71 protein-coding genes, 1 rRNA gene and 1 other annotated feature (1 of these 73 only partly in view) are annotated in these 56,013 nt (G+C 51.0%); of the genes, 70 read left to right on the top strand and 2 right to left on the bottom strand.

Going from position 1 to position 56,013, the window contains the following annotated elements; genetic code table 11:
* From cysE to V4U84_RS24495, 66 genes are all read left to right on the top strand, one after another.
* A protein-coding gene (gene cysE, locus V4U84_RS24820; protein ID WP_334075725.1) for a serine O-acetyltransferase crosses the window boundary here: on the top strand, positions 1-570 show its 3' portion. It extends 195 nt beyond the left edge of the window; only the last 570 of its 765 coding nucleotides appear in the window; the start codon falls outside the window, past its left edge; its stop codon occupies positions 568-570.
* 102 nt (positions 571-672) lie between these two features.
* The gene (gene cysS / locus V4U84_RS24815) at positions 673-2,082 is read left to right on the top strand and encodes a cysteine--tRNA ligase (RefSeq protein ID WP_334075724.1); all 1,410 of its coding nucleotides are present in this window, start codon (positions 673-675) and stop codon (positions 2,080-2,082) included.
* Entirely contained in the window at positions 2,067-2,591 is a 525-nt protein-coding gene (locus V4U84_RS24810) for a Mini-ribonuclease 3 (RefSeq protein ID WP_334075723.1), read from the top strand. Before cysS ends, V4U84_RS24810 begins: the two co-directional genes overlap by 16 nt.
* A gap of 34 nt (positions 2,592-2,625) precedes the next feature.
* Positions 2,626-3,378 carry a 23S rRNA (guanosine(2251)-2'-O)-methyltransferase RlmB gene (gene rlmB, locus V4U84_RS24805; protein WP_334075722.1) on the top strand — a complete coding sequence of 251 codons (753 nt, stop codon included), beginning with the start codon at positions 2,626-2,628 and terminating at the stop codon, positions 3,376-3,378.
* A 6-nt stretch (positions 3,379-3,384) separates the two neighbouring features.
* The gene (locus V4U84_RS24800) at positions 3,385-3,906 is read left to right on the top strand and encodes an NYN domain-containing protein (RefSeq protein WP_334075721.1); all 522 of its coding nucleotides are present in this window, start codon (positions 3,385-3,387) and stop codon (positions 3,904-3,906) included.
* 161 nt (positions 3,907-4,067) lie between these two features.
* On the top strand, positions 4,068-4,718 hold the full coding sequence (sigH, locus tag V4U84_RS24795) for an RNA polymerase sporulation sigma factor SigH (protein WP_334075720.1): 651 nt from the start codon (positions 4,068-4,070) through the stop codon (positions 4,716-4,718).
* Between the two features lie 369 nt (positions 4,719-5,087).
* Positions 5,088-5,237, top strand: coding sequence for a 50S ribosomal protein L33 (gene rpmG, locus V4U84_RS24790; protein WP_071784256.1), 150 nt, complete (start codon positions 5,088-5,090; stop codon positions 5,235-5,237).
* Positions 5,238-5,258: 21 nt separating this feature from the next.
* Complete coding sequence (gene secE / locus V4U84_RS24785) at positions 5,259-5,450, top strand: preprotein translocase subunit SecE (RefSeq protein ID WP_148458018.1); 192 nt, start codon at positions 5,259-5,261, stop codon at positions 5,448-5,450.
* 23 nt (positions 5,451-5,473) lie between these two features.
* Positions 5,474-6,007, top strand: a complete 534-nt coding sequence (gene nusG, locus V4U84_RS24780; protein ID WP_044482538.1) for a transcription termination/antitermination protein NusG — start codon at positions 5,474-5,476, stop codon at positions 6,005-6,007.
* A 70-nt stretch (positions 6,008-6,077) separates the two neighbouring features.
* Positions 6,078-6,503, top strand: coding sequence for a 50S ribosomal protein L11 (gene rplK, locus V4U84_RS24775; protein WP_148458019.1), 426 nt, complete (start codon positions 6,078-6,080; stop codon positions 6,501-6,503).
* A 167-nt stretch (positions 6,504-6,670) separates the two neighbouring features.
* Positions 6,671-7,363, top strand: a complete 693-nt coding sequence (rplA, locus tag V4U84_RS24770) for a 50S ribosomal protein L1 (RefSeq protein WP_334075719.1) — start codon at positions 6,671-6,673, stop codon at positions 7,361-7,363.
* 83 nt (positions 7,364-7,446) lie between these two features.
* Positions 7,447-7,599 (top strand) — a sequence feature (ribosomal protein L10 leader region).
* A gap of 37 nt (positions 7,600-7,636) precedes the next feature.
* Positions 7,637-8,146, top strand: a complete 510-nt coding sequence (gene rplJ / locus V4U84_RS24765; RefSeq protein ID WP_334075718.1) for a 50S ribosomal protein L10 — start codon at positions 7,637-7,639, stop codon at positions 8,144-8,146.
* Between the two features lie 57 nt (positions 8,147-8,203).
* Entirely contained in the window at positions 8,204-8,569 is a 366-nt protein-coding gene (gene rplL / locus V4U84_RS24760; RefSeq protein WP_334075717.1) for a 50S ribosomal protein L7/L12, read from the top strand.
* Positions 8,570-8,763: 194 nt separating this feature from the next.
* Positions 8,764-9,360, top strand: a complete 597-nt coding sequence (locus tag V4U84_RS24755; protein ID WP_334075716.1) for a class I SAM-dependent methyltransferase — start codon at positions 8,764-8,766, stop codon at positions 9,358-9,360.
* Positions 9,361-9,691: 331 nt separating this feature from the next.
* On the top strand, positions 9,692-13,237 hold the full coding sequence (gene rpoB, locus V4U84_RS24750; RefSeq protein WP_334075715.1) for a DNA-directed RNA polymerase subunit beta: 3,546 nt from the start codon (positions 9,692-9,694) through the stop codon (positions 13,235-13,237).
* 89 nt (positions 13,238-13,326) lie between these two features.
* Positions 13,327-16,941 carry a DNA-directed RNA polymerase subunit beta' gene (rpoC, locus tag V4U84_RS24745; protein WP_334075714.1) on the top strand — a complete coding sequence of 1,205 codons (3,615 nt, stop codon included), beginning with the start codon at positions 13,327-13,329 and terminating at the stop codon, positions 16,939-16,941.
* Positions 16,942-17,144: 203 nt separating this feature from the next.
* The gene (locus tag V4U84_RS24740) at positions 17,145-17,396 is read left to right on the top strand and encodes a ribosomal L7Ae/L30e/S12e/Gadd45 family protein (RefSeq protein WP_148458026.1); all 252 of its coding nucleotides are present in this window, start codon (positions 17,145-17,147) and stop codon (positions 17,394-17,396) included.
* Between the two features lie 139 nt (positions 17,397-17,535).
* Positions 17,536-17,958, top strand: coding sequence for a 30S ribosomal protein S12 (gene rpsL / locus V4U84_RS24735; protein ID WP_018753998.1), 423 nt, complete (start codon positions 17,536-17,538; stop codon positions 17,956-17,958).
* A gap of 62 nt (positions 17,959-18,020) precedes the next feature.
* The gene (gene rpsG, locus V4U84_RS24730; RefSeq protein WP_044482526.1) at positions 18,021-18,491 is read left to right on the top strand and encodes a 30S ribosomal protein S7; all 471 of its coding nucleotides are present in this window, start codon (positions 18,021-18,023) and stop codon (positions 18,489-18,491) included.
* A 48-nt stretch (positions 18,492-18,539) separates the two neighbouring features.
* The gene (gene fusA, locus V4U84_RS24725; RefSeq protein WP_334075713.1) at positions 18,540-20,618 is read left to right on the top strand and encodes an elongation factor G; all 2,079 of its coding nucleotides are present in this window, start codon (positions 18,540-18,542) and stop codon (positions 20,616-20,618) included.
* A gap of 102 nt (positions 20,619-20,720) precedes the next feature.
* Positions 20,721-21,911, top strand: coding sequence for an elongation factor Tu (gene tuf, locus V4U84_RS24720; RefSeq protein ID WP_334075712.1), 1,191 nt, complete (start codon positions 20,721-20,723; stop codon positions 21,909-21,911).
* A 205-nt stretch (positions 21,912-22,116) separates the two neighbouring features.
* Positions 22,117-23,433 (top strand): ABC transporter substrate-binding protein, encoded by a 1,317-nt coding sequence (locus V4U84_RS24715; RefSeq protein WP_334078178.1) that lies wholly within the window; start codon positions 22,117-22,119, stop codon positions 23,431-23,433.
* Positions 23,434-23,477: 44 nt separating this feature from the next.
* Positions 23,478-24,359, top strand: coding sequence for a carbohydrate ABC transporter permease (locus tag V4U84_RS24710; RefSeq protein WP_334075710.1), 882 nt, complete (start codon positions 23,478-23,480; stop codon positions 24,357-24,359).
* Complete coding sequence (locus V4U84_RS24705) at positions 24,359-25,204, top strand: carbohydrate ABC transporter permease (RefSeq protein ID WP_334075709.1); 846 nt, start codon at positions 24,359-24,361, stop codon at positions 25,202-25,204. The genes V4U84_RS24710 and V4U84_RS24705 overlap by 1 nt, the downstream gene beginning before the upstream one ends.
* A 39-nt stretch (positions 25,205-25,243) precedes the next feature.
* A complete protein-coding gene (locus V4U84_RS24700; RefSeq protein ID WP_334075708.1) occupies positions 25,244-26,776 on the top strand; it encodes a DUF4127 family protein in 1,533 nt (510 codons plus the stop codon).
* 6 nt (positions 26,777-26,782) lie between these two features.
* Entirely contained in the window at positions 26,783-27,613 is an 831-nt protein-coding gene (locus tag V4U84_RS24695; RefSeq protein ID WP_334075707.1) for a MurR/RpiR family transcriptional regulator, read from the top strand.
* Positions 27,614-27,644: 31 nt separating this feature from the next.
* Positions 27,645-29,231, top strand: coding sequence for an FAD-dependent oxidoreductase (locus V4U84_RS24690; protein ID WP_334075706.1), 1,587 nt, complete (start codon positions 27,645-27,647; stop codon positions 29,229-29,231).
* A 263-nt stretch (positions 29,232-29,494) separates the two neighbouring features.
* Entirely contained in the window at positions 29,495-29,803 is a 309-nt protein-coding gene (gene rpsJ / locus V4U84_RS24685) for a 30S ribosomal protein S10 (protein WP_009226637.1), read from the top strand.
* A 43-nt stretch (positions 29,804-29,846) separates the two neighbouring features.
* Positions 29,847-30,470: a 50S ribosomal protein L3 gene (rplC, locus tag V4U84_RS24680; RefSeq protein ID WP_334075705.1), complete on the top strand. Its 624-nt coding sequence runs from the start codon at positions 29,847-29,849 to the stop codon at positions 30,468-30,470.
* 26 nt (positions 30,471-30,496) lie between these two features.
* Positions 30,497-31,120 carry a 50S ribosomal protein L4 gene (gene rplD / locus V4U84_RS24675; protein ID WP_334075704.1) on the top strand — a complete coding sequence of 208 codons (624 nt, stop codon included), beginning with the start codon at positions 30,497-30,499 and terminating at the stop codon, positions 31,118-31,120.
* The gene (gene rplW / locus V4U84_RS24670) at positions 31,120-31,410 is read left to right on the top strand and encodes a 50S ribosomal protein L23 (RefSeq protein ID WP_213509089.1); all 291 of its coding nucleotides are present in this window, start codon (positions 31,120-31,122) and stop codon (positions 31,408-31,410) included. Before rplD ends, rplW begins: the two co-directional genes overlap by 1 nt.
* Positions 31,411-31,439: 29 nt before the next feature.
* Positions 31,440-32,270, top strand: coding sequence for a 50S ribosomal protein L2 (gene rplB / locus V4U84_RS24665; protein ID WP_334075703.1), 831 nt, complete (start codon positions 31,440-31,442; stop codon positions 32,268-32,270).
* A gap of 76 nt (positions 32,271-32,346) precedes the next feature.
* Positions 32,347-32,625, top strand: a complete 279-nt coding sequence (gene rpsS, locus V4U84_RS24660; protein ID WP_334075702.1) for a 30S ribosomal protein S19 — start codon at positions 32,347-32,349, stop codon at positions 32,623-32,625.
* A 34-nt stretch (positions 32,626-32,659) separates the two neighbouring features.
* Positions 32,660-32,992, top strand: coding sequence for a 50S ribosomal protein L22 (gene rplV / locus V4U84_RS24655; protein ID WP_009226643.1), 333 nt, complete (start codon positions 32,660-32,662; stop codon positions 32,990-32,992).
* Between the two features lie 13 nt (positions 32,993-33,005).
* Positions 33,006-33,674, top strand: a complete 669-nt coding sequence (gene rpsC / locus V4U84_RS24650) for a 30S ribosomal protein S3 (RefSeq protein ID WP_334075701.1) — start codon at positions 33,006-33,008, stop codon at positions 33,672-33,674.
* 2 nt (positions 33,675-33,676) lie between these two features.
* The gene (gene rplP / locus V4U84_RS24645; protein ID WP_059040326.1) at positions 33,677-34,111 is read left to right on the top strand and encodes a 50S ribosomal protein L16; all 435 of its coding nucleotides are present in this window, start codon (positions 33,677-33,679) and stop codon (positions 34,109-34,111) included.
* Complete coding sequence (gene rpmC / locus V4U84_RS24640; RefSeq protein ID WP_148458035.1) at positions 34,101-34,301, top strand: 50S ribosomal protein L29; 201 nt, start codon at positions 34,101-34,103, stop codon at positions 34,299-34,301. Before rplP ends, rpmC begins: the two co-directional genes overlap by 11 nt.
* Positions 34,302-34,351: 50 nt before the next feature.
* Positions 34,352-34,618 (top strand): 30S ribosomal protein S17, encoded by a 267-nt coding sequence (gene rpsQ / locus V4U84_RS24635; RefSeq protein WP_148458036.1) that lies wholly within the window; start codon positions 34,352-34,354, stop codon positions 34,616-34,618.
* 36 nt (positions 34,619-34,654) lie between these two features.
* Complete coding sequence (gene rplN, locus V4U84_RS24630; RefSeq protein ID WP_148458037.1) at positions 34,655-35,023, top strand: 50S ribosomal protein L14; 369 nt, start codon at positions 34,655-34,657, stop codon at positions 35,021-35,023.
* A gap of 84 nt (positions 35,024-35,107) precedes the next feature.
* Positions 35,108-35,461: a 50S ribosomal protein L24 gene (gene rplX / locus V4U84_RS24625; RefSeq protein WP_334075700.1), complete on the top strand. Its 354-nt coding sequence runs from the start codon at positions 35,108-35,110 to the stop codon at positions 35,459-35,461.
* 33 nt (positions 35,462-35,494) lie between these two features.
* Entirely contained in the window at positions 35,495-36,037 is a 543-nt protein-coding gene (rplE, locus tag V4U84_RS24620) for a 50S ribosomal protein L5 (protein ID WP_148458038.1), read from the top strand.
* 45 nt (positions 36,038-36,082) lie between these two features.
* A complete protein-coding gene (locus tag V4U84_RS24615; protein WP_009226651.1) occupies positions 36,083-36,268 on the top strand; it encodes a type Z 30S ribosomal protein S14 in 186 nt (61 codons plus the stop codon).
* A 31-nt stretch (positions 36,269-36,299) separates the two neighbouring features.
* On the top strand, positions 36,300-36,698 hold the full coding sequence (gene rpsH, locus V4U84_RS24610; protein WP_148458039.1) for a 30S ribosomal protein S8: 399 nt from the start codon (positions 36,300-36,302) through the stop codon (positions 36,696-36,698).
* A gap of 30 nt (positions 36,699-36,728) precedes the next feature.
* On the top strand, positions 36,729-37,271 hold the full coding sequence (gene rplF, locus V4U84_RS24605; protein ID WP_334075699.1) for a 50S ribosomal protein L6: 543 nt from the start codon (positions 36,729-36,731) through the stop codon (positions 37,269-37,271).
* A gap of 83 nt (positions 37,272-37,354) precedes the next feature.
* Positions 37,355-37,723 carry a 50S ribosomal protein L18 gene (gene rplR, locus V4U84_RS24600; protein WP_334075698.1) on the top strand — a complete coding sequence of 123 codons (369 nt, stop codon included), beginning with the start codon at positions 37,355-37,357 and terminating at the stop codon, positions 37,721-37,723.
* Positions 37,724-37,748: 25 nt separating this feature from the next.
* Positions 37,749-38,246: a 30S ribosomal protein S5 gene (rpsE, locus tag V4U84_RS24595; RefSeq protein WP_018753978.1), complete on the top strand. Its 498-nt coding sequence runs from the start codon at positions 37,749-37,751 to the stop codon at positions 38,244-38,246.
* A 12-nt stretch (positions 38,247-38,258) separates the two neighbouring features.
* Positions 38,259-38,444 (top strand): 50S ribosomal protein L30, encoded by a 186-nt coding sequence (gene rpmD / locus V4U84_RS24590; RefSeq protein ID WP_148458042.1) that lies wholly within the window; start codon positions 38,259-38,261, stop codon positions 38,442-38,444.
* A 108-nt stretch (positions 38,445-38,552) separates the two neighbouring features.
* Positions 38,553-38,993, top strand: a complete 441-nt coding sequence (rplO, locus tag V4U84_RS24585; RefSeq protein ID WP_148458043.1) for a 50S ribosomal protein L15 — start codon at positions 38,553-38,555, stop codon at positions 38,991-38,993.
* Positions 38,993-40,291, top strand: a complete 1,299-nt coding sequence (gene secY / locus V4U84_RS24580) for a preprotein translocase subunit SecY (protein WP_334075697.1) — start codon at positions 38,993-38,995, stop codon at positions 40,289-40,291. Before rplO ends, secY begins: the two co-directional genes overlap by 1 nt.
* A gap of 96 nt (positions 40,292-40,387) precedes the next feature.
* Complete coding sequence (locus V4U84_RS24575) at positions 40,388-41,032, top strand: adenylate kinase (protein ID WP_334075696.1); 645 nt, start codon at positions 40,388-40,390, stop codon at positions 41,030-41,032.
* A gap of 5 nt (positions 41,033-41,037) precedes the next feature.
* Entirely contained in the window at positions 41,038-41,790 is a 753-nt protein-coding gene (map, locus tag V4U84_RS24570) for a type I methionyl aminopeptidase (protein WP_334075695.1), read from the top strand.
* 3 nt (positions 41,791-41,793) lie between these two features.
* Positions 41,794-42,108 (top strand): KOW domain-containing RNA-binding protein, encoded by a 315-nt coding sequence (locus V4U84_RS24565; RefSeq protein ID WP_334078177.1) that lies wholly within the window; start codon positions 41,794-41,796, stop codon positions 42,106-42,108.
* Between the two features lie 2 nt (positions 42,109-42,110).
* Entirely contained in the window at positions 42,111-42,326 is a 216-nt protein-coding gene (gene infA / locus V4U84_RS24560; protein WP_006676514.1) for a translation initiation factor IF-1, read from the top strand.
* A 191-nt stretch (positions 42,327-42,517) separates the two neighbouring features.
* Entirely contained in the window at positions 42,518-42,631 is a 114-nt protein-coding gene (rpmJ, locus tag V4U84_RS24555; RefSeq protein ID WP_003333770.1) for a 50S ribosomal protein L36, read from the top strand.
* A gap of 20 nt (positions 42,632-42,651) precedes the next feature.
* Entirely contained in the window at positions 42,652-43,020 is a 369-nt protein-coding gene (rpsM, locus tag V4U84_RS24550) for a 30S ribosomal protein S13 (protein ID WP_148458048.1), read from the top strand.
* A 19-nt stretch (positions 43,021-43,039) separates the two neighbouring features.
* Complete coding sequence (gene rpsK / locus V4U84_RS24545) at positions 43,040-43,435, top strand: 30S ribosomal protein S11 (RefSeq protein WP_018753969.1); 396 nt, start codon at positions 43,040-43,042, stop codon at positions 43,433-43,435.
* Positions 43,436-43,565: 130 nt separating this feature from the next.
* Entirely contained in the window at positions 43,566-44,510 is a 945-nt protein-coding gene (locus tag V4U84_RS24540; protein WP_148458049.1) for a DNA-directed RNA polymerase subunit alpha, read from the top strand.
* A 35-nt stretch (positions 44,511-44,545) separates the two neighbouring features.
* Positions 44,546-44,911 (top strand): 50S ribosomal protein L17, encoded by a 366-nt coding sequence (rplQ, locus tag V4U84_RS24535; RefSeq protein WP_334075693.1) that lies wholly within the window; start codon positions 44,546-44,548, stop codon positions 44,909-44,911.
* A 108-nt stretch (positions 44,912-45,019) separates the two neighbouring features.
* Positions 45,020-45,823, top strand: a complete 804-nt coding sequence (truA, locus tag V4U84_RS24530) for a tRNA pseudouridine(38-40) synthase TruA (protein ID WP_334075692.1) — start codon at positions 45,020-45,022, stop codon at positions 45,821-45,823.
* Positions 45,824-46,099: 276 nt separating this feature from the next.
* Positions 46,100-46,465 (top strand): TFIIB-type zinc ribbon-containing protein, encoded by a 366-nt coding sequence (locus tag V4U84_RS24525; RefSeq protein ID WP_334075691.1) that lies wholly within the window; start codon positions 46,100-46,102, stop codon positions 46,463-46,465.
* A gap of 254 nt (positions 46,466-46,719) precedes the next feature.
* Positions 46,720-47,157, top strand: coding sequence for a 50S ribosomal protein L13 (rplM, locus tag V4U84_RS24520; RefSeq protein ID WP_334075690.1), 438 nt, complete (start codon positions 46,720-46,722; stop codon positions 47,155-47,157).
* Positions 47,158-47,177: 20 nt separating this feature from the next.
* Positions 47,178-47,570, top strand: coding sequence for a 30S ribosomal protein S9 (gene rpsI, locus V4U84_RS24515; RefSeq protein WP_148458053.1), 393 nt, complete (start codon positions 47,178-47,180; stop codon positions 47,568-47,570).
* Between the two features lie 269 nt (positions 47,571-47,839).
* Positions 47,840-48,532: a phosphoadenylyl-sulfate reductase gene (locus V4U84_RS24510; RefSeq protein ID WP_334075689.1), complete on the top strand. Its 693-nt coding sequence runs from the start codon at positions 47,840-47,842 to the stop codon at positions 48,530-48,532.
* A gap of 33 nt (positions 48,533-48,565) precedes the next feature.
* Positions 48,566-49,735, top strand: a complete 1,170-nt coding sequence (gene sat / locus V4U84_RS24505) for a sulfate adenylyltransferase (protein ID WP_334075688.1) — start codon at positions 48,566-48,568, stop codon at positions 49,733-49,735.
* A 96-nt stretch (positions 49,736-49,831) separates the two neighbouring features.
* Positions 49,832-50,602, top strand: coding sequence for an N-acetylmuramoyl-L-alanine amidase CwlD (gene cwlD, locus V4U84_RS24500; protein ID WP_334075687.1), 771 nt, complete (start codon positions 49,832-49,834; stop codon positions 50,600-50,602).
* A 62-nt stretch (positions 50,603-50,664) separates the two neighbouring features.
* Positions 50,665-51,798, top strand: coding sequence for an Mrp/NBP35 family ATP-binding protein (locus tag V4U84_RS24495; protein ID WP_334075740.1), 1,134 nt, complete (start codon positions 50,665-50,667; stop codon positions 51,796-51,798).
* Between the two features lie 40 nt (positions 51,799-51,838).
* Here V4U84_RS24495 and gerD read toward each other — a convergent pair whose 3' ends face one another.
* Positions 51,839-52,660, bottom strand: a complete 822-nt coding sequence (gerD, locus tag V4U84_RS24490) for a spore germination lipoprotein GerD (protein ID WP_334075686.1) — start codon at positions 52,658-52,660, stop codon at positions 51,839-51,841.
* Positions 52,661-52,788: 128 nt separating this feature from the next.
* On the opposite strand from gerD, the gene V4U84_RS24485 reads away from it, so the two are divergent.
* Complete coding sequence (locus V4U84_RS24485) at positions 52,789-53,376, top strand: KinB-signaling pathway activation protein (protein WP_334075685.1); 588 nt, start codon at positions 52,789-52,791, stop codon at positions 53,374-53,376.
* A gap of 42 nt (positions 53,377-53,418) precedes the next feature.
* Here the strand turns inward: V4U84_RS24485 and pdaB are convergent, their stop codons facing one another.
* A complete protein-coding gene (pdaB, locus tag V4U84_RS24480; protein ID WP_334075684.1) occupies positions 53,419-54,228 on the bottom strand; it encodes a polysaccharide deacetylase family sporulation protein PdaB in 810 nt (269 codons plus the stop codon).
* 100 nt (positions 54,229-54,328) lie between these two features.
* On the opposite strand from pdaB, the gene V4U84_RS24475 reads away from it, so the two are divergent.
* The 3 genes from V4U84_RS24475 to V4U84_RS24465 form a co-directional block, all read left to right on the top strand.
* A complete protein-coding gene (locus V4U84_RS24475; protein WP_334075683.1) occupies positions 54,329-54,943 on the top strand; it encodes a stage II sporulation protein M in 615 nt (204 codons plus the stop codon).
* Positions 54,944-55,131: 188 nt separating this feature from the next.
* The gene (locus tag V4U84_RS24470) at positions 55,132-55,347 is read left to right on the top strand and encodes a hypothetical protein (protein ID WP_148458062.1); all 216 of its coding nucleotides are present in this window, start codon (positions 55,132-55,134) and stop codon (positions 55,345-55,347) included.
* A gap of 358 nt (positions 55,348-55,705) precedes the next feature.
* Positions 55,706-56,013, top strand: a 16S ribosomal RNA gene (locus V4U84_RS24465); the annotation flags it as partial.

Raw genomic sequence — 56,013 nt, 5'->3', positions numbered from 1 at the left:
ATCGAAATCCACCCGGGCGCCCGGATCGGGAACCGGCTGTTCATCGACCACGGGATGGGTGTGGTGATCGGGGAGACCTGTGAAATCGGCGATGATGTGGTGATCTATCAAGGCGTTACATTGGGCGGGAGCGGCAAAGAGAAGGGCAAACGCCATCCGACCATCGGCAACAACGTTGTTATCGGGTCCGGAGCGAAGATTTTGGGCTCTTTCACGGTGGGGGATCAAAGCAACATCGGGGCAAATTCGGTTGTTTTGAAAGAAGTTCCCTCCGGAAGCACAGTAGTCGGCATCCCGGGAAAAGTGGTCCGTCAGGGCGGCAAACGTCTGGATCGCCTCAGCCACCAGCTGCCGGATCCGGTTGTCGATGCGCTGCGCTCGCTTCAGCAGGAGATTGAGCGGCTGCAAAGTGAAGTGGAGCGCTTGAGGGGAGAGCGGCAAGAACAGCAGGAGCGACATGAGCGATCTGAGCAGCCTGAGCTGAACGAGCGGCAGATAAAGCAAGATCAACAAGGGGAACATCCTCAACAGGGGAACAAGACCCGGCCGGAAGTGCTGGAGAAAAAATGACAAAATAGATTCACGCATAACGTTTCCCGAAAGAACGACCATGACGGCAGGGAATCAAGGGTACAATAATAATAGAACTTTTTAGCGGAAAGGAACATTGCTATGGCGCTGCAAATCTATAACACGCTGACGCGAATGAAGGAGAATTTTGTCCCGCGGGAGCCAGGAAAGGCTTCCATTTATGTGTGCGGGCCGACCGTATACGGGTATATCCATATCGGGAATGCGCGGCCGGTGATTTTTTTCGACGTCGTTCGTAACTATTTGGAAAATCAAAACTATGAGGTCAACTACGTTGTCAATTTTACGGACGTGGATGATAAGCTGATTCGCAAAGCCGAAGAGATGAAGATGACTGTACCCGAGGTCGCTTCGATGTTTATCGACGCCTATTATAAAGACCTGGAGGGGCTGGGCATCCCCAAAGCGACGGCCAACCCCCGGGTGACGGAGAACATGGAGCTCATCATCGCGTTTATCCGCGAGCTGGAAAGCAAAGGATATGCTTATGAGAGCGGCGGGGACGTCTTTTTCCGCACCAAAAAATTCGCGGGCTACGGCAAGCTCTCGGGTCAAAATATCGAGGAACTGCAGTTCGGCATCCGCATCGAGGTGGACGAACGCAAAGAAAATCCGGAGGACTTCGTGCTCTGGAAAGCCGCGAAACCGGGGGAAATCCATTGGGACAGCCCTTGGGGCAAAGGCCGGCCGGGTTGGCATATCGAGTGCTCGGCGATGGCGCGCCACCATCTTGGCGAAACGATGGATATCCACGGCGGCGGACAGGATTTGCAATTCCCGCACCATGAGTGCGAGGTGGCCCAATCCGAGTCGTTGACCGGCAAGCCTCTGGCCAGCTATTGGATGCATAACGGGTATGTTAACATCGGCGGGGAAAAAATGTCGAAGTCGCTCGGCAACGGCATCCTGGTCAAGGACCTTCTCCAGCGTTACAACAGTGTAGCCATCCGCTACTTCATGCTGTCGACCCATTACCGGAACCAGTTGAATTTTTCGGAGGAAGCGATGCTCCAGGCCGAACGAGGGGTAGAGCGGATCGCGAACGCCGCGAGCAACTTGCGCTACAGGTTGGAGGAATCCGCGGATGCGCCGGATGGCGGTGAGGTCACTCCGGAATGGGAGCGGAAGCTGCGCGAAATCTGGCTGGCTTTCCACGCCAGGATGCAGGACGATTTCAACACGCCGGACGCGATTACGGCGGTGTTCGAATGGGTAAGCGAGGTCAACGGCCTGCTGCAGCGCCAAGAGGTGTCACGCGCCGACCTGGAGGCGGCGCATAAACTGTTCGCGGAGATGAACGGCGTGCTGCGAATCGCCGCGGAAGCGGAGCGGGAGCTGCTCGACGAGGATATCGAAGCGCTGATCGCGGAGCGGGCGGAAGCGCGCAAGAGCAAGAATTGGGCCCGGGCCGACGAAATCCGCGATCTGCTGCAGGAGCAGGGCATCCTGCTCGAGGATACGCCGCAGGGCATGAGATGGCGGCGCAAATGACGGGCCCGGGAACAACCGGCGGCGGCCCGGAGCTGCCCGCCGCTGCCGTCCCGGGCGCGCCGAGCCCGGCCGTGCCGCCGGCGCCCGAGCCCGCGGCGCTCTGGTTCCCGGAGCCGCCGGCCAGGCCGGCCCGGCTGCTGCCGCCGCTCGCGCTGGCCTATATCGGCGACGCCGTCTACGAGGTCGCCGTCCGCCAGCATGTGATGGCCCGGCCGAATCTCCGGCCTCACCACCTGCACGGGCAGTCGACCAAGTACGTCTCCGCCAAGGCCCAGGCCAAGCTGCTGGCCCTGCTGGAGCCGCAGCTGACCGAGGGGGAAAAGGACGTTGTCCGGCAGGGCCGCAACGCCAAATCCGGCACCGTTCCCAAAAACGCGAACGTGCAGGACTACCGTCATGCGACCGCGTTGGAATGCCTGATCGGGTATCTGTACTATACGGGGGCGCATGACCGCATGCGGGATTTGCTTGCCCAGGGCTTTGCCAAGCATGAACAGGACCAGGCTTGAACGTTAACATATATTTTTTTACAGGAGGATACGTATGGAGGACCAGGAATGGATCGCCGGCAAGCATTCGCTGCTTGAAGCGCTGAAGGCCGGGCGAACAATCAACAAAATTTGGGTGGCTGAAGGCGCACAGAAGCATTTGACCCAGCCGATTCTGGCCGAAGCCAAGAACCGCGGCATCGTCGTCCAGTTTGTGGACAAGCGGAAGCTCGATCAAATGGCGCCGGGCATGCAGCATCAGGGCGTGGTGGCCCAGGCGGCCCCTTATGCCTATGTCGAAGTGGAGGAACTTCTGTCGAGAGCCGTCGAGCAAGGGGAACCGCCGTTTTTGCTGATTCTGGACGAAATCGAGGACCCGCATAACTTGGGCTCGATTTTGCGGACAGCGGAATGTACCGGGGTACACGGTGTGATCATTCCCAAGCGGCGTTCGGCGGCCGTGACGGCTACCGTCTCCAAAACATCCGCCGGGGCCGTCGAATACGTCCCGGTGGCCCGGGTGACCAATCTGGTGCAGACGATGGAACAGCTGAAAGAGGCCGGGGTTTGGATCGTGGGTACCGATGTCGCGGCCAAGGATGAGATCTATGGCGGCGGCGATATTTTGACCGGTTCGGTGGCGGTGGTCATCGGAAACGAAAACCAGGGGATGGGCCGGTTGGTTCGCGAAAATTGCGACGTGCTGCTGAAACTTCCGATGAACGGAAGGCTGAATTCCCTGAACGCCTCGGTCGCCGCGGGCGTTGTGATGTATGAAGTGCTGCGCAGACGCCGGGCACAGGGATAGACATTTATGCGCGATATGCGCGACGTTCTTCTGGTGGACGGGTACAACATGATCGGCGGGTGGACGGAGCTGGCCGCTTTGTCCAAAAATGATTTGGAGGAGGCCAGAAACCGCCTGCTGGCGAGGCTCGCCGATTACCAGGCCTTTTCGGGGAGAAAGGTGATTGTGGTTTTCGATGCCTACCGGGTACCCGGCCTCGGAAAATCGTTCGCTCAATACAAAATCGATATCTATTACACCAAAGAGAAGGAGACGGCGGACGAATGCATCGAGCGGCTGGTGGGTGAGCTTTGGCACCGGCGCCGGCAAATTTATGTGGCCACTAGCGATATGGTGGAGCAGCACGTGATTTTTGGGCAGGGGGCTCTACGAATTTCGGCCAGGGAACTATTGACACAGGTCGAACAAAGCGAGAAAGAGATTCAGACGAAATTGACGGAGCGCAGCAGCAATACCGCCCGCAACACGCTGGATGGAAAATTAAGCCCCGAGCTGCGCCAGATGTTCGAAAGATGGCGAAGGGAATAGGCGAGAAATCTGTCGGATTCCTCCTAAATGCCCTTGACAAAGTTCGACTTTACATCTTTTGGTACTTTTTTTGTTGACGCTCATGTGCGGCATCATATATACTGTTCGTATTACTTGACTGAGTGACGGGGCACCGTGCGTTGCAGCCGGAGGGATTTGTGGTGAGTGTCAACCTCGAGACATGGGTTAGATTCGACTATGAGGTTCTGAATGACGAAGACATTGTCGAAGCCGTGCGTAACGGCGACAGTGAAGCTCTGGAGTACTTGATCAACAAGTACCGCAGTTTTGTGCGTGCCAAAGCTAGATCCTATTTCCTGATTGGTGCTGACCGTGAGGATATTATCCAGGAAGGCATGATCGGTCTTTATAAATCAATCCGGGATTTTCGGGGAGACAAGCTGGCTTCGTTCAAGGCATTCGCCGAGCTCTGCATCACACGGCAGATTATTACAGCGATCAAGACGGCGACGCGGCAGAAGCATATTCCGCTGAACTCCTACGTTTCTTTGGACAAGCCGATTTATGATGAGGATTCCGACCGAACGCTGCTGGATGTCATCTGCGGTTCCCGGGTTTGCGATCCCGAAGAGCTCATTATCAACCAGGAGGAATTTACCGGTCTCGAAGACAAAATGTCCGAGATTCTAAGCGATCTGGAACGTAAGGTGCTGATGCTTTATCTGGACGGACGTTCGTATCAGGAGATCGCGGTCGATCTGAAGCGGCACGTCAAATCTATTGATAATGCGCTGCAGCGAGTGAAACGGAAGCTTGAACGTTATCTAGAAGTGCGTGACGGTGGAATTTGAAATCATTATCTTTATCTTTTTATAAGCTATTCCGCGGAAACAAGGGACGAGGACTTAAGGTCGTCCTTTTTTGCTTTTATTGAGGAACTCTTTCATTTGTAACGGGAAGGAAGTTTATCCTCCGAGAAGTTGAGCAATACTGGAACAAGTACGCATTCGATTCCAGCACTTTCCTGGCGATCCATTTTTGACTCGGGGCCCTCGGCGAATTACCTCAATTTTACGATGTCGGAAGCTTGTTTGGCTCGTTGACACGGGTATTGGCATGTGATAAAGTGTTTTAGGTAGGCCTAAATTTGCGCTTTTTTGAATTTCAGGTCAATTCATGAGACTTTCTCATAAAAGAAATGTCTTCGGGAGGTGCACATCATGCGGGTAATTATTACGTTGGCTTGTACGAATTGCAAACAAAGAAACTACACGACAACGAAAAACAAGCGTAACCACCCCGACCGCATGGAGATGAAGAAATTTTGCAAGTTTTGTAACGAGCAAGTTCCTCATCGCGAAACCAGATAGTCTTTGGAGGTGTAGTCGCGGATGAAACGTAGTTTCAAGTCGTTGTTCTCTTTTTTCTCTGAAAGCTGGGCTGAGCTTAAAAAGGTTCGCTGGCCTAATCGTAAAGAGCTGACCAATTATACGCTGATTGTGCTGGGTACAATTGTGGCTGTCGCGATTTATTTTTGGGTTCTTGATATCGGCATCTCTGCTGTGATCGAAGCGATAATTTAAGAAGGGTCCATAGGTGGCTTGATATGGAGAAGAGATGGTATGTAGTTCATACCTATTCCGGGTATGAGAACAAAGTCAAAGCCAATTTGGAGAAGCGTGTCGAGTCCATGGGCATGGAAGACAAGATATTTCGGGTTCTTGTTCCGATGGAAGAAGAAGTGGTGAACAAAGACGGCAAGAAGAAAACCGTCATGCGCAAAGTTTACCCGGGATATGTCTTGGTTGAGATGATCCAGACCGACGATTCTTGGTATGTTGTTCGCAACACACCGGGCGTCACCGGATTTGTCGGCTCTACGGGTTCGGGATCCAAGCCTACGCCTCTGCTCCCTGAAGAAGTGGAACAGATTTTGCAGCATATGGGCATGGAAGAACCGAAGCCAGTTATCGAGTTCGATCTGAAAGAATCCGTACGCATCAAGGTTGGTCCGTTTGCCAATTTTGTCGGGTCGATTGAAGAGATTCTGGTCGACAAAAGCAAGCTTAAGGTTCACGTCAACATGTTTGGACGAGAAACCCCGCTTGAGTTGGACTACACTCAGGTGGAAAAGATATAGGTTTCTTAGGGTTTCTATGTGGGAGGAGCCAAGCTCCGTCTACCACCATTAGGGCAAGGAGGTGTTTTACATGGCGAAAAAGGTTATCAAAGTGGTAAAACTGCAAATTCCTGCAGGGAAAGCGAATCCTGCGCCTCCGGTAGGTCCGGCTTTGGGTCAAGCGGGTGTCAACATCATGGCATTCTGTAAAGAATTCAACGCTCGTACTGCCGATCAAGCAGGTTTGATCATTCCGGTTGAACTTTCGGTGTTTGAAGACCGTTCTTTTACTTTCATCACCAAAACTCCTCCGGCAGCCGTTCTGCTTCGCGTTGCTGCGAAGATCGAGAAGGGTTCCGGCGAACCGAACAAGAAGAAAGTGGCTACCGTGAAGCGCGACGTCGTTCGTCAAATCGCGGAGCAAAAAATGCCTGACCTGAACGCGGCTTCCGTTGAATCGGCAATGCGTATGGTCGAAGGTACAGCCCGCAGCATGGGCATCACGATCCAAGACTAATTCTTGGGGCGTACAAGCAATGAAGTAGTTGCAGAACATCCTAGAAAAACATCAAGACATTTGCAACGGAAGTTGCCTTTAATTAATTTGTTATTCGCTTAGCGAACAAGTTAATTAAAGACCAGTGGGAGGATATTCCGCTAATACCACAAAGGAGGAACAATTTCATGGCTAAACACGGTAAGAAATACCTGGAAGCCGCTAAGCTGATCGACAGCGAAGCGACATATGAGCCTTCCGAAGCCGTTGAACTGGTGAAGAAGGCAGCGACTGCGAAATTCGACGAAACCGTTGAAGCTGCAGTTCGTTTGGGCGTTGACCCTCGTAAACAAGACCAAGCCGTTCGCGGTGTCGTTGTCCTGCCTCATGGCACGGGTAAAACACAACGCGTTCTGGTATTCGCCAAAGGCGAAAAAGCTAAGGAAGCGGAAGCTGCCGGTGCTGACTACGTCGGCGATCAAGATATGATCAACAAAATCCAACAGGGTTGGTTCGAGTTCGACGTCTGCGTAGCGACTCCGGACATGATGAGCGAAGTTGGTAAATTGGGTCGTCTGCTCGGCGGTAAAGGCCTCATGCCTAACCCTAAAGCAGGTACGGTTACGTTTGACGTAGCCAAGGCCGTTCAAGAAATCAAAGCGGGTAAAATCGAGTACCGTCTGGATAAAGCAGGTCAAATCCATGCGCCGATCGGCAAGGTTTCCTTTACTGCCGAGCAGTTGAACGAGAACCTGAAAGCTCTCGTCGACGCATTGAACCGGGCTAAACCGGCTGCTGCCAAAGGGGTATACTTGAAGAACATCGCGATTTCTTCGACGATGGGCCCTAGCGCTCGCGTGAATACAGCCGTTTACAGATAATACCGCTCGCTACGACGGGAAAAGAGATTGACTTGAAGTTGATCTCCTGGTAAACTAAACGAGTTGTTTCCTCAGCGAACAATAAAATTCGAATATGCTTACCGTAGACAGTAGGTGCCAAAGAGGCTTAATTTCCTACCGAGGTGTTGTGATAGAATATCAGTGTACTGCAGTTTTTCTGTAGTTGATGATTCATCAGGCCTTCGTGATTCTACGGAGGCTTTTTTCATGGATATGAAGAGAGCCGAGTAAATCTATCAGGAGGTGTACAGGTTGGCAAACGCAAAAGTGATTCAAGCAAAACAAGAAGCCGTTGATGCCGTAACTGCGAAATTGCGCGAAAGCGCGACAACTGTAGTAGCGGACTATCGCGGTCTGAACGTTGCACAAGTTACGGAATTGCGCAAACAGCTTCGTGAAGCTGGTATCGAGTTCCAAGTGCTGAAGAACACGCTCGTTCGTCGTGCTACGGCGGCTGCTGAACTGACTGAACTGGACGAAGTATTGACGGGTCCTACGGCAATCGCGTTCAGTACGGAAGATGCAGTAGCTCCAGCTAAAATTCTGAGCGATTTCGCGAAGAAGAACGAAGCGTTGAAAGTAAAAGGTGGCGTGGTTGAAGGTCGCGTTGTAGGCGTGGACCAAATCAAAGCGCTGGCGGATCTTCCTTCCCGCGAAGGTCTCCTTTCGATGCTCCTCAGCGTGCTTCAAGCTCCGGTTCGCAACTTTGCTTTGGCTGTCAAAGCCGTTGCAGAGAAAGAAGAAGGCAGCGCAAGCGCGTAAGACTTTCTTCAAAGAGGTCATTTAAAACAATAAAATTCAAATAATGGAGGTTCTATCATGAGTAAAGAACAAATCTTGGAAGCAATTAAAGGCATGACCGTTCTTGAACTGAACGACCTGGTTAAAGCAATTGAAGAAGAATTCGGCGTAACTGCTGCAGCTCCTGTAGTTGTAGCTGGTGGCGGCGGCGGCGCAACTGAAGCGGCTGAGCAAACTGAATTCGACGTAATCCTGACTAACGCAGGCGCATCCAAAATCAACGTTATCAAAGTGGTTCGTGAAATCACTGGCCTCGGCTTGAAAGAAGCCAAAGACCTGGTTGACAACGCACCAAAACCGTTGAAAGAAAAAGTAGGCAAAGAAGAAGCCGATTCCGTCAAAGCAAAATTGGAAGAAGCAGGCGCAACTGTAGAAGTGAAGTAATCACTTTTCTTTAAAAAGCAAACCCCTTGAATATGATTCAAGGGGTTTCTTTTAACCCTGGGGCAAGTCGAATGAAGTTTTAGTTTTTGGGCCTGGTGCTCTTTTGCTCACGGATCCGGATTTGAGATAGATTGCAAGGGATCCCCAGTCTCAAAAGCATTTTAATAGCGTTTAACGGAGGTAGTTCTTGGACGATGCCTGATCACTATTACACGAATGAACCTACTGCGGCACATAACCGAAAAACGTGGGATACTACGTTGCGCGGACATTCCTTTCGCTTTACGAGCGATGCCGGTGTTTTTGCCAAAGGAGGCGTTGATTTCGGGAGCCGCACGTTAATTGAAGCGATGGATATACCGGAGCAGGCCGAAGTGCTGGATGTTGGTTGCGGTTACGGACCGATCGGGCTGGCGGCAGCCAGACTGGCGAGTCAGGGCCATGTCACGATGATCGACGTCAACAGCAGGGCCGTGGAATTGGCACGGGAGAATGCGGCGGCGAACCGGATTGCCAACGTTACCGTGCTGCAAAGCGATTTGTTTGCGGCGCTGGGTGAACGGGAATTCGATGTGGTATTGACCAATCCACCGATTCGGGCAGGAAAGGAAACGGTCCATGCTATTTTTGAAGGAGCATTTGCAAGATTAAGGGATGGTGGCGAATTGTGGATTGTAATTCAGAAGAAGCAAGGGGCGCCGTCGGCAAAGCAGAAGCTCGAGACATTGTTTCGTCAGGTGGAGGAAGTTACGAAGGATAAGGGTTACCGCATCTACAAGGCGGCAAAATAGGGTTTGACTTGCAGAGTCCGTTGTGTTATTATTATAAAATGTCAGTATTAGGATGCCCTCTGTGGCTTTGCTTAACGGAATAGAATGTTTTACGCAGGCGATGTATAAAATCACATCGCTTCACGTATAATATGTACATTTCGGGTAAATCTACTGAATACGGGGGACATCAGGCTGGAAATGGCACGGATAATGATGCTCTTTTTTCGAAAGCATTCGATAAGGGCTTTTCTTTATTTGTGTAGATGAATCCGTATGGTCCTATTATAAGGGCACAAACACGGGTTCGCAATAAATTTTTAAGTGAGTAGACATGAGGGGTGAGTATAAGTTGGCAGGACATCTTGTTCAATATGGTCGACGCACTCGGCGAAGTTATGCACGAATTAACGAGGTACTCGAAGTTCCGAACCTGATCGAAATCCAACAGAAATCCTATGATTGGTTCTTGGAAGAAGGCCTTCGGGAGATGTTCCAAGATATTTCGCCGATTCAGGATTTCACCGGAAATCTGGTGTTGGAATTTATCGATTACAGTCTCGGGGAACCGAAGTATACGGTAGACGACGCGAAGGAACGCGATGTCACGTATGCTGCGCCGCTTCGGGTAAAAGTCCGGCTCATTAATAAAGAAACCGGCGAAGTCAAAGAGCAGGAAGTTTTCATGGGGGATTTCCCGCTGATGACGGAAACCGGCACCTTCATTATTAATGGTGCGGAACGGGTTATTGTCAGCCAGTTGGTTCGCTCTCCTAGCGTCTATTTCAGCACTAAAGTAGATAAGAACGGTAAGAAGACCTATACCGCTACTGTGATTCCGAACCGTGGCGCATGGCTGGAATTGGAGACGGATGCGAAGGACATTATCTACGTTCGGATCGACCGTACCCGTAAAATTCCTGTGACCGTGCTGCTTCGCGCGCTCGGTTTCGGCACGGATGCCGAGATTCTGGATCTTCTCGGGAACGATGAATATATTCGCAACACGCTTGATAAGGATAACACGGATTCTACGGAAAAGGCCCTCATCGAGATCTACGAGCGTCTTCGTCCGGGCGAGCCGCCGACGCTTGAAAACGCCAAGAGCTTGCTGGTAGCCCGCTTCTTTGATCCGAAGCGCTATGATCTGGCTAATGTCGGACGTTATAAAATCAACAAGAAGCTGCACATCAAGAACCGTCTGTTCAACCAGCGTCTGGCGGAATCTTTGATCGACACGAATACCGGTGAAATTATCGCCGAAGCCGGCCAAATGGTAGACCGTCGTCTGTTGGATCAAATTCTTCCGTACCTGGAGAACTCGATAGGATTTAAAAACTACCATGTCGCCGGCGGCGTTTTGGATGCCAACGACGTGCCGCTGCAAACGATCGATATCTTCTCGCCGATCGAGGACGGCAAAGTGGTGAAGGTGATCGCGAACCGCAACATCGATAAATCGGTGAAGCATATTACGCCTGCCGATATTATCTCGTCGATCAGCTACTTCCTGAACCTGCTCCACGGCATCGGCAGCACGGACGATATCGACCACTTGGGTAACCGCAGACTGCGTTCCGTAGGCGAATTACTGCAGAACCAGTTCCGTATCGGTTTGTCCCGGATGGAACGTGTTGTGCGCGAGAGAATGTCGATTCAGGATGCGAACGTGATCACGCCGCAGGCTTTGATCAATATTCGTCCCGTGATCGCTTCGATTAAAGAGTTCTTCGGCAGCTCCCAGTTGTCCCAGTTCATGGACCAAACAAACCCGCTTGCGGAACTTACGCATAAACGCCGTCTGTCCGCACTCGGACCTGGTGGTTTGACGCGGGAACGCGCGGGCTTTGAAGTGCGTGACGTCCATCACTCCCACTATGGCCGGATGTGTCCGATCGAGACGCCGGAAGGTCCGAACATCGGTTTGATCAACTCCTTGTCGACGTTCGCACGGATCAACGAATATGGCTTCATCGAAGCGCCTTATCGTTGGGTCGATCCGAACACCAGCAAAGTTACCGATCAAATCGCTTATCTGACCGCGGACGAGGAAGATAACTACATCATCGCCCAGGCGAACGCGGTCCTCAATGAGGACAATACGTTCCGCGACGCGAATGTTATCGTTCGTTACAATAAGCAGTCCGACAACATTTTGACGATGCCGAGCGATCGTGTTGACTACATGGACGTATCGCCAAAACAGGTGGTATCCGTCGCTACCGCGTTGATTCCGTTCCTGGAAAACGATGACTCCAACCGTGCCCTGATGGGTTCGAACATGCAGCGTCAGGCGGTTCCGCTTCTGATTCCTAAGGCTCCGCTCGTCGGGACCGGGATGGAGCATAAATCGGCCAAAGACTCCGGCGTATGTATCGTTTCGAAATACGACGGGGTTATCGAGCGGTCGGCCGCCAACGAAATCTGGCTTCGCCGGATCGAGACGGTGGACGGCAAGGAAGTGAAGGGCGATCTTGTTAAATATAAATTACACAAATTTATGCGTTCGAACCAAGGAACATGCATCAACCAGCGTCCGATTGTGAAACGCGGCGATATCATCAAGAAGGGCGATATCCTCGCGGACGGGCCGTCCACCGAAATGGGCGAATTGGCGCTTGGCCGCAACGTGGTCGTTGCGTTCATGACTTGGGAAGGCTATAACTACGAGGATGCGATCCTTCTTAGCGAAAAGCTCGTGAAAGAGGATGTTTATACTTCGATTCACATCGAGGAATATGAATCCGAAGCCCGCGATACGAAGCTCGGGCCGGAAGAAATTACCCGCGATATTCCGAACGTCGGGGAAGAGGCGCTCCGCAATCTTGACGAGCGCGGCATTATCCGTGTCGGTGCGGAAATCGGCGCAGGGGACATCCTTGTCGGTAAGGTAACGCCGAAGGGCGTCACCGAATTGACTGCGGAAGAGCGGCTCCTTCATGCGATCTTCGGGGAGAAAGCACGCGAAGTGCGCGATACTTCGCTGCGCGTGCCTCACGGTACTGACGGGATCGTCGTGGACGTGAAGGTCTTTACCCGCGAGAACGGCGACGAATTGCCGCCGGGCGTAAATCAACTCGTTCGGGTATATATTGCCCAAAAACGTAAAATATCTGAAGGCGACAAGATGGCCGGACGTCACGGTAATAAAGGGGTCGTGGCCCGTATTTTACCGGAAGAAGATATGCCGTTCATGCCGGATGGCACGCCTGTTCAAGTCGTATTGAACCCGCTCGGCGTTCCTTCGCGGATGAACATCGGTCAGGTGCTGGAAATCCACCTGGGTATGGCCGCGCTGAAGCTCGGTATCCACGTGGCGACGCCGGTATTCGACGGTGCGAACGAGTACGACGTTTTCGACACGATGGAAGAGGCCGGCATGCAACGCAACGGTAAAACCATCCTGTACGACGGTAGAACTGGCGAACAGTTCGAACGTGAAGTCACCGTCGGCGTCATGCATATGATCAAGCTGGCGCACATGGTTGACGATAAAATCCATGCCCGTTCCACGGGTCCTTACTCGCTCGTTACGCAGCAGCCTCTCGGCGGTAAAGCGCAGTTCGGCGGACAGCGTTTCGGGGAAATGGAAGTTTGGGCGCTCGAAGCTTACGGCGCCGCCTATACGCTGCAAGAGATTTTGACCGTCAAGTCGGACGATGTGGTCGGCCGGGTGAAAACCTACGAATCCATCGTCAAGGGCGAGAACGTGCCAGAACCTGGTGTGCCGGAGTCGTTTAAAGTCTTGATCAAGGAGCTTCAAAGCTTGGGGATGGACGTAAAGATCCTCACCGAGAACGAAGAAGAGATCGAGATGAAGGAAATCGACGACGAAGACGATGCGTCCGGGGACAAACTGAGTCTGAACCTGGAAGGCGCGGAAGTCGGAGTGGAATAAGCATCCCTGGCGGCGGGTTCGCCGCCGCCCAGAGATGATGTATAGCCGGAAAATGTCAATATCAGGACTTGGTTAAGGAGGGATGCTCCTTGTTGGACGTCAACAACTTCGAGTATATGAAAATCGGGCTCGCTTCCCCGGATAAAATTCGTTCTTGGTCCCGCGGAGAAGTGAAGAAACCGGAAACGATCAACTACCGTACGCTGAAACCGGAAAAGGAAGGGCTGTTTTGCGAGAAAATCTTCGGTCCGACCAAAGACTGGGAATGTCATTGCGGTAAGTATAAACGCGTTCGTTACAAAGGCGTTGTCTGCGACCGCTGCGGCGTCGAAGTGACGAGAGCCAAAGTGCGCCGCGAACGGATGGGGCATATCGAACTGGCCGCACCGGTTTCCCACATTTGGTATTTCAAAGGGATTCCAAGCCGGATGGGGCTGGCGCTCGACATGTCGCCGCGTTCGTTGGAAGAGATTATTTATTTTGCATCTTATGTAGTTACGGATCCGGGGGAAACTCCGCTGGAGAAAAAGCAGCTCCTGTCCGAGAAAGAATACCGCAGCTACCGCGAGAAATACGGCTACGGCTTCCAAGCCGGCATGGGTGCCGAAGCGGTGAAGAAGTTGCTTCAGGATCTCGATATCGACAAAGAGCTGGAATTCTTGAAAGAAGAGCTGCGCACGGCCCAAGGCCAACGCCGTAACCGTGCGATCAAGCGCCTGGAAGTTATCGAGGCGTTCAAAAGTTCCGGCAACGAGCCGGAATGGATGATTCTCGACGTGCTTCCGGTCATTCCGCCGGAGCTTCGTCCGATGGTACAGCTGGACGGCGGCCGCTTTGCGACCTCCGACTTGAACGATCTGTACCGCCGCGTCATCAACCGGAACAACCGTCTGAAGCGCCTGCTTGATCTGGGCGCGCCGGACATCATCGTACAAAACGAGAAGCGGATGCTTCAAGAAGCCGTTGACGCTCTGATCGATAACGGCCGCCGCGGCCGTCCGGTTACCGGGCCGGGGAACCGCCCATTGAAATCGCTCAGCCACATGCTGAAAGGGAAACAGGGCCGCTTCCGGCAGAACCTCCTCGGAAAACGGGTTGACTATTCCGGTCGTTCCGTTATCGTCGTAGGTCCTTACCTGAAGATGTACCAATGCGGTTTGCCGAAAGAAATGGCGCTGGAACTGTTCAAGCCGTTCGTGATGAAAGAGCTCGTGAACAAAGGTCTGGCTCACAACATCAAGAGCGCGAAACGGAAAGTGGAACGCGTTAGTCCGGAAGTATGGGATGTCCTCGAAGAAGTGATTAAGGAGCACCCGGTTCTGCTGAACCGTGCCCCTACGCTTCACAGACTCGGAATCCAAGCGTTCGAGCCGATCCTCGTGGAAGGCCGCGCGATCCGGCTTCACCCGCTCGTATGTACGGCGTACAACGCCGACTTTGACGGTGACCAAATGGCCGTGCACGTGCCGTTGTCGGCGGAGGCCCAGGCCGAAGCCCGCATCTTGATGCTGGCCTCCGGCAACATCCTGAACCCGAAAGACGGCAAGCCGGTTGTAACGCCTTCGCAGGATATGGTCCTCGGATCTTACTACCTGACGATGGACAACAAGGAAGCCAAAGGTGCCGGCATGATTCTCGGTTCGGTCAACGAGGCCTTCTCCGCTTACCAACGCGGTACGGCCGCTCTGCATGCCCGCGTGGCGATTCCGGTCAAAGCGCTCGGCAAGACCAGCTTCACCGAGAAACAGCAAGAAGCGCTGCTCATCACGACGGTAGGGAAGATTATCTTCAATGATATTTTCCCGGCAAGCTTCCCTTACATTAATGAGCCTTCCAGAGCGAACCTGTTCCAAGGCACGCCGGAAGACTACTTCATTTATGAAAAAGGCGCCGATATCAAAGAGCGAATTTTTGCGGCGAAGCAAGCGGGCGGCGTAGGTAAAGAATACCTCGGCGAAATTATCGGCCGCTGCTTCGAGATCTATCATACGACCGAAACTTCGGTTATCCTTGACCGGATCAAGCAAACCGGGTTTACCTATTCGACCCGTGCGGGCGTAAGTATCGCTGTGGCCGACGTTATCGTACCTGATGAGAAACAGGCGATTCTGAAGGAATCCGATGAGAAGGTACAAGTGATTACGACGCAATACCGCCGCGGTCTGATTACTAACGAAGAACGCTATGACCGCGTTATCGAGATCTGGTCCAAAGCGAAGGACCGGATTACCGATGTGCTCATGAAGTCGATGGACCGTTACAACTCCATCATGCTCATGGTTGACTCCAAAGCCCGGGGTAATAAATCGCAGATTACCCAGCTGGGCGGTATGCGGGGGCTGATGGCCAACCCGTCGGGTCGGATCATCGAACTCCCGATCAAATCGAACTTCCGCGAAGGCCTTACAGTCCTCGAGTACTTCCTTTCGACGCACGGTGCGCGGAAGGGGCTGGCGGATACCGCCCTCCGGACCGCGGACTCGGGTTACCTGACCCGCCGTCTGGTCGACGTGGCCCAGGACGTTATCGTTCGCGAGGAAGATTGCGGTACGGATAAAGGCTTCATGGTCAGCGTTATTCAGGACGGCAAAGAGGTCATCGAAGGCCTGTATGACCGGATTGAAGGACGTTACTCGTTTGAGACCGTCAAACATCCGCAAACGGGTGAGATTATCATTCACCGCAACGAGTTGATCGATTCCGACAAGGCGCATGAAATCGTCAACGCCGGTGTCGAGAAGCTGCAAATCCGTTCCGTGCTGAGCTGCCGCGCCCGCCATGGCGTATGTAAAAAATGCTACGGCCGCAACTTGGCGACAGGCAAGCACGTTGAAATCGGGGAAGCGGTCGGCATTATCGCCGCGCAATCGATCGGTGAACCGGGAACCCAGCTCACCATGCGTACGTTCCATACCGGGGGCGTAGCCGGTGACGATATCACCCAAGGTTTGCCGCGGATTCAGGAGCTCTTTGAAGCCCGGAACCCGAAAGGTCAAGCCACGATCAGTGAAATCGACGGCGTCATCAAGGAAATCCGCGAAGCCAAGGACCGCCGCGAAATCGAGGTACAAGGCGAAGCGGAAACGAAAGTGTACTCCGTTACCTATGGTTCCCGCCTGCGCGTAAGCGAAGGGCAGGAAATCGAAGCGGGCGACGAGCTCACGGACGGTTCCATCGACCCGAAAGAAATTTTGCGCATCAAGGGGATACGCGGCGTGCAGAACTATATCCTTCAGGAAGTTCAGCGCGTTTACCGGAACCAGGGCGTAGAAATCAACGACAAGCACATCGAAGTTATGGTGAGACAAATGTTGCGTAAGATTCGCATCGTCGATGCCGGAGATACGCCGCTCTTGCCGGGTTCCTTCGTTGACCTGCACGAATATGAAGTTGCGAACAAGGATGCGATCCTGTCCGGCAAAGAGCCGGCCGTGGCCAAACCGGTCCTGCTCGGGATCACCAAGGCATCGCTCGAAACGGATTCCTTCCTGTCCGCCGCCTCCTTCCAGGAGACGACACGGGTGCTTACCGATGCCGCGATCAAAGGCAAAGTGGATAAACTCCTCGGCCTGAAAGAGAACGTCATTATCGGTAAATTGATCCCTGCGGGTACAGGCATGAACCGTTACCGCAGCGTTCAATTCGAAGAGCCGGAAGGCGAAGATACCGCGGAAGAAAGTCTGGAGCCGGTATCTGTAGAATAGAAGTTATGCAGCAGCGGGTGGCGGTTCGGGTTTTGGCTCGAGCGCAGACCGCTGCTGCTTTCTTTTACCGCCAGTTGGTTGTAACGGTTATATGAATAATTTATTCCAAGCTTCAAAACAATCGCTTGACATCATCTACTCGGAATGCTAATATATCAAAGTGCGTGAGTACGGATATCCCTGTTTCTTTGGAGGACGTAGATATGTCTAATGATAAAGGTTTACAGGACGCTCATGTCAAGATCGGCACCAAGCAAACCATGCGAATGGTGGAATTGGGACGAGCCGATGAGGTTTACGTAGCTGAAGATGCAGATCCGCGCCTTACTTCGAAGATCATTGCGCTGTGCAACCAACGTTCCGTCAAGGTAACGATGGTGGATACGATGGTCAATCTCGGCAAAGCTTGCGGGATTGATGTCGGAGCGGCAATGGCTGCGATCGTAAGACAATAGTTGATAGGAATGTTTTTGTTGAAGGGAAGCTTTCGGCAAAAACTTTTCATTTGTTCTTTTATGAACCGCCTGGGTCTGTGGGCTTAAAAAAAGGTTTGTAAGAAGCTTGGAAAATTTGAGGAAGGGGGTGGCAACTAACATGCCAACAATTAACCAACTCGTCCGTAAAGGACGTCAAGACAAAGTGTACAAATCGAAATCGCCAGCACTGCAAAGAGGTTTCAACGCCCTGAAGCGTGAGGCAACGGATTTGAGCTCTCCGCAAAAACGCGGTGTCTGCACTCGTGTGGGTACTATGACTCCTAAGAAACCGAACTCCGCACTTCGTAAATATGCTCGTGTTCGCTTGACGAACCGCGTAGAGGTAACGGCGTACATTCCAGGGATCGGTCACAACCTGCAAGAGCACAGTGTGGTTTTGATTCGCGGCGGCCGGGTTAAGGACCTTCCGGGTGTACGTTATCACATCGTACGCGGAGCCTTGGACACAGCTGGTGTGAACAACCGCATGCAAGCTCGTTCGAAATACGGCGCTAAGCGTCCAAAAGCTAAAAAATCCTAAGTTGACCGCAAGGTGACTTAATGAACCGCTAGGTTTGGATTAATACTGAAAGGGGGATAACTATGCCACGCAAAGGTCCAGTTACAAAGAGAGACGTGTTGCCAGATCCGGTGTATAACAGCAAGCTCGTTACTCGTCTGATCAACCGCATCATGCTCGACGGTAAACGCGGCGTTGCTCAGAGCATTCTGTACAACGCGTTCAACCTCATCCAAGAACGTACGGGGAATGACCCAATGGAAGTGTTTGAAGCCGCGCTGAAGAACATCATGCCTGTACTGGAAGTTAAAGCTCGCCGTGTCGGCGGTGCCAACTACCAGGTACCTATCGAAGTTAAACCGGAAAGACGTACATCCTTGGGATTACGTTGGCTCGTAAACTACTCCCGCAACCGCGGCGAGAAGACGATGGAAGAACGTTTGGCTGCCGAGATTATCGACGCATCGAACAACACAGGCGCTTCCGTGAAGAAACGCGAAGATACGCACAAAATGGCCGAAGCGAACAAAGCGTTCGCACACTACCGCTGGTAGGATCCGGTTTAATCTAATAAACTTTCTATTTTGAAGGGAGACAGATTCATGGCAAGAGAGTTCTCCTTGAAAAATACACGTAATATCGGGATCATGGCGCATATTGACGCCGGTAAAACGACCACGACGGAACGTATCTTGTTCTACACAGGCCGTACGCACAAAATCGGGGAAGTTCACGAAGGTGCTGCTACGATGGACTGGATGGAACAAGAGCAAGAGCGCGGTATCACGATTACGTCCGCTGCTACGACCGCTCAATGGAAGGGCCACCGCGTTAATATCATCGATACCCCGGGACACGTTGACTTCACTGTTGAAGTTGAACGCTCCCTGCGTGTATTGGACGGGGCAGTAGGCGTTTTCAGTGCGAAAGAAGGCGTTGAGCCACAATCTGAAACCGTTTGGAGACAGGCTGACCGTTATGGCGTTCCTCGGATCGCTTATGTAAACAAAATGGATATCATCGGTGCGGACTACCTGAACGTTGTTAGTGATATGCGCGATCGTCTGCAAGCGAACGCAGTTGCTATCCAACTGCCGATCGGTGCGGAAAATGATTTTGTCGGGATCATCGACATTATCGAGAAGAAAGCCTTCATGTACAAAGACGATTTGGGTCAAAACATCGAAGAAGCCGAAGTTCCTGCGGATCTCGCCGATAAGGTAGAGGAACTCCGCGCGGAATTGATCGAGAAGGTTGCCGAGCTGGACGAAGAATTGACGATGAAATACCTCGAAGGCGAGGAAATCACCGTTGAAGAACTGAAGGCCGCACTGCGCAGAGGCGTTTGCGAAGTGAAAATCTTCCCGGTTATCTGCGGTTCTTCTTACCGCAACAAAGGGGTTCAGTTGATGCTGGACGCTGTTATCGACTACCTGCCTGCACCGGTTGACGTACCGAGCATCCAAGGTCACCTGGAAGACGGCAGCGAAGTTGAACGCCATTCTTCCGACGAAGAGCCGTTTGCGGCATTGGCCTTTAAAATCATGACTGACCCGTACGTAGGTAAGCTGACGTTCTTCCGCGTATACTCCGGTGTTTTGCAATCCGGTTCTTACGTGTTGAATGCAACGAAAGGCAAACGCGAACGGATCGGACGCATCCTGCAAATGCATGCGAACAGCCGTCAAGAAATCACTGAAGTTTATGCAGGGGATATCGCGGCTGCCGTAGGTTTGAAAGATACGGGCACAGGTGATACACTGTGTGATGAGAAGAACCCGGTTATTCTCGAGTCGATGAACTTCCCTGATCCGGTTATCGAAATCGCGGTTGAGCCTAAAACCAAGGCCGACCAAGACAAGATGGGCGTTGCTCTCGGTAAATTGACGGAAGAAGACCCTACGCTTCGCGCTCATACAAATGAAGAAACTGGCCAAACGATCCTTGCGGGTATGGGTGAGCTTCACCTGGATATCATCATTGACCGTATGCGCCGTGAATTCAAAGTAGAGACGAATGTTGGTAAGCCGCAAGTTGCTTATCGTGAAACGTTCAAAGCTCCGGCTCGCGTAGAAGGTAAATTCGTTCGCCAATCCGGTGGTCGTGGTCAATACGGTCACGTATGGGTTGAGTTCGAACCTCTGGAGCCAGGCAGCGGCAACCAGTTCGACAGCAAGGTCGTCGGCGGTTCCGTTCCGAGAGAATACATCGGGCCTGCTCAGCAAGGTATTGAAGAAGCCATGAAGAATGGTGTCCTTGCGGGCTTCCCGTTGGTAGACGTTAAAGCAACCATCGTTGACGGTTCTTATCATGACGTCGACTCCAGTGAAATGGCGTTTAAAATCGCCGGTTCCATGGCTTTGAAGGCAGCTAAAGACAAATGTCAAGCTGTTCTGCTCGAGCCAATCATGAAAGTCGAAGTAACGGTTCCTGAAGAGTACATGGGCGACGTTATGGGTATGCTGAACTCCCGCCGCGGACGGATCGAAGGTATGGATTCCCGTGGTGGTGCGCAAATTATCCGTGCGAAAGTGCCTCTCTCCGAAATGTTCGGTTACTCGACAACACTTCGCTCCGGTACACAAGGACGCGGCGTGTTCTCGATGGAACTCTCCCACTATGAAGAAGTTCCAAGAACCATCGCCGAAGAAATCGTGTCCAAAAATAAAGGCGGAGAATAAATTCAGTACCTGCTAGCCGGGGAACTCCTTGAGCCTGAAAGGGAACGGGCTCCCTGGTTAGTCCAACATAACAATCCATATTTTAAGGAGGAAATGTTTAAAATGGCAAAGGCTAAATACGAACGTACAAAACCGCATGTTAACATCGGTACAATCGGTCACGTCGACCATGGTAAAACAACTCTGACTGCAGCCATCACGACTGTATTGTCCAAAACATATGGCGGTGCTGCTGTAGCATTCGACCAAATCGACAAAGCTCCAGAAGAACGCGAACGCGGTATCACAATCTCGACGGCACACGTTGAGTATGAAACAAACAACCGCCACTACGCACACGTTGACTGCCCAGGGCACGCCGACTATGTTAAAAACATGATCACCGGCGCAGCTCAAATGGACGGCGCGATCCTGGTTGTATCCGCAGCTGACGGCCCAATGCCGCAAACTCGCGAGCACATCCTGTTGTCCCGTAACGTAGGCGTTCCTTACATCGTCGTATTCTTGAACAAATGCGATATGGTTGAAGATGCCGAACTGATCGAACTCGTTGAAATGGAAGTTCGCGACCTGCTTAACGAATACGAATTCCCTGGTGATGACACTCCAATCATCCAAGGTTCCGCTCGTGAAGCTCTTCAAAACCCTGAAGGCGACTGGGCTAAGAAAATCGTTGAAATGTTCGAAATCATCGATGAATACATTCCGCTTCCAGAGCGTCCAGTGGACAAACCGTTCCTGATGCCTGTCGAGGACGTATTCTCGATCACTGGCCGTGGTACGGTTGCTACAGGTCGTGTAGAACGCGGTACGGTTAAAGTCGGAGACGAAATCGAAATCGTGGGTATCCGCGAAGAAACTAAGAAATCCGTTGTTACGGGCGTTGAAATGTTCCGTAAATTGCTGGATTCCGCTGAAGCGGGCGACAACATCGGTGCATTGCTCCGTGGTGTTGACCGTAAAGAAATCGAGCGCGGCCAAGTATTGGCTAAGCCGGCTTCCGTTAATCCGCATACTGAGTTCTCCGCTCAAGTATACGTATTGACTAAAGAAGAAGGTGGACGTCATAAGCCTTTCTTCACGGGCTACCGTCCTCAATTCTATTTCCGTACAACTGACGTAACAGGTGTTATCAACCTGCCAGAAGGTACTGAAATGGTTATGCCTGGCGACAACATCGAAGTTACCGTTCAACTGATCAACCCAATCGCGATCGAAGAAGGAACTCGCTTCTCCATCCGTGAAGGTGGACGTACAGTTGGATCCGGCGCTGTTGTTACTATCAGCAAATAATAAGGCTGATTCAGCCTCAAGAAGCTGTCTCCCTATGGGAGGCAGCTTTTTTTTGTCCGAAAACCGGGGGTAGATATCCGCTTGCAGAAAATATTCTCCATAATCAATTAATAATGTGGATATTATCTCCATAATATTCTACTAATGCGGTAACCACTGATGTCCTCCGTTCGGGGGTCCACTTCATAGGGAAAGGATGTTGTGTATGGCGAAAAAGACCGCTCGGCGTTTTAGCTTAATCTTAATTGCACTCATGCTTCTAGTTTTGATGGGGGCGTGCGGAGGAACCAAGTCCGCAAATTCGGGTCCAGTCAACAATATTGCAAGCTCGGAGACAAATAACAAGACGGACAGCAAGGAGCAGGTTACGCTGCAATTCTGGACAATCGCGCTGCAGCCCACATTTAATGATTTTTTTAATGACTTGATTAACCGCTATGAACAGGAACATCCTAATGTAAAAATTATTTGGCAGGATTATCCCTACGATACGATTTCTCAAAAGCTGCTGACCAGCATCGCAAGCAAAAAAAGTCCTGATGTCGTGAACCTCAACACGGAATTCGCCAGCCAAATCGGAAGCAAAGGGGCCCTTGTCAACTTCGAGGATTACATTTCAGCGGAAGCAAAGGGGGCTTATTTCGCTGGAATTTACAACTCGACTGTCGTGGATGGCAAAGCATACGCCTTGCCTTGGTATACGGGAACCGAAGTCTTGTTCATGAACACGAAGCTGGTCAAAGCGGCTGGGCTAGATCCCGCCAATCCTCCCAAGACCCGTGAAGAGTTGGCCGATTGGGCCAGGCAAATCAAGGAGAAAACAGGCAAAGGCGGCTACGCCATCCAGTTTATTTCCAAGCTATTCTCCCTCGAAGGTATCCCGCTTTTGAACGAAGACAAGACGGCAGCCGCCTTTAATACTCCCGAGGCGGAGGCCATGATCGCAGGCCTCCAGCAACTGATTGAGGAAGGAGTGATAATGAAGGATGACGCCAAGTTCGATAAGCAAATCCAATATTATTCCGGCGAGCAGGTTGCGTTTGAACTGGCCGGCCCCACCTTTATCAATTTTTTGAAAACCTCGGCACCGGAAGTATACAAGAATACGATAGCTGTTCCGCTGCCTACGGGGAAGGCGGATTTACGGCTTTCCAACTCCATGAACGTTGTGGTCCCCAAAGCTTCGGCTCATGCGGAAGCCGCTGTGGATTTCGCCCTATTCGTGACCAATGCGGACAATCAAACAGCCTTTTCCAAGCAGGCCAATACATTACCTTCCACCAAGGCGTCCATACGGGATCCCTTCTTCACCGAGTCGGACAATTCGCTGGAAGCAGAGGCCAAAATCACCTCCGCGCAAAGTCTGGATAAAGCCATGGACTTCATGGTTGGCGTGCCAAGTGCTTCGGATATCAACTCCGCATTGGCGAGAGGGCTTCAGAATATTTTGCTGAATCAGCAGGACGTGAAGAAGACGCTGGATTCGGTGGAAAAGGAAGTCAACGATATTCTGAGCAAGTAGCGTAAACAACACTACATCAAGTCCGGCAGGCAGGAGGGAAAAGGATGAAGAAATGGACCCGCTCGGAGTCATTTACAGCATGGGCTTTTATGACGCCGGGCCTACTCATCGTCATAGTCTTTGTTTTTTGGCCAATCCTCTATGGTATACCGCTATCATTGACCGATTACTCCGTCATTTCGGACACCCACTTCATTGGACTAAGCAACTTTACCGAGGCGCTGCGTGACCGTAACTTCCTTGTTTCCTTATGGAACTCGCTCCTGTATGTGATGATCGTTCCGGTGATTCAAATTTTATCGATTCTCATGGCCGTCCTGGTAAACAGCCGGATTCCGGGGGTCAAGGCTTTTCGAACGGCTTTTTATATTCCTGTCGTGACTTCCATGGTGGCCGTGGCTCTGATCTGGAGCTGGTTGCTCAGCAATAACGGGGTCGTTAATTATTTTCTGATCAAGACCCGCATCATCAGCGAGCAAATCTCCTGGCTGTCCGACAGCAGTACGGCATTGTATGTACTAATGTTCATTACGATGTGGAAGGGTCTCGGATACTATATGATCCTGTATCTGGCCGGCTTGCAAGGAATACCCGACGAGCTTTATGAGGCAGCCCGGGTGGACGGAGCCGGAAGGGCCAGGATGATTTATAAAATTACCCTGCCCCTCTTGAAGCCGCACATACTTTTCTGCACGTTGATTTCTCTCATGTCCGCCATCCGGGTATTCGATGAGGTCTATATTTTGACGAAGGGGGGGCCCGGTACAGCGACCCTTACTTCCAGCGTCTACATTTTTCAAAAAGGCCTGGAGCAGTTTAATTTCGGCTACGCAACCGCGCTGGGACTGATTGTTAGTCTTGCCGTCGGATTGCTGAGCGTTTTAATCTTCTATATCAACAGGAAAGGGGGCGTCAATCCTTACTGATGAATGCGAAGAAGAGCGTTAAAGCGTTGGTCGCCGGGATGCGTTATCTCATTATTTATACTCTGCTCCTCGCTTTGGCTTTATTTATGATGGGGCCTTTTCTATGGCTGCTTAGCGTTTCGGTGATGCCCGGCAAAAATGTATTCTCGATGCCGCCCGCCATCTTTCCGACCTTTGTGGATTTTAGAAATTACACAGAAGTTTGGCGGTTCATGGATTTCCCGAAATACATCGGGAACACGGTGATCATCACCGCGCTCGGCATTGCGGCCAACCTGATTCTATCGAGCATGACGGCTTACCCTCTCGCGGCGTTGCGGTTTAAGGGCAAAAATCTGGTGTTCGGCTTGCTGGTTTCCACTATGATTATTCCTTCCGCTACGGCAATTATCGTACATTACTTAACCATTCAGGCTTTCCGGCTGAGCAATTCTTATATAGGAGTGGTTTTGCCGGCTGCGGTGTCCGTGTTCAACATTTTTCTGATGCGGCAGACGTTCCTATCGGTACCGGCGGATATGCGGGATTCCGGAAAGATGGACGGAGCTTCGGAATTTCGAATTTTCTGGCAGTTGATCCTCCCGCTGGTTAAACCGGGGCTCGCAGTCATCGCGCTGCTTGAGATGATGGCTTTCTGGAACAATTTTTTATGGCCGATCGTGGTGCTGAATGACCCGTCGAAATATCCGCTGGCTGCTGCGTTAACCTATTTAAACGGGCAATTTGCCTACAATTTCGGTTGGATCGCCGCGGGTACAATGATCTCGGTCCTGCCGATCATCCTGGTCTTTTTGTTTACCCAACGTTATTACATCGAAGGGATCTCCGGAGCGATTAAAGGATAAGGTTAGGAATTAACGAGATCGGACAGGAGCTGGTAAAAAGTGACGACGAAAATCGTTTATATTCCATTAGACGAGCGCCCTTGCAATGCCTATTTCCCCAAGGCTTTGGCTGCCGCTACGGAGTTTAGCGTAGTGACGCCTCCTCCGGAAATGATGGGGAACAAAAAGTCTCCCGCGGATACAGAGCGGATATGGACATGGCTGCTGGAGGAGGCAAAAGGAGCTGTCGGAGCGATCGTTTCGCTCGATACGCTGGTCTATGGGGGGATCATTCCTTCCCGGCTTCATGATTTAACCGATGAGGAATGCCGGGCAAGGTTGCAGCGGGTCCATGAACTAAAAGCAGCCTGTCCCGGGCTGACGCTATATGCGCTCAATCTGGTTATGCGCTGCCCTCAATACTCCAGCAGCGATGAGGAGCCGGACTACTATGGGGTGTGGGGCCGGGATATTTTCAGGTTGGGCTATATAACCCATCGGGCGAAGCTGGGCCTTGCCACCGAGGAGGAAACAAAGGAACTGGAGGAGATTAACTTCCGATTGCCGGAAGCGGTGCTGAACGATTATTTGCGGCGGCGGGCCGCGAATGTTCGGGTGAACCGGTTGGCCGTTGAGCTGGCGAAAGAAGGGATGCTCGATTTCCTGATCATTCCCCAAGACGACTCCGCCCCTTACGGCTGGACGACGATGGACCAACTGGAGATCCGGAGGGACATGGAGAGCTTGGGAGCAGGCTTGAAGGTATATATGTATCCGGGAGCCGATGAAGTTGGCTGCACCCTGCTCGCCCGAATGGTGAACCGGTTCAGGCAGTGCAGCCCGCAGATCTACCCGAGGTTCTCCAGTGCGCAAGGACCGTTTGTCATTCCGCTCTATGAGGACCGCGTCTTGTTCGAGAGCGTCAAGTATCAGGTTCTGGCTGCCGGGGGGCTGCTCTGCTCCTCTGTGACCGAGGCAGATCTGGTGCTGCTGGTTAACTCTCCGGGAGAAACCATGATGGAAAGCGTATTGCAGCACCAACCGGGAGCGGACGTTCCGATGCACCGTAACCTCGTGGAACTGGTGGAAAGCGCCGACTATTTGATCAGCCGAGCCCGCAAGCCTTGCATCGTGGCCGATGTCGCCTATGCCAACGGTTCGGATCTGCAATTGATTCGGCTGCTTCGCGAGAAAGGACTGCTATTCCGCTTGGCGGGCTATGCGGGTTGGAATACCAGTTCGAATACGCTCGGTACCTGCATTGCTCAGGGGATGATGTTTCACTTATATGGCGAAACGCCCGAGCATCTGGATTTTTTGTCGTTAAGATATACCGAGGACGCCGGTTATTGCTCTTATGTGAGACAACATGTGAAAGAGAATCGGCTGCCGGAGCTGGGGATGGACTATTTTTCGATTGACGGTCAGAGAGGGAAGGTTTCCTGCATTATCCGGGAAGAGCTTAACCGTTTTGTGGACCGGTATTTGAATGACGACGCTTATCGGATTGTGATCGATGATGTCTATATGCCGTGGAGCCGTATGTTTGAGGTAGGCCTCCGCACGCACTTGATGCCATCCGAAAGGAGTTAAGGGTAAATGGACGTATTGGCTGAAATCAACAGCTTTTACCCTTCTCTTACCAAAGCGGAGCAAAAGGTTGCCCTGCGCGTACTGGAGCATGCGAACGAAGTGCTGTATTCCTCCATCACCGAATTTGCGGAGGCTTCGGGCGTTGGAGAAACTACGGTCATCCGATTTTGCCGAAAAATCAGGTTCAAGGGGTATCAAGAATTCAGGCTGGCTCTCGCCCAAAGCCAAACCTTAAAGAAAATGGAGGAATTTCGGCAAGAGGATCATGAAGTAGATTTCGTGGAGCGGTTGTGCAGCCATGCCGTACGCATTCTCCAGGTAAGTTTGAGCTTGATCGACCGAAATCATTTGGAGCAGGCGATTGATACGCTCGATAAAGCCCGGCTTATCCAGTTTTTTGGCGTCGGCTCCTCAGGGATCACGGCGCTGGACGCCAAGAACCGCTTCCTGCGGATTGGACGGCGGTCGGAAGTGGCCTCGGACAGCCATATCCAGGCGATGAGCGCCGTTCTGCTGGAGAAAGGGGACGTGGCTGTCGGATTCAGCGTCTCGGGCAGTACGAAGGACACCAACGACATTTTGGCGAAAGCGAAAAGCAACGGGGCTGCCGTTATAGCCGTAACGAACTATGCGAAATCGCCGATTACCGGGATTGCGGATATTGTGCTGCTGACCGCGGCGAAGGAGTCTCCGCTGGACGGCGGCTCGATGAGCGCAAAAATATCACAGATGTTCGTCATTGATTTGCTGTGCGAAGGGCTATCCTTAAGGGATTCCGAACGGGCAAAGCGGATGAAGGAGAAGACGGCGCGCGCGGTAATCGATAAGATATACTGACGAGAAATCCCCATCAAAGGAGGACTAGTCTTTGAGCCAAATTAGAGAGGCCGATATTGTCGTGATTGGCGGGGGGCTGGGCGGCTGTATGGCTGCTTTATCCGCCGCAAGTATGGGGCATTCCGTCATCCTGACGGAAGAAACGAATTGGATCGGCGGTCAGTTGACGAGCCAGGCGGTTCCCCCCGACGAGCATCCGTGGATCGAAAGCTTTGGTTGTACTGCGACTTTTCGGACTTTTCGCGAACGGGTCCGGAATTATTACCGCAGCCATTATCCATTGATTGAAAAAGCGCGGAAAGATCCGCTGCTGAATCCCGGAGACGGGTGGGTGAGCCGCTTGTGCCATGAGCCCCGGGTAGCGCTCAGGGTGCTGGAAGACATGCTGGCTCCCTATATCAGCAATCGGAGACTTTCTATTATATACAAAGTCCGCGCGGTAGCTGCCGAGACGGAAGGGAGTACGGTTCGGTCGGTCACGGTCAGCAGTACGGACGGGACGGGGACGTGGCACCTGTACGGCAAATATTTTCTCGATGCTACGGAGTTGGGAGATCTTCTCCCGCTGACGGGGACGGAGTATGTAACCGGAGCGGAGTCGATCGCGGACACGGGCGAACCGCATGCCTTGGAGATAGCCCGGCCCTTCGACGTACAGTCATTCACCCATGTGTTTGCGGTGGATTACATCCCCGGAGGAGACTATACTATTTCCAAGCCAGACGCCTTTGAGTTCTGGCGGGAGTATTCTCCGGGATCGTCGAAGTTGCCCAAGCTCAGCTGGGAGGTCGGCGGCGGGGCGCAGTCCGGGGAGCCGGATCGGTTCGCCTTTTTCCCGGATGATAGCGGGCGGATGCCGTTGTGGACGTATCGGCGAATCATCGATCGGAGCCTTTTTGCGGACGGGTTTTATGAAGGGGATATTTCTTTGATCAACTGGGCGCAGAATGACTACGGCCTGGGTATGATCTTTGAAGTCACCGAAGCGGAAAGGCGCAAGCATTTGGAGGGGGCGCGGCAACTGAGCCTGTCGCTGCTGTATTGGCTTCAGACCGAAGCGCCGCGGCCCGATGGCGGGAAGGGATACCCGGGTCTAAGGCTGAGGGGCGATATTCTCGGCACGGATGACGGGTTGGCCAAGGCTCCATATATCCGGGAGTCCCGGCGCATCAAAGCCAAATATACCATTACGGAGCAGGATGTTAGCAAGGCTCACCGGAAAGACGAAGGCATCAAGCGTTACGAGGACAGCGTCGGAGTGGGAAGCTACCCGCTGGATTTGCACGCGACTACGCAGTCCCGGCGGAGCTTCTATGTTCCGATCTATCCGTATGAGATCCCGATGGGCGCCCTGTTGCCGATACGTATGAATAATCTGCTTCCCGCCTGCAAAAATATCGGCACCACACAAATCACTAACGGCTGTTACCGACTGCATCCTACGGAGTGGAACATCGGGGAAGCGGCCGGATATATGGCGGGCTACGCTCTGAAACACGGGATTACCCCGCATGAATTGCATGCACAACCCGGTCATCTCAGGAGCTTCCAGGCTATTCTCCGTGAGCGAGGAGTGGAAATTCATTGGCCGGATGGTTTCCAAGGGGAGCCTATGTAAAATGTCTATATGATAGGTTTATGTTTAAGCGGAAAAATAGGGTGTTTGCATTGGAAGAGCCAATACAAACACCCTTTAAATTTTGATAAACAATTGCTTGCATTCCTTTCTCCGCTTCTGTATAATAATGAATGTTGTTCTGTGACGTTGCGATGATGTGAGAGGTTACTGACACACCCGGCCCCTTTGCCATGGGAGGGCGGTCAGAAAATTTTCACGGAGTATGTCCGATACTAAATTGGGCGATAGAAGGAGGGACTAAAATGGCAAAGCAAAAAATTCGTATTCGTTTGAAAGCTTACGACCACAGAATTCTTGATCAATCCGCAGAGAAGATCGTTGAAACGGCAAAACGTTCGGGTGCCGGTGTTTCCGGGCCGATTCCGCTGCCGACTGAAAAACAAGTGATTACTATTCTCCGTGCGGTACACAAGTACAAGGATTCCCGGGAACAATTCGAACAACGGACGCACAAACGTCTGATCGACATTGTGAACCCGACTCCACAAACTGTGGATGCCTTGATGCGCTTGGACCTGCCGTCCGGTGTAGATATCGAAATCAAATTGTAATTCCCATTAAGCGGTGAAATAGGAAAGGAAAAGAGGTGTCAACATGAAAGGTATCTTAGGGAAAAAGCTTGGAATGACTCAAGTGTTTACTCCGGAAGGGAATGTTATTCCTGTAACGGTTATTGAGGCTAGCGGAAATGTTGTTTTGCAGAAGAAAGATCTGGAGAATGACGGTTATGAAGCGATTCAAATCGGTTACTCCGATAAAAAGGAATCCAGATCCAACAAGCCTGAAGCAGGTCATGCGAAAAAGGCAAACACAACGCCTAAGCGCTACGTTCGCGAAGTTCGCGGTGTTGATCTGGCAGGATACGAAGTTGGCCAAGAGGTCAAAGTTGATATTTTTGCAGAAGGCGAATTTGTTGACGTAACTGGTATTTCGAAGGGTAAAGGGTTCCAAGGCGTTATCAAACGCTGGGGACAAAGCCGCGGCCCTATGGCTCACGGTTCCCGTTACCATCGTAGACCGGGTTCCATGGGTTCGATTCAAGCGAACCGCGTTCCTAAAGGCAAACGCCTTCCGGGGCACATGGGTAGCGAAACCGTTACGATCCAGAATCTTGAAGTGGTTCGCGTGGATGCTGAACGCAATGTTCTGCTCGTTAAAGGTTCGATCCCAGGTCCTAAAAACAGCTTTGTAAAAATCAAACAAACGGTTAAGAAATAATCGAACGAAGAAAGGAGGAACAACAAATGCCAAAAGTAGCACTTTTTAATGTCAGTGGTAGCCAGGTGGGCGAAGTGGAACTGAATGACGCGGTATTCGGTATCGAGCCGAACGTTCATGTTCTTCATGACGCGGTAGTTATGCAGCGTGCTTCCCTGCGTGCGGGTACCCATAAAGTAAAAGGACGTTCTGAAGTTCGTGGCGGCGGCCGTAAGCCTTGGAAACAAAAAGGTACGGGTCGTGCTCGTCAAGGCTCCATCCGTTCTCCGCAATGGGTAGGCGGCGGTACGGTATTCGGACCGACTCCGCGCAGTTATTCTTTTAAATTGCCGAAGAAAGTACGTCGTTTGGCGATCAAATCGGCTCTTTCCTCGAAAGTGATCGATCAGGATATCATCGTACTTGATGCTTTGAGCCTGAGCGCTCCTAAGACCAAAGAGTTCGCAGCGATTCTGAACAACCTGAAAGTGGATCGTAAAGCTCTCGTTGTGGCACCCGCTTACGACGACAATGTGGCGCTTTCCGCTCGCAATATTCCAGGCGTGAAGTTCGTAGCAGCTGACGGCATTAATGTTCTTGACGTGCTGACGCACGACAAACTGATCATTACGAAAGAAGCAGTTCAGAAGGTAGAGGAGGTGCTCGCGTAATGAAAGATCCTCGTGATATTATCAAGCGTCCGGTGATTACGGAACGTACGGCTGGATACATGGAAGACCTGAAATATGTGTTTGAAGTGGATATTCGGGCCAACAAAACCGAAATCAAGAAAGCTGTTGAGGCGATCTTTAATGTAAAAGTGAGCAATGTGAATACCCTGCGTGTTCCTGCCAAGCCGAAACGTTACGGACGTCACTTCGGATATACTCCGGAATGGAAGAAAGCGTTCGTTACTTTGGCGGAAGGCAGCAAGCCGCTTGAGTTTTTTGAATCGGTATAAAAATCGTCTAAAGTAAGGAGGGAAATCTAGTGCCTATCAAAAAGTATAAACCGACATCTCCGGCAAGACGCGCGATGAGCGTGTCGACGTTCGAAGAAATCACTACGGATAAACCGGAAAAATCGTTGCTGGCTCCGCTGAGCAAAACGGCCGGCCGCAACAACCAAGGTAAAATTACGGTTCGTCACCATGGCGGCGGACATAAGCGTAAATACCGCATCATCGACTTCAAACGGAATAAGGATGGAATTCCAGGCCGCGTTGCTACGATCGAGTATGACCCGAACCGGACTTCCAACATTGCCTTGATCCACTATGCCGACGGTGAGAAACGCTACATTCTGGCTCCTAAAGGCCTGAAAGTGGGCGACGTGATCGAATCCGGCGTAGGTTCCGATATCAAAATCGGTAACGCCATGCCGCTCGAGAACATCCCGGTAGGTACCGTTATCCACAACATTGAGCTGAAGCCTGGTAAAGGCGGACAACTCGTTCGCGCAGCCGGTACCGAAGCGCAATTGCTGGGTAAAGAAGAGAAGTATGTAACGATCCGCCTGTCCTCTGGCGAAGTTCGTAAGGTTCTGAAGGTTTGCCGCGCTACAATCGGCGCTGTAGGCAACGGAGACCACGAGCTTGTGAAGATCGGTAAAGCGGGCCGCAGCCGCTGGCTGGGACAACGTCCTGAAGTGCGCGGTGTCGTCATGAACCCGAACGATCACCCTCACGGTGGTGGTGAAGGTCGCGCTCCGATCGGTCGTAAATCGCCATTGTCTCCTTGGGGCAAACCGACCCTGGGTTACAAGACGCGTAAGAAAGGCAAAGCTTCTGATAAATATATCGTTCGCCGCCGCACGAAGTAATCCGCGTTTAGCGGATCACTTCACGGTCGTGGATGTCATAAGGAAACAAGCAGCGTAACGAAGGGAGGATAAACAAATGAGTCGCAGTCTGAAAAAAGGTCCATTTATCGATGGCTACCTTCTCAAGAAAGTGGAAGAAGTGAACGCTTCGAACAAGAAAATCGTGATCAAAACTTGGTCCCGTCGTTCCACAATCTTCCCGCAATTCATTGGCCACACGTTCGGTGTATACGACGGCCGCAAGCATGTTCCGGTTTATGTAACCGAGGATATGGTGGGACACAAATTGGGCGAATTCGCTCCAACCCGTACCTATAAAGGTCATACGGACGACGATAAGAAAACGAGACGTTAATCATAAGTTCTTCGTTTGAGAGGAGGTAACACACATGGAAGCTAAAGCACATGCAAGGTCTATCCGTATTGCCCCACGGAAAGCTCAACTGGTGGTTGACTTGATCCGCGGCAAGCAAGTTGGCGATGCAATCGCGATTCTCCGCCATACGCCAAAGGCGGCTTCCCCGATTGTGGAGAAGCTTTTGAACTCGGCGATCGCCAATGCTGAACACAACTATTCTATGGATGTAAATAAATTGGTCATTACGCAAGCTTACGTAAACCAAGGTCCGACGATGAAACGTTTCCGTCCTCGCGCTATGGGACGTGCAAGCCGGATCAACAAACGCACCAGCCACATTACTTTGGTGGTATCCGAAAAATAAGGAGGGAAAACGTGTGGGCCAAAAGGTAAATCCGGTCGGACTACGAGTAGGGATTATCCGTGATTGGGAATCCAAATGGTACGCAGGCAAAGATTTCGGCGATCTTTTGCTGGAAGACGTAAAAATTCGTGAATACCTGAAAAACAAACTGAAAGACTCCGCTGTATCTCGCATCGAAATCGAGAGAGCGGCTAATCGCGTGAACGTAACGATCCACACTGCGAAACCAGGTATGGTTATCGGTAAAGGTGGTTCGGAGGTTGAAAACCTGCGGGGCGAAATTACCAAAATCGCAGGCGGCAAAAAAGTTCACATCAACATCTCTGAAATCAAACACCCTGATCTTGACGCGATTCTTGTCGCAGAAAGCATTGCACAACAACTGGAACGTCGCGTTTCTTTCCGTCGTGCACTGAAACAAGCGATTCAAAGAACGATGCGTTCGGGAGCGAAAGGGATTAAAACAGCAGTTAGCGGCCGTCTTGGCGGTGCTGAAATTGCTCGTTCGGAAGGCTACAGTGAAGGAACTGTTCCACTTCATACGCTCCGCGCCGACATCGATTACGGTACGGCAGAAGCGCATACGACTTATGGCCGCATCGGCGTAAAAGTATGGATCTATCGTGGAGAGGTTCTTCCTACGGCTAAGAAACAACAAGCTGCTCAGGAAGGAGGCAACTAATCATGTTGGTACCAAAACGTGTAAAACACCGCAAGCAACAACGCGGTAATATGAGAGGCCAAGCGAAAGGCGGCACTGAATTGAACTTCGGTGAATACGGCCTGCAGGCTCTGGAGCCGACTTGGATCACGAACCGCCAAATCGAGGCAGCGCGTATTGCAATGACGCGTTACATCAAGCGTGGCGGTAAAGTATGGATCAAGATTTTCCCTGACAAACCGATTACTCAAAAGCCTCTTGAAGTCCGGATGGGTAGCGGTAAAGGTAACGTAGAAAAATGGGTCGCAGTTGTGAAGCCTGGCAAAATCATGTTTGAGCTTGCCGGTGTTTCTGAGGAGATCGCGCGTGAAGCTATGCGTCTCGCCGCCCACAAACTGCCGATCAAAACGAAGTTTGTGAAACGTGAAGAATTGGGTGGTGAAGCAAATGAAAGCTAATGAACTTCGCAACTTAACCACTGCTGAAATCGAACAAAAAGTCGCGGGTTTTAAAGAAGAACTCTTTAACCTCCGTTTTCAATTGGCTACGGGCCAGCTCGACAACCCGACTCGGATTCGTGACGTGCGTAAGGAAATAGCTCGTGCTAAAACCGTATTACGTGAAAGAGAACTCGGGATCACCAGTTAAGAACGCGCAAAGCGTATGCGAAGCGCCTAAGTCCAGGAAGGAGGCTAACCATGAGCGAAGAACGTAATAGCCGTAAAGTGCAAATTGGTAAAGTCGTCAGCGACAAAATGGATAAAACCATCGTTGTGGCTGTGGAAACTTACAAGAAGCATGACTTGTACCACAAGCGCATTAAATACACGAAGAAATTTAAAGCGCATGATGAAAATAACACTGCGAAAATCGGTGACACTGTTAAAATCGCTGAGACTCGTCCGTTGTCGAAAGACAAACGCTGGAGACTGGTCGAAGTTGTCGAAAAAGCGGTTATTATCTAATAGCAGGATAGCTTAGACCGAAAGGAGGACATATCCATGATTCAACCATTTACACGTTTGCAAGTTGCGGATAACTCCGGCGCGAAGGAATTGATGTGTATCCGTGTTCTGGGCGGTACCGGTCGTCGCACGGCGCAAATCGGCGATCTGATCGTTTGTTCTGTAAAACAAGCAACACCAGGCGGCGTTGTCAAAAAGGGTGACGTTGTCAGAGCGGTTGTTGTTCGTACGAAACGTTCCGTACGCCGTAAAGACGGTTCCTACATCGCTTTCGACGAAAACGCAGCGGTTGTAGTTAAGGAAGACAAGAGCCCGCGCGGTACTCGTATTTTCGGACCGGTCGCTCGCGAACTTCGCGACAGAGACTTCATGAAAATCGTTTCCTTGGCTCCGGAAGTCATCTAATGAACACCCCAAAAAGTGAAGCTTCCGGCTGGGAGCTGACTCCGAATACTTTTCGGGGACCCCGATTAACAGGAGGTGTAAAGAATGCCTAGATTGAAAAAAGTTCTGGAATCCCATAACAATAAACTGCACGTGAAGAAGGACGATACGGTCATCGTGATCTCCGGTAAGGACAAAGGTAAGAAAGGCCGCGTTATCGCCGCTTACCCTCGTGAAAACCGCGTGTTGGTGGAAGGCGTGAACATGGTGAAGAAGCACCAAAAGCCGAACCAACTGAACCCGCAAGGCGGCATTATCGAGAAAGAAGCTCCAATTCACGTATCGAACGTAATGCACGTTGATCCGAAGAGCGGAAAAGTAACCCGTATCGGTTACAAAGTATTGGACAACGGCACAAAGGTTCGCGTTGCGAAGAGATCCGGAGAAGTAATCGACTAATCCACGAATGTTAAGAAAGGAGGTCCATGATTCATGGCAGCAAGATTGAAAGAACGCTTTTTGAACGAAGTGACACCTGCTTTGATTCAAAAATTCAACTATACAACGGTTATGCAAGTGCCTAAAATCGAGAAGGTCGTTATCAACATGGGTGTGGGTGACGCTGTAGCCAACTCGAAGGTACTCGATTCTGCGGTGAACGACATGCAGCTGATCGCTGGCCAAAAACCGGTTATCACTCGCGCTAAGAAGTCGATCGCAGGCTTCAAACTCCGTGAGAACATGCCGATCGGTGTGAAGGTAACCCTTCGCGGCGAGCGCATGTACTATTTCCTCGACAAGCTGTTTAACGTTACGCTTCCGCGTGTCCGTGACTTCCACGGGGTATCGACGAAAGCGTTCGACGGACGCGGTAACTATACGCTCGGTCTCAAGGAACAACTGATCTTCCCTGAAATCGAGTACGATAAAGTTGATAAGGTGCGCGGTATGGACATCGTTATCGTGACGACGGCGAAAACCGACGAAGAGTCCCGCGAACTGTTGGCCGGACTCGGAATGCCTTTTGCGAAGTAAGCAATGTTTCTATTCTCCGAAACTATCTAGGAGGTGTCAGGCTAAGTGGCAAAAACTTCGATGAAAGTTAAACAGCAACGCACACCGAAATTCAAAGTACGGGCTTACACCCGTTGCGAGCGTTGCGGTCGTCCACATTCGGTATTGCAAAAGTACAAAATTTGCAGAATTTGTTTCCGTGAATTAGCTTATAAAGGCCAGATTCCTGGCGTGAAAAAAGCAAGCTGGTAATCCATCAACAACGGGAAGGAGGTTTACACGTATGACTATGTCAGATCCAATTGCAGATATGCTTACTCGTATTCGTAACGCGAACACGGTTCGCCACGAAACGGTAGAACTGCCTGCGTCCTCGATCAAGAAACAAATCGCTGAAATCCTGAAGCGTGAAGGTTTCATCCGTGACGCAGAATATATCGAAGATAACAAACAAGGGCTCATTCGTATTTTCTTGAAATACGGCCCGAACAACGAACGCGTCATCTCCGGACTTAAGAGAATCAGTAAGCCAGGCCTTCGCGTTTACACGAAGAGCAACGAAGTTCCTCGTGTTCTCGGCGGACTGGGTATCGCGATTATCTCCACTTCCAAGGGAGTCATGACCGACAAAGAAGCTCGTCAGGCTAAAGCCGGCGGCGAAGTTGTCTGCTACGTTTGGTAATTAACGTCACAAAATAAGGAGGTGCAGCAAATGTCTCGTATTGGTCGCAAACCAATTACAGTACCAAGTGGTGTGGATGTCACACTTGATAATAGCGTCATTACGGTAAAAGGACCGAAAGGTACTTTGAGCCGTGAACTTCATAAGGACATCAAGGTTTCGGTTCAAGATAACCAAATCCTCGTTGAACGTCCTTCTGACAACAAATTGCATCGTTCCCTGCACGGCACGACCCGCAGTGTAGTGAGCAACATGGTGAGCGGAGTAACCGAAGGTTTCTCCAAATCCCTCGAGCTGGTTGGTGTCGGTTACCGCGCAAGCAAATCCGGCGAGAAACTGGTGCTTAATGTAGGGTACTCCCATCCGGTTGAAATCACTCCGGAATCGGGCATCGCATTCGAAGTTCCTTCGAATACGAAGATCGTCGTGAGTGGAATCAACAAAGAGCGCGTAGGCGAATATGCTGCAAAAATTCGCTCCGTGCGCGAGCCTGAGCCATACAAAGGCAAAGGGATTAAGTACGAAGGCGAACGCATCATTCGTAAGGAAGGTAAAGCCGGTAAGAAGAAATAAACCTCTTCTTAGCGGACCCATCCTTTTGGCGTCTTGATTGGAACTGCTTGTGAAGGTAAACCGAAGGGAGTGAAATGGAAGTCATGATTACAAAAGGCGATAAGAATAAAGCCCGTCTGAAAAGACATTTGCGTGTACGGAAAAAAATCCAAGGAACGGCTGAACGTCCAAGACTTAACGTATACCGTTCTTCCAAACATATCTACGCTCAACTGATCGATGATGTAGCAGGTGTGACTATCGTATCCGCTTCGACGATCGATAAAGAACTGAGCAGCGAAATCGGCAACGGTGGTAACGTAGAATCCGCTCGCAAGGTAGGCGAATTGATCGCAAAACGCGCTCAAGGCAAAGGCGTTAAAGGCGTAGTATTCGACCGCGGGGGATATCTGTACCATGGACGGATTCAGGCACTGGCTGACGCAGCCCGTGAAGCAGGCCTGGAATTCTAAAATAATTTAAAAGGAGGTTAACGACTTGCGTGTAGATCCGAACACTTTAGAACTGACTGAAAGAGTTGTAAACATTAACCGCGTAGCTAAAGTAGTTAAAGGCGGACGCCGTTTTAGCTTCAGCGCGCTCGTGGTTGTCGGTGACGGCAATGGCTGGGTTGGCGCCGGTATCGGTAAAGCAGGCGAAGTTCCTGATGCGATCCGCAAAGGAATTGAAGATGCTAAGAAAAATCTTGTGCATGTTCCACTCGTAGGAACGTCGATCCCTCACCAAGTAGTTGGTCATTTCGGTGCTGGCCGTGTGCTTCTGAAACCGGCATCCGAAGGTACCGGGGTTATCGCTGGCGGTCCTGTTCGTGCGGTCCTCGAACTGGCAGGCGTTGGCGACATTTTGACAAAATCTTTAGGTTCTTCGAATTCCATCAACATGGTCAACGCGACTCTGGAGGGCTTGTCCCGCCTGAAACGTGCTGAGGATGTTGCGAAATTACGCGGTAAATCCGTCGAAGAACTTCTCGGTTAAGGAGGGAATCTCATGGCTAAACTGCAAATTACCCTCGTGCGTAGTTTGATCGGTCGTCCGGAGAACCAACGTACTACCGTGAAAACTTTGGGACTTCGCAAAATTAACCAATCCGTGGTTCACAACGACAATCCAGCCATCCGTGGCATGGTGAATCAAGTAAGCCACCTGGTTTCGGTTCAAGAAATCGCGGAATAATTCCCAGCACAAGCTGCGAAACATCGCTTTGAGTCGATCAAGATAATCCGTCTATCGGATTATCGAGATGCTCAAATGCCAACAATAAATAAGGAGGTGCAACGAACGATGAAGTTACATGAGCTCTCCCCAGCTCCAGGATCCCGCCAAGAGCGTAAGCGTGTGGGCCGCGGTACTGGTAGCGGTATGGGTAAAACATCTACGCGTGGTCACAAAGGTCAAAACGCTCGTTCCGGCGGTGGTGTGCGTCCGGGCTTCGAAGGCGGTCAAAACCCGCTGTATCGTCGCTTGCCAAAACGCGGATTTACAAATCCAACGCGGAAAGAGTACGCGATCGTGAACATCGAGGAACTGAACAGCTTTGCAGCGGGTACGGAAGTAACTCCTGAACTGTTGTTTGAACAAGGAATCGTGAAGAACGCGAAAAGCGGAATCAAGGTTCTGGGTAACGGCGAAGTTACTGTCAAACTGACAGTTAAAGCGAATAAGTTCTCTCAATCTGCGGTAGAGAAAATCGAGGCTGCCGGCGGTAAAACCGAGGTGATCTAATGTTTAAAACCATGAAGAACATTTGGCACGTTCAGGACCTGCGCAACCGCATTCTCTTCACCCTGTTCATTTTCATTATTTACCGGATCGGTTCCTTCGTTCCGGTTCCGGGCGTTAATACCTCGGTATTTGAGAACACGAACAGTGCGGGGAGCGAATTGTTCGGGCTCTTGAACACTTTCTCGGGCGGCGCTCTCCACAACTTCTCGATTTTTGCCCTCGGGATTATGCCGTACATCACGGCGTCCATTATTGTTCAACTGCTCTCCATGGACGTTATTCCGAAATTTGCGGAATGGGCGAAACAGGGAGAACACGGCAAGAAGAAAATGGCCCAGGTTACCCGTTACGGTACGGTTATCCTGGCGATCATCCAAGCCTTCGCGACATCGATCGGTTTTAACCGGATGTATAACGTCGAAATGGTTCCTAACGCCACCTTCGCCGACTACCTGGTCATTGCCATCGTGTTGACGGCTGGTACGTCGTTCCTGATGTGGCTAGGTGAGCAGATCACCGAGAAGGGGATCGGTAACGGGATCTCGCTGATTATCTTTGCGGGTATCGTTGCGGCAATTCCAACCCATATTCAGTCGATTGCCCAATCGGAGTTTATCGTGGAAGGCCAAACCTTCATGAACGTAGTGAAGTCGATCGCGATCGTGCTTGTTTGCGTGTTGATCGTGATTGGGGTTATCTACATCCAACAGGCGATCCGGAAAATTCCTGTTCAATATGCCAAACGGGTGGTAGGTAACAAAATGTACGGTGGCCAGAATACTCACATTCCGCTGAAGATTAACGCCGCGGGCGTGATTCCGGTTATCTTTGCGGTATCGCTCCTCCAGTTCCCTGTAGTGATCGCCAGCTTCTGGTCGACGCATGCCTGGGCTCGCTGGATTAGCAGCAACCTGTCCCACGACCGTCCACTTGGCATGGTGCTTTATGTGGTTATGATCATCGGCTTTACGTTCTTCTATACATTCGTACAGATGAATCCGCAGCAGATGGCAGATAACATGAAGAAAAACGGGGGATACATTCCGGGGATTCGTCCGGGGAAAACAACCGCCACTTACCTCACTCGGGTGCTTACCCGTTTGACAATGACGGGAGCGATCTTCCTCGCGCTGATTTCGATTCTTCCGGTAGGCCTTGGCGCTTTGGCTAGTTTGCCGCGTACCGTTCAAATTGGCGGTACCTCGATTCTGATCGTGATCGGCGTTGCGCTGGATACGATGAAGACGATCGAAAGTCAATTGATCAAACGCCACTATAAAGGTTTTATCAATAAGTAAGCGATAGGTTCCAGGGACGAGCTCGAAAGGCTGAACTCACCTGGCGCCTATTGTTCTGTTTTTGCAGTTCAGTGAGTCTTGGAGGGAGTGATAGACATGAACATTCTATTCATGGGACCTCCTGGAGCAGGAAAAGGAACACAAGCAGAGGTCATCGTCAACGAATTCGGCATTCCTCACATCTCCACCGGTGATGCGTTTCGCCTTGCGATCAAACAGCAAACCCCTGTAGGGATCAAGGCGAAGGAATACATGGATCAAGGGCTTCTGGTGCCTGATGATGTTACGGTCGGTATCGTTCGCGAGCGTCTTCAGCAGTCCGATTGCGAAAAAGGTTTCTTATTGGACGGATTTCCAAGAACCCTTTCGCAAGCGGAAGCGCTGGAAGAGTTGCTTAGCGGATTAGGTAGAGAACTGGATCATGTCATCAACTTGAAGGTGGACCGGAATAAACTGCTGGCGCGTCTTACGGGACGACGCATTTGCAAATCATGCGGATCCACTTATCATGTGATCTTTAATCCTCCTGTTCAGGAAGGTGTTTGTGATAAGTGCGGCGGCGAGCTGTACCAGCGCTCCGACGATAACGAAGAGAGCGTGGGAACTCGACTCGACGAGTATATCAACAAAACGGCACCTCTCCTCACGTTCTATGAAGATAAGGGCCTGCTGCGTCAAGTAGATGGTGAACAGGAAATCGGAACGGTTTCGAAAGAAATCGTATCTATACTGCGAGGTTAGGTGTAATGATCATTTGTAAATCCGAAACGGAACTGGGCTTTATGAGAGAAGCGGGGCGTATCGTAGCGGAAACGCACAGGCTCATGGCGAAATCGATCGAGCCTGGGATTACGACCGGAGAACTCGATCAAATCGCCGACAAGTTCATTCGCAGTCAAGGCGCTGTGCCGTCTTTTAAAGGTTATAACGGTTTTCCTTACAGCATTTGCGCTTCGGTCAACGAAGAATTGGTACATGGATTTCCCGGCAAACGCAAATTGAATGAAGGCGACATCATCACACTTGACATCGGCGCTGAATACCGGGGATATCACGGAGATTCGGCTTGGACCTATCCGGTCGGTACGATTTCGGAAGAAGCCCAACGGCTTCTGGAAGTCACCGAAGGATCGCTGTATGCCGGTCTTGCGCTCGTCAAACCGGATGTCCGCTTGTATACCATTTCGCATGCGATCCAGCAGCATATTGAAAATGCCGGTTTCTCGGTAGTACGGGAATATGTCGGTCACGGCATCGGAACCGAGCTGCATGAAGAACCGCAAATTCCGAACTACGGCACCCCGGATCGCGGGCCGCGGCTGAAGCCTGGCATGGTGCTGGCGATCGAGCCGATGGTCAACGCCGGCAAGCGGTACGTTAGAACGCTGGAAGATGATTGGACGGTCGTTACGGTGGACGGTTCATTGTGTGCTCATTTTGAGCATACCGTAGCGGTAACCTCGGATGGTCTGGAAATTTTCACGAAACTGGATGCGTAGGTGATGGCAGTGAAAGAACTTCCTGAACCTCAAATCGGGCAAATCGCGAAAACGTTGAAGGGAAGAGACGCAGGCTCCGTTTATGTAATCGTCGGGATCGTGGATGAGAGATTCGTCTTGATCGCGGATGGGGACAAACGCAAGTTTGACCAGCCTAAACGGAAAAATGTACAGCATCTTGATCTTCAACCTATGATCAGCAGCGAGGTCATTCATAGTTTGCAGGAAAGCGGTCGGGTAACCAACGGGAAACTGCGGCATGCCGTGAACGCTTATATGGAATCCGCCAAACCAAATGCTGAAGAGAAAGGAGAATGACAGTGGCCAAAGAAGATGTCATTGAAGTCGAAGGTACGGTGATCGAACCGTTGCCGAACGCTACTTTTCGCGTAGAGCTGGAGAACGGACATCAGATCCTCGCTCACGTTTCCGGGAAGCTGCGCATGCACTTTATCCGGATTCTGACGGGAGACAAAGTGGTAGTACAATTGTCGCCTTATGACCTGAGTAAAGGTCGTATTACGTATCGTAAATAGATTCCAATACCAATTGGAACAAATATGTGTTATGATATTCAGGTTGAGTAATCGATGAGTTGAGAAGTTCGTTTTACATCTGTAAAACTTAGTTCATAGTTCATCCTTGCAAGAGAGTTTTGCTTCGCAAAGCTGGGCATATGCTCTCGAAGTCAGTTTTACATCCGTAAAACTTTTAGGAGGTAATCAACATGAAGGTAAGACCTTCTGTAAAGCCCATTTGCGAAAAATGCAAAGTCATTCGTCGCAAAGGCAATGTCATGGTGATTTGCGAAAATCCGAAGCACAAACAAAAACAAGGTTAAAGAAGGGGGTGTAGCGTAAAATGGCACGTATAGCTGGTGTGGATTTGCCACGTGATAAACGCGTTGAGATCGCCTTAACTTACATTTTCGGAATCGGTAAAACGACTTCTCAGAAAATCCTGGCTGAAACAGGCATCAATCCGGACACTCGTGTTCGTGATTTGACGGAAGATGAGGTTAGCAAACTACGCGAAACGATCGACAAAACGGTCAAGGTGGAAGGTGACCTGCGTCGTGAAATTTCCTTGAATATTAAACGTTTGATTGAAATCGGCTGCTACCGCGGTGTGCGTCACCGTCGTGGATTGCCGGTTCGCGGACAACGTACTAAGACGAATGCCCGTACTCGTAAGGGTCCTCGTCGTACTGTAGCGAACAAGAAGAAATAAGAAGGGGGGATAACAGACAATGGCTAAACCAAAAAAAGTCGTACGTACGAAACGTCGTGACCGTAAGAACATTGAATCTGGTGTGGCACATATCCGCTCCACCTTCAACAACACGATCGTTACAATTACGGATCCGCACGGTAACGCAATTTCCTGGGCCAGCTCCGGCGGTCTTGGTTTCAAAGGTTCCCGTAAATCCACTCCGTTTGCCGCTCAAATGGCTGCGGAATCCGCTGCGAAAGCGGCTATGGAACATGGCATGAAGAGCGTCGAAGTTATGGTTAAAGGTCCTGGAGCCGGTCGTGAAGCCGCTATCCGCTCCTTGCAAGCTGCAGGCCTGGAAGTTAACATGATTAAAGACGTGACTCCAATTCCTCATAACGGATGCCGTCCTCCGAAACGTCGTCGTGTGTAATGAAGTTTGCTCTTATGTGGTATAACAACATCATCGTTTGGTAACAATGGTTGTTTAGGCATACTACATGATAGACTTCAGTAAACATGACGGTTTTCAAGGAACGACGTTTTGAAGGAGGGGTAATTTCGTGATAGAAATCGAAAAGCCGAAAATCGAGACCGTAGAAGTTAACGATGAAGGCACCTATGGGAAATTTGTAGTAGAACCACTTGAGCGTGGATATGGCACCACACTGGGCAACTCGCTTCGCCGGATTTTGCTCTCTTCTCTGCCGGGTGCTGCGGTAACCTCGGTCCAAATCGATGGTGTTCTGCATGAATTCGCGACGATTCCGGGGGTTATGGAGGACGTTACGGAGATCATTCTGAACCTGAAGGCTCTTTCGCTGAAAATTCACTCCGATGAAGAGAAAATTCTCGAAATCGATGCTGAAGGCGAAGGCGTCATCACAGCAGGAGATATCCGTGCGGACAGCGATGTTGAAATATTGAATCCGGATCTGCATATCGCAACGCTGGAACCGGGTTCGAGACTTCACATGCGCATCTATGCCGGCCGTGGTCGTGGTTATGTTCAGGCAGATCGGAACAAACGAGATGATCAACCGATTGGTGTCATTCCCGTCGATTCGATCTATACCCCGATTGCTCGCGTCAATTACGTTGTAGAGAATACACGTGTTGGCCAAGTGACCAACTACGACAAGCTTACGCTTGAAGTATGGACCGATGGCAGCATTAGACCTGAAGAAGCGGTAAGCCTCGGTGCGAAAATTCTGACCGAGCACCTCTTCCTCTTCGTGGGACTCACGGATGAAGCGAAGGACGCCGAAATCATGGTCGAGAAGGAAGAAGACAAGAAAGAGAAAGTGCTTGAAATGACGATTGAAGAGCTCGATCTTTCCGTCCGCTCCTATAACTGCCTCAAACGTGCCGGTATTAATACGGTACAAGAGCTCACAACCAAAACCGAAGAAGATATGATGAAAGTCCGCAACCTCGGACGCAAATCTTTGGAGGAAGTTCAAGAGAAGCTTGAAGAGCTTGGTTTGGGTCTACGTACGGAAGAATAGACTGCTTAATCGTTCTAGCGAAGGAGGGAAAACTCATGGCATACCAAAAGTTGGGCCGCGATTCCAGTGCGCGTAAAGCTTTGTTCCGTGACCTGGTAACCGACCTGTTCTTATACGAGCGCATCCAAACAACTGAGGCCAAAGCGAAAGAAGTTCGTTCGATCGCCGAGAAGCTGATCACTAAAGCAAAACGCGGTGATCTGCATGCCCGTCGTCAAGTGGCTGCATATGTTCGTCGCGAATCGATCGACGGCCAGCAAGACGCAATCCAAAAATTGTTCTCGGAGCTGGCTACCCGCTATTCCGAGCGTCCAGGCGGATACACCCGTATCCTGAAACTGGGACCACGCCGCGGCGACTCCGCCCCTATGGTTTATCTGGAACTGGTAGACCGGGCGTAATTCGGGGATATCCCCAACCACAGTTAAACTCTCTGAGACTCGCCGTTTTGGCTTGGCTGCGGAGAGTTTTTCTATGTCCGCTAGGTATACGAAGAAGGGGGAGGCGGCATGCGCAATCTGCTGATGACGCTAAGTTATGACGGTACCCACTATTTTGGCTTTCAGACCCAGCCCGGCGGGAATACCGTTCAGGATCATCTGGAGGAAGCGATCCGCCAGTTGACGGGGGAAGAGATAAAGATCCATGGGTCCGGAAGGACGGATGCGGGCGTACACGCCCGGGCGCAAACCTTTCATTTTACGACCGCCTCGCAAATTCCGGTGGAGCGCTGGCGTCATGCCTTAAATGGCCGTCTTCCCTCCGATATCCGCATTACGTCGGCCATGGAGGTGCCCCTGTCTTTTCACTCCAGGCGGTCCGCGAAACGGAAAACTTATCGCTACACCATCAACGGCAATCGGGTGTTCGATGTGTTTTACCGCCAGTATCAACTGCATCACCCGGGGACCTTGGATGTGGAGGCCATGCGTGAAGGATTGAGACACCTGGTGGGGACGCATGATTTTACCTCGTTTGCATCAAGGCACTCCACGAAGCAAAGTCATGTGAGAACCATCTATGAAGCCCGGATTGAGATCGATGATCGCCTTGATGGAGCGGGTACCCATGAACAGGGGATTATTCATATCTACTTGACCGGGAACGGTTTTTTGCAGCATATGGTTCGAATCATTGTAGGGACTTTGCTTCAGGTGGGCGAAGGGAAACGCAGGCCCGAGGATATGAAGACCGCCCTGGAGGCCAAGGATCGGGCCGAGGCAGGTCCGACAGCCGAGAGCAAGGGGCTTATGCTATGGAGTGTAGAATATGAGGGCCTGGCGGGGGCTCCCGATCCTACGGCGAAATCTTAAATTTTAACGAAACTCCTAAACTTCTTATACGTAACAATACGAAAGCGGAATGCGACAGCATCTATATAAGTTGAACTAAAGAATTAGCAATAGGCAAGAGTGTGAAATGATTCTGGAGAAGCTACAAGCTTTCTGCAAGAAAGCTGCATCGGAAGCATAAGCCAAGGCTAGCCTTTGCGATCGGAAGAACATTTCACACGGCTGCCCCACATGCAAATCAATAGTTCAATTTATATAGCAAATAAAACTATAGAACCTTAGGAGGGCTTTTACCCAATGAAGTGTCCTGTATGTCATGATGTGCGTATGAGAGAAGTTGAAAAAGACGGAGTTCTGATTGATGTTTGTCCCGACTGTAAAGGCGTATGGCTGGATCGGGGCGAATTGGAGAAGCTGATGAATGAGGTGCGGCAAATACGACCGGCTTTTAATGAATGGTATGAGAGCCATGACCGGGAACCGTCTTATGACCGGAGAGAGAAGGATTCCCGGTATGCGGATTCGGACTACGGCCATCGGCCTTCCTCGAAGCACGATAACAGACCGCCGCAGCCAGGTCATTACCAAGGGTATCCGCAGGGGCATTATAAGCACAAGAAGAAGAAATCGGTCCTGGATGTGTTCGGAGATCTGTTTGAATAATATCGGGAGCTTTTTTATCAGAAAAAGACTTGCGCAACCCAGCCTCATCCTGTAAAATAAAAGTTGTGTTTTCTTAACGGCTATCCCACAGCCCCCAGTTAAGAAGACCGCATAGCAAGGCCTTTAGAATTAACAAACATGTATATAACGACGATGAAACATAAATGGCAGAAAGCGGTCTTGGTACCCGAAGCGCCAGATCGTTTTATGCATTGACGAACCATTTTGAACGAGAATGAAGGAGGATCTTTTAAATGCGTACCACCTATATGGCGAAGCCAAGCGAAGTAGAGCGCAACTGGCACCTTGTTGATGCCGAAGGCAAAACGTTGGGCCGTTTGGCAAGCGAAGTAGCTGCACTGATCCGCGGCAAACACAAACCACAATTCACTCCACACGTTGACGGCGGCGACTTCGTCGTAGTCATCAATGCCGAGAAGATTACTCTGACCGGTAAGAAATTGGAGAACAAGAAATACTATCGTCACTCCCTGCACCCAGGCGGTTTGAAAGTGACAGTTGCCAAGGATCTTTTGAACTCGAAGCCTGAACGTGTAATTGAGTCCGCTGTACATGGCATGCTGCCTAAAACTCGCCAAGGCGAGAAAATGAAGCTGAGACTGAAAGTCTATGCCGGCACGGAGCATCCACATGCAGCACAAAAACCTGAAGTTTACGAACTTCGCGGATAATTAAAAGGGAGGACAGTTTCATGGCACAAGTACAATACTATGGGACAGGTCGTCGTAAACATTCGGTAGCTCGTGTTCGCCTTGTACCGGGTGAAGGACGCATTGTCATCAATAAACGCGATATCAATGAATATTTCGGTTTGGAAACCCTCAAACTGATCGTTAAACAACCTTTGAGTTTGACCGAAACGCTCGGCAGCTATGACGTCATCGTCATCGCTCACGGCGGCGGCATCTCCGGTCAAGCCGGCGCAATTCGTCACGGGATCGCTCGCGCTCTGCTGAAAGCAGACCCTGAGTTCCGTGGTTCGTTGAAGAAAGCAGGATTCCTGACTCGTGACCCACGGATGAAAGAACGTAAGAAATACGGTCTCAAAGCCGCTCGTCGCGCGCCACAATTCTCGAAACGTTAATATTTGGAAGGAAGCTCTTGGCCATTATTGGCCAGGGGCTTTTTTTTATTTTTGCCTGAGCAGATCCGTAAAACCCTTAATGTCATGCAAAAGAAATCGGCATGTCATGCGTTCACGGGACAATCGCCCTGCAAATATAATAGTGTTGACTTATCGAAAGAATACCCTATACTAAATATATAATTCTAATCTGTTTAGTAGGTATTATTTCGCGTGCGCACACCGTCTTTTTTTATTTTGTTTTTTTATAATTGGAGGGGCGAATAAAGATGAATTTGCTTGAAAAAGAAGCGTTGATCACTACGAAGGCGGAGGAGTTGGAATCGGCAACTCCGCAGGAAGTGATTGCTTGGGCGGTAGAAACTTTTCCGAACATTACTTTTGCCTGCAGTTTCGGGGCCGAGGACGTTGTGATTGTCGATATGCTGCAGCAGATCAGTCCGTCCACGGACGTGTTTTATCTGGACACGGACTTCCATTTTAAAGAGACGTATGAAACCCGCGACGCCATGGCGGAGCGCTACAATCTGGATTTTGTTAGGGTCTCGCCGGAGATTACGCCCGAGGAACAGGCGCTTCAGTACGGCAACGAATTGTGGAAATCCGAGCCGAATGCTTGCTGTAATATCCGCAAAGTGGAACCCCTGACACGCATCCTTTCGAAATATGATGCCTGGATCACCGGGATTCGCCGTGATCAGGCCCCTACGCGTGCCAATGCGAAAAAGATCGAATACGACGTCAAATTCGGCCTCGTCAAATTCAATCCGCTGGCCAGTTGGACGAGTGAGGACGTATGGAATTATATCCGGGAAAATGACGTTCTGTACAATCCGCTGCATGACCGGAACTATCCGAGTATCGGATGCGAACACTGCACCCGTCCGGTGATGCCGGGCGAAGATCCGCGAGCAGGACGCTGGGCGGATTCGGAGAAGACGGAGTGCGGACTGCATAAATAATTCAGCACGGGCTGGGATAAGGGGAGAAATGAGATGACGGCAATTTTACCGCATGGCGGGAGTTTGATCAATAGGCTGGCTACCGGGGAAGAACGGGAGCGCTTGTTGAAAGAGGCGGAGAAACTGCGAACCATATCTATCAACAAATGGAGTATCTCCGATCTGGATCTGATTGGTGTTGGAGCTTTTTCTCCACTGACCGGCTTTTTGAACGAAGAGGATTACCGCTCTGTTGTCAAGAAGATGCGCCTGGCCGACGGAACTGTATGGAGCATTCCGATTACACTTTCTGTCAGCGAGGCGGATGCGGCTCAAATCTCGATAGGGGAAACCATCGCCCTTACCGGCGAACATGATGGTGTGATTTACGGTCTGTTGGAAGTAGGCAGCATTTACAAAGTGAATCAGCGCGATGAGGCTGTGCATGTTTTTAAAACGGATGACCTGGAACACCCGGGTGTAAAAAAACTGTTCGAACGTTCCCCGTTCTATGTCGGCGGAGAGGTGACGGTGTTAAACCGCCCGCAACCGGAACGGTTCGGCGAGTTTTATTTTGACCCTGCGGAAACCCGCCGGATCTTTGCGGAGAAGGGATGGAAACGCGTCGTCGGCTTCCAGACCCGCAATCCGGTGCACCGGGCCCATGAGTATATTCAGAAGAGCGCGCTGGAGATCGTAGATGGACTCTTCCTCAACCCGCTTGTCGGGGAGACGAAATCGGATGACGTTCCGGCTGACGTCCGGATGAAGAGCTATCTGGTGTTGTTGGAGAACTATTATCCGCAAGATCGCACTTTCCTTGGGGTATTTCCCGCTGCTATGCGTTATGCAGGGCCGAGAGAGGCGATATTCCATGCCATGGTGCGCAAAAATTACGGCTGTACCCATTTCATCGTCGGCCGCGACCACGCGGGCGTAGGCGATTACTATGGCACGTACGAGGCACAGGAGATCTTCTCCAACTTTACGGCCGAGGAACTGGGCATCTCGCCGCTGTTTTTCGAGCATAGCTTCTTTTGTACCAAATGCGGGAACATGGCGTCCAGCAAAACGTGCCCGCACCCGAAAGAGGATCATATGACCCTTTCCGGCACGAAAGTAAGAGGCTTGCTCCGCGATGGGATTTGCCCGCCGCCGGAATTCACCCGTCCGGAAGTAGCTCAAGTTCTGATTGAAGGCATGAGCCACCAGGTAACTATATAATACTAGCTTAATAGCATTAGCTTACGGCTATCGGCATATTTGTCCACCTCGTCCCATATGATGATTAATGTCATTATGGACGGAGGTGGATTTTTTATGGACTCCCAAGATAAAGTGACGGTGTGGATTCCCCTCGGTCACATCAAGAAGGCGTTGATCGGGCTTTGTCTGTTGGCCGTATTGGTGGGGCTGACGATCTATGAAATGCCTGCGGCAAAAGTATGGAACTACTGGAGTCTCCCGCTCGCGGGCCAGAAGATCGTACTGGACGCCGGACATGGCGGTCCGGATGGGGGGGCTGTCAGCAAGCAAGGGCTGATCGAGAAAGATATCAACCTCGCGGTGGCGTTATATTTGCGCGATTATTTGCAGCAGGCCGGAGCCATTGTAGTGATGACCCGGGAAGTCGATAAAGATTTGGCGGGGGCCGAGACGAGAGGGTACAGCAAGCGGAAGACCGAGGACTTGAAGCAGCGCGTCCGTTTCATTGAGGAACAGCAGGCCGACCTATTTATAAGCATTCACATGAACAGCGTGCCTTCCGAGCGCTGGCGGGGGGCGCAGACGTTTTATTATTTGAACAACGGAAACAGCGCCAATTTGGCGGATTTGATCCAACAGGAATTGCGGCGGAATCTGGAGAATACGGACAGGGTGGCAAAAGTATCGGATAAACCGGTATATGTGCTTCAGGCTTTGAAAATCCCGGCTGCCCTCGTAGAAGTGGGGTTTCTTTCTCACCCTGAGGAATCCGGGTTGCTGGGGGATGAGAGCTATCAGCGAAAAGTGGCGGCTTCCATTTACCAGGGGCTTCTGAGGTACGCGTCGGGGGAAGGGGCGGGAAAATCAGCGGACAGCGGCAAGTAATGATATAATAAATGTCATAATAGACGTAGTTGCTTATATCATATAAAGTCGAGGTGCTGTCATTGATTACGAAGGAGCAGCTGGAAGCGGTGCTGCGCCCTGTCGCAGAACCTGCGTTACAGCGGAGTCTGGTCGACTTGCAGTGGATTCGGGATATCATGATAAAGGAAGATAAAGTCGCCCTCACCGTCGTTTGCCTGAATAAAGACGGGGTGTCGCAGCAGGGAATCGAGGAAGAAATCCGCTTTCGTCTAGCGGAAACCGGCATTACAAACGTGCACCTCCGCTTTCGCGAAGCGTCGGAACAAGAGCGGGCGAACGCGGGAGCGGGACCGGATGAGGCGGCCTCATCTTCCGCATCATCCTCTTCAGCTTCGGGTACGGAGGGGCCTCTCAAGGGACATGGCGCGGGACTGGAGCGCCTGCCGATTTTGGATCCGAAGTCAGGCGTGCATTTTATTGCGATTGCCAGCGGAAAGGGCGGGGTCGGCAAATCGACCGTAACCGTGAATCTGGCGGCGGCCCTGGCCAGGCAAGGCAAACGGGTCGGCCTGATCGACGCGGACATTTACGGATTCAGCGTCCCGGATATGATGGGGATCGAAACGGCCCCCACCGTGGAAGAAGGAGCGATCATTCCGGTAGAACGCTTCGGCGTCAAGGTGATGTCCATGGGCTTTTTTATCCAGGATAACAATCCTGTTATTTGGCGCGGTCCGATGCTGGGGAAAATGCTTCGCCAATTCTTCAACGATGTGCATTGGGGCGAGCTGGACTACATGCTGCTCGATCTCCCTCCGGGAACGGGGGATATCGCCCTGGATGTGCATCAGATGATTCCGCAGAGCCGGGAAATCATCGTGACCACCCCTCATGCGACCGCGGCCTTCGTCGCCGCCAGAGCGGGAGCTATGGCGCTAAAAACCGAGCATGAGGTGCTAGGGGTTATTGAAAATATGGCGTACTACGAATGTTCGGCTTGCGGACAGAAGGATTATATTTTCGGCCGGGGCGGGGGAGGGCGTCTTGCGGAAACGCTGCATACCGAGTTGTTGGCGCAAATTCCGGTCAGCGCGCCGGACAACCATCCGGCCGAGCCCGATTTTTCGCCTTCCGTGTATAAGGCTGACACACCTGTCGGACAAATTTACAGTGAGCTAGCTTCCCAAATCATCGCAAAGTTTACAAAAGACTGACCCCCTGGGTCAGTCTTTTTTTCGGATCAGCTTCGGATGACTAGGATCCTCCGCCACCGCCGCCTTCGCCTCCACCGCTACCGCCTGCTTGGCTGCCGCCTCCTTGTCCGCCTTCTTCACCCGACTTAGGAGCCTTTTCCACCTTCGGCTGAAGCTGTTCTTGAACGACGGTTTTCAGCAGTTCCATCACTTCCATTTTGAATAGAGGGCTTTGCATGGCTTCCTGCATTACAGTCATGGACTGTTTACGGAAATCTGAAGTCTTCGTCAAATCCAGAAACATCTTCATGACTTCCGGCGACTTCATAATTTCGCTGATGGATTTTTGATACGTCGGATCTTTAATGAGATCCATATGCATCTGTTTGCTTTGGGTATTAATCGCTTTGGCAAAGTCCCCGGCAAACTTTGGATCCGTCATGATTTTTTCGAATTCCTTCTTATACTCGGGCGAGGTGATCGTGTCTTTGACGGCCATGCGGATCTGGTCGGAGGATTGCCCAGGAAGAATCATTTTGATGCCCATCGTACCTCCGCTGGCGGAGCCACCGCCCCCTGAACCGCCGCCGGAAGCACCCCCCGAACCGCCTCCGCTGCCGCCGGATTCACCGCCGCCGGAGCCGGATTCGGTGCCTTCTCCGCCACCTTCTCCGCCGCCGGAGCTGGTTCCCCCGCTAAGGGCTTCGTAAATGGCTTTTTTACCGTCATCGGTCTTCAGGATATCAATGACCATGGATTTAGTGTCTTTATAGCTGACTCCGCCTTGTGATGAGGAGGAGCCTTGTTCAGAACCGCAGGCTGCCAGCGGAAGAGTGAATAAACATAAGATGCATACAAACCATCGATAACCCTGCCACTTCATGGTTCCTTCCTCCTTATGCTTGTTGCTGGTCATTAGTATGCGGTCGGAAAAAAGGAATTATCCAACCGAAAACCATGGTTTTTTACCGGGATCGTTGGTAAAATATTTCGTTAGTGGGGGTGTCGCGGTTGAACTTAAAAAGATGGCTTTATTTGTTTTGGACGACGCTGGTTGTCGGTGCCGCAGGTTCATTGATCGTAGGTTTGCTGCTGCAAGGGACAAATACGGTCGAGCTGAAAGGAACGGCGGATTTCCTCGTAAATGTCGGCATCCTGCTTGGCGTTGGCATAATGGTCAGTGTTTACTCCCAAATGGGTTTCTTTGCGTATATGATGGTGAACTACATGGGGACCGGTGTTTTTTCCCGCATGACCTGGCAATACATTCAAATTGTTCTTACTGCGCTGGCGCTGCTGGAGCTGATGTTCTTCCGCACGTTTGTGGGTGGGGAGAGCAGAGGAGCCTCGGATATGATTCTGGGCCTGATTTTGTTCGTTGTAGCCGTTGTGGTTGCTTATTTAAAAGCAAGGATGACCAACGCCACAGCCTGGATACCCACATTATTCTTTATGATTGCGGTCACGATTGTGGAAACCGTCGGCGTACTGAAAATCGGAGTGGATCAGGCGACGGCTTGGATTGCGGCACCGCTAATCGCGTGCAACGCGTACCAAATTTTGATTTTGCATCGCATATTGCAGCCTAAGAACGCATAACAAAAAGAAGTCCGGTTATCCATACCGGGCTTCTTTTTCCTTTCACATTCCCGCTGCCGTATCGACCTGCTGCCAAATCCAAGCCTGATCCCTAACCTGATTTCCCTTTACTCCAGCTTCCTGCAACATGTCTGAAACCGTGACAAATTCGTATCCTTTCTTCCGTAACTCGTTGATGATGATCGGCAGCGCTTCGTGCGTTTGCTTGACGGAATCGCTGGCATGGAACAGTACGATATCGCCTGGATGCGCTTTGCTCACGACTCTGTTCACAATCGTATCCGTCCCCTTGTTCATCCAGTCCTGGGAGTCGGTATCCCATTGGATCACTTTGTACCCGAGGTCATCGGCGATACTTAGCACGCGTTTGTCAAAGTCTCCGTTAGGCAGACGAAGCAGATTTGGTGCTTTTCCGGTCACATCGGTTAAAATAGTATGAGCCGTTCTCAATTGCTTGGTAATCTCTTCGTCGCTTAGCTCGCTGTAATTGGTGTGTTTGTGTCCATGGCTTCCGATTTCATACCCTTGCTGTTGGATGGCTTTGACGGTGTCCGGATGGGTCCTGCTCCATGGGGAAGAGAGGAAGAAGGTCGCCTTTTGAACGTTGTTGTCCTTGAGAACTTTCAGAATAGGTTCCGCACGCTTATCTCCCCAACTGATATCGAAGGTCAACGCGATGACCTTTTGGTTTGTGGAAACGCTGTAAATGGCAGTCGGGCTGCTCTCTTCGGAGAAAACGGTAATATGGCTTTGTTCCACATAAATTACGCCTGCCGCAAACAGGGCTGCTGCGAAGACAAAAAAGAACCTTTTGATCTTCTTCCCGTTCAGGACATAGAAGAAATTGTTCATTGATGGTTGCCCCTCTCGTCATCAGAATAGAATTACTCCGCTTGTCTAATGTATGCTCGTACCTTTTTGCTTTATGACTTTGATTAGGAGGCTTATGCATATGCTTTCACCTCGACTATTCTTTATGGATCTGGGACGTTACAAAAAGATGATGTTTTTATCGCTTGCCCTTTTTGTGGCGGGAATTGCGCTGGGGGCGGCTGGATCCGACACCATTGCCGGGTTGGTGGCGCCGGATATTGCCAAGCTTCAGGAGTACAGCCATGAGCTATCGAAATCCTCGACGCCGGAGCTTAGCTTTTTTACGTTTATTTTCTTAAATAATGCGCTAAAAAGCGTGGCGGTAATTTTTCTTGGAGCCTTGTTGGGAGTAATGCCGGCCATTTTTCTGCTTATGAATGGGATGGTCCTTGGGCTGGTTGTGTCGCTTGCCGCCGCGCAAGGAGCAAACCTGTTTGAGCTTGTTGTATTTGGCTTGCTGCCGCACGGAATTATCGAGATTCCCGCTATTTTGGTAGCGGCGGGCTTTGGCATGCAGTTTGGTTTCGTTGTTCTAAAAGGATTGGGCGAATTGGGGGCGAGAGATCGGGCGGACCGGACCGTGAAGTGGCGGGGTTTTTTTGCTTCGGCGGGGAGGGGAGCTTTCTGGATTGTGGTGTTCCTCCTGATCGCGGCCGTTATAGAAAGCACGATTACTTATCACCTTATGCGTTGAAGTGAAGTGTCATAATTTTCCCGGAAAGTGAGCATAACAGTAAAGCGGTTCAAAAGAACGAGTTTATACGGACGGGTAAGAGGTTAAACATTTGATACCCAGGAAATGTAAGTTATAAACAGTCGCCATACGTCCTAACTTAGTCCTTGTATAAATCTCAACTATCGATGAAGAGGAGCTGTTATGCCATGCTGGGAATGCTGTTTAACGAAAAGGAATGCAAGGAACTTGATTACGTGCTGCGCAAAGAACTGGATGAAATGCTGCTTGATTTGAGCGACCAGCGGCTGGATCGCGAAATCAGACGCGCCATTGCCAACCGATATAAGACCGTTTTTCGGATGTACGCCAGGTTCGCCCCTTCCAAAGAGCTCTCAAAGTATGCTAGGCGGATTGTTCTGTAAGATTGGCAGGTAGATAAATTGGGGATTGACATCCCCTTTGGAGATATGATAAATTATCAGGCGTTCCGCTTTTTTGGGGACAGCTAAGTGAGCTTCATTCGAAGTAAAGATTTGGATATAAAAAACTTTCGAAAAACTCTTGCAAAAACCTAGCTCACTGTGGTATATTATAAAAGTCGCCGCTGAAACACAGCGATGACGAAAGAAACGAAGTTGATCTTTGAAAACTGAACAACGAGTGAGTATTAAAATGAGAATTATTTGGATGAATTCCAATCCGGTTTACGCCGGCATTGAAATTCAATCCTTTCTCGTCAGATTCAAAATGAGCTATCAGCTTATTCAATAAGTTTCAACTTTATTGGAGAGTTTGATCCTGGCTCAGGACGAACGCTGGCGGCGTGCCTAATACATGCAAGTCGAGCGGACTAATGGATTCCTTCGGGAGTCCATTGGTTAGCGGCGGACGGGTGAGTAACACGTAGGCAACCTGCCCGTAAGACTGGGATAACTACCGGAAACGGTAGCTAATACCGGATAATTTATCTTGCCGCATGGTGGGATAATGAAAGGCGGAGCAATCTGTCACTTACGGATGGGCCTGCGGCGCATTAGCTAGTTGGTGGGGTAACGGCTCACCAAGGCGACGATGCGTAGCCGACCTGA

The sequence above is a fragment of the Paenibacillus sanfengchensis genome, from assembly GCF_036864765.1.
Lineage (GTDB): Bacteria > Bacillota > Bacilli > Paenibacillales > Paenibacillaceae > Fontibacillus > Fontibacillus sanfengchensis.
The sequence above is the reverse complement of the archived record's forward strand: the minus strand, read 5'-3'. Positions and strand labels throughout refer to the sequence as shown.

Coding starts and splice junctions, on each gene's coding strand:
- rplL (WP_334075717.1), top strand. CDS start 8,204: ATGAGTAAAGAACAAATCTTGGAAGCAATTAAAGGCATGACCGTTCTT.
- sat (WP_334075688.1), top strand. CDS start 48,566: ATGACGGCAATTTTACCGCATGGCGGGAGTTTGATCAATAGGCTGGCT.
- rpsS (WP_334075702.1), top strand. CDS start 32,347: ATGAGTCGCAGTCTGAAAAAAGGTCCATTTATCGATGGCTACCTTCTC.
- rpsI (WP_148458053.1), top strand. CDS start 47,178: ATGGCACAAGTACAATACTATGGGACAGGTCGTCGTAAACATTCGGTA.
- cwlD (WP_334075687.1), top strand. CDS start 49,832: ATGGACTCCCAAGATAAAGTGACGGTGTGGATTCCCCTCGGTCACATC.
- V4U84_RS24740 (WP_148458026.1), top strand. CDS start 17,145: ATGTCTAATGATAAAGGTTTACAGGACGCTCATGTCAAGATCGGCACC.
- rplO (WP_148458043.1), top strand. CDS start 38,553: ATGAAGTTACATGAGCTCTCCCCAGCTCCAGGATCCCGCCAAGAGCGT.
- cysS (WP_334075724.1), top strand. CDS start 673: ATGGCGCTGCAAATCTATAACACGCTGACGCGAATGAAGGAGAATTTT.
- rplM (WP_334075690.1), top strand. CDS start 46,720: ATGCGTACCACCTATATGGCGAAGCCAAGCGAAGTAGAGCGCAACTGG.
- V4U84_RS24755 (WP_334075716.1), top strand. CDS start 8,764: ATGCCTGATCACTATTACACGAATGAACCTACTGCGGCACATAACCGA.
- V4U84_RS24575 (WP_334075696.1), top strand. CDS start 40,388: ATGAACATTCTATTCATGGGACCTCCTGGAGCAGGAAAAGGAACACAA.
- rpmJ (WP_003333770.1), top strand. CDS start 42,518: ATGAAGGTAAGACCTTCTGTAAAGCCCATTTGCGAAAAATGCAAAGTC.
- rplP (WP_059040326.1), top strand. CDS start 33,677: ATGTTGGTACCAAAACGTGTAAAACACCGCAAGCAACAACGCGGTAAT.
- rplV (WP_009226643.1), top strand. CDS start 32,660: ATGGAAGCTAAAGCACATGCAAGGTCTATCCGTATTGCCCCACGGAAA.
- secE (WP_148458018.1), top strand. CDS start 5,259: ATGAAACGTAGTTTCAAGTCGTTGTTCTCTTTTTTCTCTGAAAGCTGG.
- V4U84_RS24710 (WP_334075710.1), top strand. CDS start 23,478: ATGAAGAAATGGACCCGCTCGGAGTCATTTACAGCATGGGCTTTTATG.
- V4U84_RS24475 (WP_334075683.1), top strand. CDS start 54,329: ATGCTTTCACCTCGACTATTCTTTATGGATCTGGGACGTTACAAAAAG.
- V4U84_RS24800 (WP_334075721.1), top strand. CDS start 3,385: ATGCGCGATATGCGCGACGTTCTTCTGGTGGACGGGTACAACATGATC.
- V4U84_RS24715 (WP_334078178.1), top strand. CDS start 22,117: ATGGCGAAAAAGACCGCTCGGCGTTTTAGCTTAATCTTAATTGCACTC.
- rplF (WP_334075699.1), top strand. CDS start 36,729: ATGTCTCGTATTGGTCGCAAACCAATTACAGTACCAAGTGGTGTGGAT.
- rpsG (WP_044482526.1), top strand. CDS start 18,021: ATGCCACGCAAAGGTCCAGTTACAAAGAGAGACGTGTTGCCAGATCCG.
- rplE (WP_148458038.1), top strand. CDS start 35,495: ATGGCAGCAAGATTGAAAGAACGCTTTTTGAACGAAGTGACACCTGCT.
- rpsL (WP_018753998.1), top strand. CDS start 17,536: ATGCCAACAATTAACCAACTCGTCCGTAAAGGACGTCAAGACAAAGTG.
- gerD (WP_334075686.1), bottom strand. CDS start 52,660: ATGAAGTGGCAGGGTTATCGATGGTTTGTATGCATCTTATGTTTATTC.
- V4U84_RS24525 (WP_334075691.1), top strand. CDS start 46,100: ATGAAGTGTCCTGTATGTCATGATGTGCGTATGAGAGAAGTTGAAAAA.
- secY (WP_334075697.1), top strand. CDS start 38,993: ATGTTTAAAACCATGAAGAACATTTGGCACGTTCAGGACCTGCGCAAC.
- rpsM (WP_148458048.1), top strand. CDS start 42,652: ATGGCACGTATAGCTGGTGTGGATTTGCCACGTGATAAACGCGTTGAG.
- V4U84_RS24510 (WP_334075689.1), top strand. CDS start 47,840: ATGAATTTGCTTGAAAAAGAAGCGTTGATCACTACGAAGGCGGAGGAG.
- tuf (WP_334075712.1), top strand. CDS start 20,721: ATGGCAAAGGCTAAATACGAACGTACAAAACCGCATGTTAACATCGGT.
- rpsH (WP_148458039.1), top strand. CDS start 36,300: ATGACTATGTCAGATCCAATTGCAGATATGCTTACTCGTATTCGTAAC.
- rpmG (WP_071784256.1), top strand. CDS start 5,088: ATGCGGGTAATTATTACGTTGGCTTGTACGAATTGCAAACAAAGAAAC.
- rplW (WP_213509089.1), top strand. CDS start 31,120: ATGAAAGATCCTCGTGATATTATCAAGCGTCCGGTGATTACGGAACGT.
- rplD (WP_334075704.1), top strand. CDS start 30,497: ATGCCAAAAGTAGCACTTTTTAATGTCAGTGGTAGCCAGGTGGGCGAA.
- rplA (WP_334075719.1), top strand. CDS start 6,671: ATGGCTAAACACGGTAAGAAATACCTGGAAGCCGCTAAGCTGATCGAC.
- rlmB (WP_334075722.1), top strand. CDS start 2,626: ATGGAGGACCAGGAATGGATCGCCGGCAAGCATTCGCTGCTTGAAGCG.
- truA (WP_334075692.1), top strand. CDS start 45,020: ATGCGCAATCTGCTGATGACGCTAAGTTATGACGGTACCCACTATTTT.
- pdaB (WP_334075684.1), bottom strand. CDS start 54,228: ATGAACAATTTCTTCTATGTCCTGAACGGGAAGAAGATCAAAAGGTTC.
- V4U84_RS24470 (WP_148458062.1), top strand. CDS start 55,132: ATGCTGGGAATGCTGTTTAACGAAAAGGAATGCAAGGAACTTGATTAC.
- map (WP_334075695.1), top strand. CDS start 41,038: ATGATCATTTGTAAATCCGAAACGGAACTGGGCTTTATGAGAGAAGCG.
- rpsK (WP_018753969.1), top strand. CDS start 43,040: ATGGCTAAACCAAAAAAAGTCGTACGTACGAAACGTCGTGACCGTAAG.
- rplC (WP_334075705.1), top strand. CDS start 29,847: ATGAAAGGTATCTTAGGGAAAAAGCTTGGAATGACTCAAGTGTTTACT.
- rpsJ (WP_009226637.1), top strand. CDS start 29,495: ATGGCAAAGCAAAAAATTCGTATTCGTTTGAAAGCTTACGACCACAGA.
- rplK (WP_148458019.1), top strand. CDS start 6,078: ATGGCGAAAAAGGTTATCAAAGTGGTAAAACTGCAAATTCCTGCAGGG.
- rplQ (WP_334075693.1), top strand. CDS start 44,546: ATGGCATACCAAAAGTTGGGCCGCGATTCCAGTGCGCGTAAAGCTTTG.
- nusG (WP_044482538.1), top strand. CDS start 5,474: ATGGAGAAGAGATGGTATGTAGTTCATACCTATTCCGGGTATGAGAAC.
- rplR (WP_334075698.1), top strand. CDS start 37,355: ATGATTACAAAAGGCGATAAGAATAAAGCCCGTCTGAAAAGACATTTG.
- rpmD (WP_148458042.1), top strand. CDS start 38,259: ATGGCTAAACTGCAAATTACCCTCGTGCGTAGTTTGATCGGTCGTCCG.
- rpmC (WP_148458035.1), top strand. CDS start 34,101: ATGAAAGCTAATGAACTTCGCAACTTAACCACTGCTGAAATCGAACAA.
- fusA (WP_334075713.1), top strand. CDS start 18,540: ATGGCAAGAGAGTTCTCCTTGAAAAATACACGTAATATCGGGATCATG.
- V4U84_RS24565 (WP_334078177.1), top strand. CDS start 41,794: ATGGCAGTGAAAGAACTTCCTGAACCTCAAATCGGGCAAATCGCGAAA.
- V4U84_RS24705 (WP_334075709.1), top strand. CDS start 24,359: ATGAATGCGAAGAAGAGCGTTAAAGCGTTGGTCGCCGGGATGCGTTAT.
- V4U84_RS24810 (WP_334075723.1), top strand. CDS start 2,067: ATGGCGGCGCAAATGACGGGCCCGGGAACAACCGGCGGCGGCCCGGAG.
- rplN (WP_148458037.1), top strand. CDS start 34,655: ATGATTCAACCATTTACACGTTTGCAAGTTGCGGATAACTCCGGCGCG.
- rpsQ (WP_148458036.1), top strand. CDS start 34,352: ATGAGCGAAGAACGTAATAGCCGTAAAGTGCAAATTGGTAAAGTCGTC.
- rplX (WP_334075700.1), top strand. CDS start 35,108: ATGCCTAGATTGAAAAAAGTTCTGGAATCCCATAACAATAAACTGCAC.
- V4U84_RS24695 (WP_334075707.1), top strand. CDS start 26,783: ATGGACGTATTGGCTGAAATCAACAGCTTTTACCCTTCTCTTACCAAA.